Source organism: Microbacterium sp. C23T (assembly GCF_053345975.1).
Genome location: NZ_JBKFBD010000025.1, coordinates 1 through 57,671, shown reverse-complemented (window position 1 = coordinate 57,671; position 57,671 = coordinate 1). Strand labels below are relative to the sequence as shown.

Below are 57,671 nucleotides of genomic sequence, written 5' to 3'. Positions count from 1 at the left end.
CGTACAAGTACCTCAACGGCGGTCCCGGTTCGCCGGCGTTCGCCTACGTCGCCGCACGGCTGCAGGATCGGCTCGCACAGCCCATCCAGGGGTGGATGGGCACGGCCGACGTCTTCGCGATGGGGCCGGAGTACCGCCCTGCCGACGGCATGCGGCGCTTCCTCTCGGGCACGCCGCCCATCGTCGGCATGCTCGCGATGCAGGACACCCTCGACCTGCTCGGCGAGGTCGGCATCGAGGCCGTACGCGCCAAGTCGGTCGCACTCACGGAGTTCGCCGTGCGTGTGGCCGACGAACTGCTCGCTCCACTCGGGGTCACGGTCGCCTCGCCGCGGAACCCCGCCGAGCGCGGCGGGCACGTGACGCTGTCGCACCCGTCGATGCGCGCGGTCACCGCCCGCCTGTGGACGCAGGACGTGATCCCCGACTACCGGGATCCCGGCGGGCTGCGCATCGGCCTCTCGCCGCTCTCGACGTCGTTCGCCGAGACCCTCGCCGGCCTCCGGGCGGTCGAGGCCGCCGTCCGCGCCGAATCCTGACCGCGCGGCGGTGTCCACAGGGGGACCGATCGATCGACACGGCTGACCTACACTGGCGCGATGAGCAATGAGGCTCCGCCGGCGACTGGGGTTCCGGCATCCACCTCCTCCGCCCGTCTCAGCCGGGGCACGATCGCGCGCTACGCGACCGGTTCGCTCGGCACGGGCGGCTTCGCGACCCTGCCCGGCCTGGTGCTGACCTACTACCTCACCGACTCGCTCGGAGTCGCCGCGCTCGCAGCCGGCGCCGTCATCACGGTCGCGAAGGTGTGGGACGTCGTCATCGACCCGGTCATCGGCGCGCTCACCGACCGCGACCTCGCTCGCCACGGCAGCCGTCGACGCCTGATGCTGATCGGCGCGCTCGCGCTGCCGGTGCTGTTCGCGCTGACGTTCGCGGTGCCGCCATCGCTCGGGCCGCTGGTCGCCGGCATCTGGGTGCTGCTCGCGTTCACGCTCACGGCGACGGCGTTCAGCCTCTTCCAGGTGCCCTACATCGCGCTTCCCGCCGAGCTCACCCCGCGCTACGACGAGCGCACGCGGCTGCTGACATGGCGCGTCGTCGTGCTCACGCTCGCGATCCTGCTGTTCGGCGCCGGGGGTCCGGCGCTGCGTCGGGTGTCCGAGGACCCGTTCGTCCAGTACGTCGTGATGGGCGTCGTCTGCGGTGTGGTCATCGGGATCGGGATGCTGGTCGCCACGGGCGTCGCCAAACGCGCAGCTGGGCCCGCGCGCCCAGAGGTTCCGGGCGTCGCCCCTCAGCCGATCCGCGAGAGTGCACCTGGTCGCCGAGAGGTGGGGAACGAACCAGCGTCTCGGCGACCAGCTGCACTCTCGCCGGAAGACGGAGCGACGGAGGCGCCGGCCGCCGGGATCCGGGCGCACTTCGCCGAGGGGATCGGCGCACTCCGGCGCAGCAGGGCGTTCCGGATGCTGCTGTCGACGTTCGTGCTGCAGGCGCTGGCCACCGGACTGATGCTCGCCGGCGCGCAGTACGTCGCGACCTGGGTGCTGCACTCGCAGGCCGCGGTCGAGCTGCTGTTCGTCGCGCTGATCGCGCCGGCGCTGCTCGCCGCCCCCGCGTGGGGAGTGGTCGCGCGCCGCATCGGCAAGGAGCGGACGTTCACGATCGCGAGCGTCGTCTTCGCGATCGCGGCGCTGTCGATCCTCGGCATGCTGTGGGCGCCGGGCGACTGGATCTACGTGCCGGTCGGCATCGCGGGCATCGCGTACGCCGGCATGCAGTCGCTCCCGATGGCGATGCTCCCCGACGTCATCTCGCACGACGAGCGCACGCACGGCCCCGGCCGCGCGGGGTCGTTCAGCGGCGTGTGGACCGCAGGCGAGACGGTGGGCTTCGCGCTCGGCGCGACGACGCTGGCGGTGATCCTGGCCATGACGGGATACGTCTCGTCGACGGGCACGCAGGTGGTGGAGCAGCCGGATGCCGCGATCACGGGCATCGTCGTGAGCTTCAGCCTCGCACCGGCGGTGCTGATCGCGCTGAGCCTTGTCACCCTCGCCCGCTACCCGCTGCGCCGCGCCGACATCGACCACCACGACACCGAGTCGCAGCCCACCTGAGACCGAGTGCCGCCGCACAGGCACGGTGACATAGGATGCCCGGTGACGGACTCACGAGCGGGAGTCGCCGCGAGTTCGAAGGAGAACACATGTCCCCCACCTCGTCCGCGACACCGGCGAAGCCGCGCAAGGCGCCAGCGAAGCGCGCGCCGAAGTCCGACCTTCCGGCCGACGAGCGCGCGGCGCTCGACGCCGACATCGATCGGCTCGAAGCGGGCGCGAAGGTGTGGGTCGCGCTCACCCTCGACCAGCGGGCCCGCCTGCTCGGCCGCGTGCGCGACGCCGTCGGCGTCGTCGCACAGGAGTGGGCCGACGCCGCGACCATGTCGAAGGGGCTGGAGCCGGGGCATCCGCTGTCGGGCGAAGAGTGGCTCGGCGGGCCCTACGCCATCATCGGACTGCTCGACGCGCTGCGCGAGACGCTCGAGGCGCTCGCGAAGGGCCGCAGCCCGCTCGACGGCGTCACGCTCGACGAGGCTCCCGGCGGGCGCCTGCGCGCGAACACCTTCCCCCTGAACGGCACCGAGAAGTTCCTGCTGTCGGGCTTCACCGGCGAGGTGTGGTTCGAGCCGGGCGTCTCCGCGATCGAGGCGACCCGCGCGGCGGGCCTCGCCCAGCTGACCCCGACCGTGTCGGGTGGCGTCGGCCTCGTACTGGGCGCGGGAAATGTGAGCTCCATCCCGGTCGCCGACGTGCTGTACGAGCTCTTCGCGCACAATCGCGTGGCGCTGCTCAAGGTCAACCCGACGCAGGACGCGCTCGTGCCGGTGTTCGAGCGCGCGCTCGCCCCGCTGATCGAGCCCGGCTTCGTGCGCATCGTGCGCGGCGGGGCCGCGACCGGCGCCTACCTGACCTCGCACCCGCGCTTCGCGCACGTGCACATCACCGGCTCGGCAGTCACGTTCGACGCGATCGTGTGGGGCACCGGAACGGATGCTGCGGCAGCACGCGCGTCGGCAAGCCCGAAGCTTCAGGTTCCGATCACGGCCGAGCTCGGCGGCGTCTCACCCATCATCGTGGTGCCGGGAAGGTGGTCGGCGGCAGACCTGAAGTACCAGGCCGAGCACGTCGCGACAATGCGCCTCGTGAACGCCGGGCACAACTGCATCGCCGGCCAGGTCGTGATCATGAGCTCCGACTGGCCGCAGCGCGCGGAGTTCCTGCGGGAGCTGCATGCGGCGTACGCCGCGGCGCCGGAGCGCCCGGTCTGGTACCCCCGCAGCGAAGAGCGGCTGGAGGCCGCAGCATCCGCGTATCCCGATGCCGTGTGGAGCGCCGACCGCACGCGCGTGATCGTCGAAGCCGGCGCCGGAGACGACCCGGTGGAGACGGTCGAGTACTTCGCGCCCATCCTCGGGGTCGTCGAGGTCGGCGGCACCGGCCAGGAGTTCCTCGACGCCGCGGTCGCGCACGCGAACGACAGGCTCACCGGCACCCTCGGTGCCAACGTGATCATCGACCCCGCCACCGAGGAAGCGTTGGGCGAAGGATTCGAGCGCGCGCTAGCCGACCTGCGTTACGGCGACATCGCGATCAACACATGGACGGCCTTCAACTTCCTCACCGCACGCCTCACGTGGGGCGGTTTCCCCGGAGCGACGCTCGACGACGTGTCGAGCGGCATCGGCGTCGTGCACAACGCGCTGCTGCTGGACCGTGTCGAGCGGTCGGTCGCCCGCGGCCCGTTCCGGCCCTTCCCCCGTTCGGTCGGCAAGGGCGTGTTCACGATCCTGCCGACGCCGCCGTGGTTCGTGAGCTCGCGCACCGGCGCCGAGGTCAGCGCCGGGCTCACGCGCTACCTCGTCGACGGCAAGCTTCCCGGACTGGTGAAGACGCTCACGAAGGCCATGCGGGCGTGACGGCCGACTTCGGCTCCGACGGGCTCGAGGCCGACTACATCGTCGTCGGAGCGGGCTCCGCGGGAGCGGCGCTCGCGGCGCGGCTGAGCGACGACCGCAACGTCTCGGTGCTGCTGCTCGAGGCCGGCGGCCCCGACAAGGCGCTCGAGCTGCACGTGCCCGCCGCCTTCTCGAAGCTGTTCCGCGGCGCCTACGACTGGAACTACGACACCGTCCCCCAACCGGGCCTCGAGGGCCGTACCGTGTACTGGCCCCGCGGCAAGACCCTGGGCGGGTCGTCGTCGCTCAACGCCATGATGTGGGTGCGCGGCTTCGCCGCCGACTACGACGAATGGGCGGATGCCGCGGGCCCCACGTGGTCGTGGGACGCGCTGGTCCCCTACTTCCAGCGTGTGGAGCGCACGTCCGACCCGGCGGATGCGACACAGGGCGCGCACGGCCCCCAAGCCGTCGAGCACCAGCGCGATCCCCGGCCCCATACCGCCGCGTTCCTGGCGGCGGCGCGCGAGGCGGGGCATCCTGTCACTCCCGCGAATCTGCCCGAGGGGCAGGGCTTCTCGCAGACGATGGTGAGCGAGCACCGCGGCGCGCGTGCCTCGACGGCCGACGCCTACCTGCGTCCCGCGAAGGGCCGGCGCAACCTACGGGTGATGACGGGTGCCCACGTGCGCCGGATCACCTTCATCGCTGCCGAGGAGGACGGGGCGGAGCCCCGCGCCACCGGCGCGTACGTCGACGTCGACGGGATCACGCGCCACGTGCGCGCCCGGCGCGAGATCGTCCTGTCGGGCGGAGCGGTGAACACTCCGCAGGTGCTCATGCTGAGCGGCATCGGCCCGGCTGAGCATCTCGCCGAGCACGGGATCGAGGTCGTAGTAGACGCCCCCGATGTCGGGGCGAACCTGCAGGACCACCTCGTCGCGGGCCTCGCGCCGGCCGCGAAGGGCGGCACCTTGTACGACGCCGAGAAGCCCGCCGAGCTCGCGAGGTACCTCACCGCCCGCAAGGGGAGGCTGACCTCCAACGTCGCCGAGGCCTACGGGTTCGTGCGCACCGAGGTCGCCGAGCGCACGGGCGCGCCGGAAGGGCTCCCCGACATCGAGATCATCTTCGCGCCCGTCCCGTACGTCGGCGAGGGCCTGGTGCCGATGCCGGGGCACGGACTGACGGTGGGGGCGATCCTCCTGCGCCCCCGCAGCCGGGGCACGATCCGGCTCGCGTCCGCCGACCCGTCAGCCGCGCCGCTGATCGACCCCGCGTACCTGTCGGATCCCGAGGGCGTCGACGCCGAGACCATGCTCGCGGGGCTCGCCGAGTGCGAGCGCCTCATCGACACCGAGGCGCTCCGCGCCCTCACGACCGGCGCGTGGGTGCAGCCCGACGGCGGGGAGCACATGACGCCGGCCGAACGTGCGGAGCTGTCGCTCCGCCGCTATTCGCACACCCTCTACCACCCGGTCGGCACCGCGCGGATGGGGACGGATGCCGCGTCCGTCGTCGACCCCGAGCTGCGCGTCCGCGGGGTCGCCGGACTCCGCGTGGCCGACGCATCCGTCATGCCCACGGTGATCCGCGGCCACACCAACGCCCCCGCGATCGTGATCGGCGAGGTCGCCGCCGACCTCATCCTCGGCCGCCGGGTCTGACGGCGCCCGCCCGGGGTCTGGGCAGCGGACTCGGGTGGCGCAACACGACGGGTCGCACCGGAGATGCCGCGTGTCGTGACCCCCGGACTGTGACCCCGCCGCTTCGGGTGGCGCAACACGCGGGGTCATGCGAGCGGGCCCGCGCGTCGTGACGCCTAAGCCGCGCGTCAGCGGAGTGTTGCCGGCACCGGAATCTCGGGGAGGGGCAGCGGCGTGCCCCCGGCGAACATGCGGCGGACCAGCGGCAGCGCGGCGCGCGAGAACATCAGGCGGGTCAGCGCCCGCGACATCGCCGCCTCGAGCCGCGTCGCCGGGACCATCCGCTTGATGCCGCCGCCGGGGATCTCCTTGCCCTTGTCGGCGAACGGCGCGATGTCGGCCGAGTACGCCCGCAGCGCCCCGGGCGCATCGCCGGGCGTCGCCGCGAGCCGCGCCGCCAGCAGGTACGCGCCGATGAGCGCGACGGCGGTCCCCTGTCCCGTCATCGGCGAGCCGCACGACGCGGCGTCGCCGAGCAGCACCACCCGGCCGTTCGCGACGTCGGGAAGGTCGATGCGCACCAGCTCGTCGAAGTACAGATCGGATGCCTCGCCCAGCGCTTCGAGCACTGCCGGCGCGTGCCATCCGGCACCGGCGATGCGCTCACGGATCAGCGACTCCTGCGCGGCTCGGTCGCCGCGCAGTGCGGGGTCGCGGTCCATGCGGAACGTGAGGATCGCCTTCGACGTCGCCGGGTCGCGGTCGGGCCGGATGCCGAAGGTCGCTCCGGGCACGAACCGCATCGCGAACCAGTTCTCTTCGAGATCGGCCGGCGTCGGCATCGTGAAGAACGCGGCGTAGCCGCCGAGGTAGGTCGCGAACTGTTCCTCCGGCCCGAAGGCGAGGCGCCGAGTGAGGGAGTGCACGCCGTCGGCGCCGACCACGATGTCGAAGCGTTCGGGATTGGCGTGCTCGAACCGGACGTCGACGCCGGACTCGTCCTGAGCGAGCGCGGTGAGGCGGTCGCCGTACCGGAGGTCGAGCAGCCCCGGCGACTCTTCGGAGGCGGCGCGCAGCGCATCGAGCAGCACCTGCGCGAGGTCACCGCGCGCGATCTCGATCTCGGCGACCGCGCCCTCCCCGTCGAAGGCCGCCATCGACATGCGACCGAAGACCCTGCCCTCGCCGTCGACATACGACATGCCTTCCTCGTGCACGCGGAGGCGATCGATTCCGGGCATGATGCTCATGCGCTCGGCCACCTCGCGACTCGCACCGCGCAGGTCGACCGCCTGCCCGCCGGGACGCGGGGCCGCCGCCCGCTCCACGACGGTGGTCCGGATGCCAGACCGCACGAGTTGCAGAGCGAGGGCGAGACCGGCGATCCCGGCACCGGACACGAGGACGTGAGGCGTCCCGTCGAAGTCGCTCATGAGGCATCCCATCTCTTAGACGTTCGTATGAGACATATGTCTAACAGGTGAGTCGCACGTTTGTCTAGCACGTTCGTCTAAGACGCATCGGTACGATGGGCGCATGGGCAATCGCGAAGACCTCCTGGCCGGCGCGCGACAGGTGATCCTCGAGCGGGGCGTCGCCAAGGCCACTGCCCGGGACATCGCCGCTGCCGCGGGCGTGAGCCTCGCCGCGATCGGCTACCACTTCGGCTCGAAAGACGAGCTCATCAGCGCCGCGCTCACCGAGTCCCTCGGCAGCGGCATCGGCGACGCGATGGAGGCCATCGTCGACGAGACGGCCGCGCTCCCCCTGATCGACGGCTTCGCCACACTGTTCGACCGCATGCCCGAGATCTTCGCGGCCAACCGCGAGGCCCTGGTCGCGAGCCTCGAGAACTCCGTCCGCGTGTCGCGCGACGCCGGCGCGAGCCGGGCGCTGGCGGATGCCACCGAGCAGGCGCACCTCGGCATCGTCGAGGTGCTGCGCTCCGCGCGCCCCGACCTCAGCGCCGCCGACCTCGATGCGATCGCCAAGCTCGAGTTCGTCCTCGTGCAGAGCCTCGGCCTGTTGTGGATCATCAGCCCCGACTCCCTGCCCACCGGTGACGAGCTCGCCCGCGCGGTCGCCGCGATCGCCGGCGACGGCGCCTGACCGTCAGGCGCAGCTCGGAGATCTCGCGGGATTCGGATGGATTCGGCCCATCGGGCCGAATCCGGCCGGATCTCCGAGTTTCGCAGGGACGAGGGCCGCCCCGCATCGCGCAGCGCACCTCGCCGACAGGTCAACCGCGGTTCCACAGGACCGATCTCCGCGCACGCGTCCTGCAGAAGCCCGGTTGACCTGTCGGAGGGAAGGAGGGACGGATGCTGCGGCGCGAGGCCGCGGCGCACGCACAACGAAGACGCCCCGCCGCGGGGAGCGACGGGGCGTCTGGGAAGCGTGCGCTGGGGGTCAGCGGCCGCCGCGGCGGTTAGTGCCGTTGGGGCGGACGACCGAGCCGACCATGAGCTTGCCGGTGCCGCCCGACGAGGCGCGACGGCCCGGGGTGCGGGGGTTGCCGGTGGGCTGGGCCGAACGCGAGTGACCTGCGCTCTGGTCGTGACGCTGGTGCGAGGCCTTGTCGTGCGTGGTGGCGGCGTCGCGGCGCTGACCGCCCGTGGCCTGCTGACGGCCGGCGCCCTGCGCCGAACCGCCCTGGCCCGAACCGCGACGGCGACGGCCCGCGCCGGAGCGGCCGGCGGTGGCGGCAGCATCCGTCTCGCGTGCGTCACGCGCAGCGCGCTTGCGCTGGGCGTTCGCGCCCTGGCTGGTGCCGCGCGGCGTCTCGGCCACGGGGACCGGCTTGACGTACGGGGCGACCTTGCCGACGAGCTCGACGACCTCGGGCGAGGTCGCCGTGACGGCGACGGGCTCGACGGAGATCGCGGCCTTGCGCAGCAGCTGCGACACGTCGCGACGCTGCTCGGGGAGCACGAGGGTGACGACCGCGCCCTCGGCGCCGGCGCGGGCCGTGCGGCCGGAGCGGTGCAGGTACGCCTTGTGCTCCATCGGCGGGTCGACGTGGATGACGAGCTCGACGTCGTCGACGTGCACGCCGCGGGCCGCGACATCCGTCGCCACGAGCACCTTGACGGCGCCGGACGAGAACGCCGCGAGGTTGCGGTCGCGCGCGGCCTGCGACAGGTTGCCGTGCAGGTCGACGGCCGGGATGCCCTGGCCGGTGAGCTGCTTCGCGAGCTTCTTCGCCTGGTGCTTGGTGCGCATGAACAGGATGCGGCGACCCATGCCCGAGGCGAGGGCCTTGACGACGTCCTTCTTGGCGTCGGCGTCGGCCAGCGTGAAGACGTGGTGCGTCATCGCGGCGACGGGCGAGTGCGCCTCGTCGACAGAGTGCAGCACCTCGTTCTGCAGGAAGCGGTTGACGAGCTTGTCGACCCCGTTGTCGAGGGTCGCGCTGAACAACAGGCGCTGGCCGCCGGACGGCGTCGCGTTCAGGATGCGCGTGACACCCGGCAGGAAGCCGAGGTCGGCCATGTGGTCGGCCTCGTCGATGACGGTGACCTCGACGGCGTCGAGGTGCACGAAGCCCTGCTTCATGAGGTCCTCGAGGCGGCCGGGGCACGCCACGACGATGTCGACACCGGCGTTGAGCGCGTTCACCTGACGGTTCTGGTTCACGCCGCCGAAGATCGTGGTGGTCGTGAGGCCGTAGGCCTTGGCGAGCGGCGCGAGGGTCGCATCGATCTGCGTCGCGAGCTCACGGGTCGGCGCGAGCACGAGGCCCAGCGGGCGGCCCTTGCGGCGGGTGCCGCCGGCGAGCTTGCCGCCGAGGCGCGCGGCCATGGGGATCGAGAAGGCGAGGGTCTTGCCCGAGCCGGTCTTGCCGCGGCCGAGCACGTCGCGGCCGGCGAGCGTGTCGGGGAGCGTGTCGACCTGGATCGGGAACGCGGTGGTCTTGCCGTTCGCGGCGAGCGCGTCGACGAGGGGCTGCGGCACGCCGAGCGCGCCGAACGAGGTTTCGGTCATGAGGGATGTTCTCTGGGCACGCGAGTGCCCTGTCGGTGGCCGGGGCGTATCTCGCCCGCGGGTCGCCGTACGAAAGATGTCAGCGCGGTTCTTCGGATCGGGGTCCGGATGCCGGCGCGAGGGAAGCGTTCTACGACGCGAGAAGCGCAAGAATGCGCTGCAAGGGTTTCCACCCTACCAGTGGGCGGCTGGGCGTTCCCCGGCGCGGTCAGAGGTCGGCGGTGTCTTTGCGCTTCTTCGACCGCTTGCGGATGCGTTCCCGGCGGAGCCCCGGCTCCGCGGTCGGGACGGCCTCGGGATCAGGGTCGCCTTCGGGGCCGTCGGCGTCGAGGTCGGCCTCGGGCTCGGAGGACACCTCTGGCGAGTCCTGCTCATCGGACTCATCTGCCGCGGGCTCCGACTCATCGGGCGCAGGCTCGGACTCGTCCGGCTCCCCCTCAGCGTTTCCCGACTCAGACACCCCGGGCGCCGCCGCGGCCTCGTGAGCGTCAGAGTCGTCCGCCGGCGCCTCCGGCTCGTCCGCCGGCGCCTCGACGCCCTCCGCGGGTGCTTCCGCCTGCTCCGTCGACTCCTCGGCATCCTCCGCGGATGCCTCCGCGTGCTCCGCCGGCGCTTCCGCCTGCTCCGCCGACTCCTCGGCATCCTCCGCGGACGCGTCCGTCTCCGCCTGCTCCGCCGGCGCTTCCGCATCCTCCGCAGGCGCATCCGCCTCCTCCGCCGACGCCTCCGCAACCTCCGCAGGCGCATCCGCATCCTCCGGCGCCCGGTCCGCGAAGCGGTCCGTCGCGGCGCGCAGGGCGGACGCGATGCCCGGCTCGGACGCGGCGTGCGCAGCATCCGGGATCATCACGAAGTCGGCCTCGGGCCACGCGCGGCGGAGATCCCACGCGGTCATCGCGGGGGTGCAGACGTCGTAGCGGCCCTGCACGATGACGGCGGGGATGTCGCGGATGCGGCCGACGTTCGCGATCAGCTGCTCGGGCTCGAACCAGCCGCCATGAAGGAAGTAGTGGTTCTCGATGCGCGCGAACGCCACCGCCGCGCGGGGTTCCGTCATCGCCTCGATGAGCTCCGCGTCAGGGAGCAGCGTGAGGTTCGCGGCCTCCCAGCGCGACCACGCGACCGCGGCCGGAACGTGCACGGCGGGGTCGGGATCGGAGAGGCGGCGGTGGTAGGCCTGCATGAGCTGCGAGCGTTCGAGGATCGGGATGGGAGCGATGAATTCCTCCCACAGATCCGGGACGATGGATGCTGCGCCCCCCTCGTAGAACCACTCCAGCTCGTGGCGGCGCAGGGTGAAGATGCCGCGCAGCACGATCTCGGTGACGGCCTGCGGGTGGGCCTCGGCGTAGGCGAGCGCGAGCGCACTTCCCCACGAGCCGCCGAACACCTGCCACCTCTCGATGCCGAGGTTCTTGCGCAGCAGCTCGATGTCGGCGACGAGGTGCCACGTGGTGTTGTGGCGGAGATCGGCGTCGGGCTCGCTGGCGTGCGGGGTGGAACGGCCGCAGCCCCGCTGGTCGAGCAGGATGATGCGGTACCGCTCGGGGTCGAAGAAGCGGCGGTGCCAGGGCGACGTGCCGGCGCCCGGACCGCCGTGGAGGAACACCACCGGCTTGCCCTCGGGGTTTCCGCTCTGCTCGTACGCGATGCGGTTGCCCTCGCCGGCGATGAGCGTGCCGGTGTCGTAGGGCTCGATGGGCGGATAGAGGATGTCGGCGAGGTGTTCGTTCATAGGCTTCCCCCCGAGACGGCGAAGGTGTCGCACGCGGAGGGACCGTTCCGGTAGCCGGTCTCGAACCAGCCCTGTCGCTGCTCGCTCGAACCGTGGGTCCAGGATTCGGGGTTCACGGCGCCCCCGGATTCCTGCTGGATGTGATCGTCGCCCACCGCGCCGGCCGCGTTGATCGCGTCGGCGATCTGCTGCTGAGTGGGCTCCTTCAGATACGGTACGCCGTTCTGGTCGCGCTGCTCGGTCATGTCGCCGACCCACGCGCCCGCGAAGCAGTCCGCCTGCAGCTCGATCCTCACTCCGTTGCTGTCAGGCCCGGTGCCGTTGTTCGGGTGCTCGTTCATGATGCCGGTGATGCTCTGCACATGGTGCCCGTACTCGTGGGCGAGGACGTAGAGCTGCGCGAGGTCGCCCGCGGAGGCATCGAACTGCTGGCGCAGCAGCCCGAAGAAGGTCGGGTCGATGTAGACCTTCTCCTCGGGCGGGCAGTAGAACGGGCCGGTCTGGTTGGACGCCGTGCCGCACGCGGTGCCGGTCTGCTGGTCGACGATGATCAACTGCGGCGCACGGTAGCCCTGCACCTGCGACCCCCAGTACTGGTCGAGCACGACGCTGCCGGCGGCGAGGCGGCACTCGTCGTTGGCGTTCGCGTCGGCGCCCGTCTCGCACTGCTGGATCTCGGACTCCTGACCGGATCCGACCTGCGGCTGCGAGGGGATGATGCTCGACAGGTCCTGTCCGGTGAACAGCTGGAACAGGATCACCGCGATCGCACCGAGGCCGGCGATGCCGCCGCCCGCCACCGCGATGCCCCCGCCTCGACGCCTCGCCGTGTTCCCCCCGACGTTGGCGTTCTCATTGAACGTCATGCCGTCACGGTACCCCGACAGTCCGATCCTCAGCAGGAACCATTCCCGAATCGCCAGGAATGAGTACAATGCCGCCGGTCTAGGCTCGGGAGCATGGCGAGCGAACCCACGACCGTGACCATCACCGGCGGCGGAGGCCAGATCGGCTACGCCCTGATGTTCCGCATCGCAGCGGGCGACATGCTCGGCCCGGATCGTCCGGTTCGGCTGCGCCTGCTCGAGATCCCCCAGGGCATGCGCGCGGCCGAGGGCGCGGCGCTCGAGCTGCAGGACTGCGCGTTCCCGCTGCTGGCCGACGTCGACGTCACCGACGACCCGCTGACGGCCTTCAACGGCACCCGGATCGCGATGCTCGTGGGCGCGCGGCCTCGCACTGCCGGCATGGAGCGCGGCGACCTGCTCGCCGCGAACGCCGGCATCTTCGGACCCCAGGGCGACGCGATCGGCGCGGTGGCCGACGACAGCGTGCGCGTCGTCGTGGTGGGCAACCCCGCGAACACGAATGCGCTCATCGCCGCAGCATCCGCTTCTCCCGACATCCCCGCCGAGCGCTTCACGGCGCTCACGCGCCTCGACCACAACCGCGCCGTCGGCCAGCTCGCGGAGGTGCTCGGCGTCGCTCCCGGAGACATCGCCGACGTCGTGATCTGGGGAAACCACTCGGCGACGCAGTTCCCCGACGTGTCGCACGCGATCCTGCCCGACGGGATGCCGGTGCTGGAGGCCCTGGCCGAGCGCCTCGGCGGCGAGGTCGCAGCGACGGCGTGGCTCGACGACGTCTTCATCCCGCGCGTCGCGAAGCGCGGCGCCGAGATCATCGAGGTGCGCGGGTCGTCGTCGGTGGCCTCGGCAGCGAACGCCGCCATCGATCACGTGCGCGACGAGCAGCTCGGCACCCGCAGCGGCCTGACCTCGGCGGCGGTCGTCTCACGCGGCGAGTACGGGGTGCCCGAGGGACTGGTGTGCTCGTTCCCGGTCACCTCGCGCGGCCACGACCACGGTTATCGCGTCGTCGAGGGACTCGACCTCGACGATCGCGCACGGGCACGGGTCGCGGCATCCGTCGACGAACTCGTCGCGGAGCGCGACGCCGTCCGGGCGCTCGGCGTGCTCTGACGCGCTCGACGGTTCGCCGGGGGCCGGGACGGGCCCGGCAATAGGCTCTGAGTCGTGGAAGCCCTGATCGTCGTCATCATCGCGATCGTGGTGATCGCCCTCGCCACGGCGGTCGCGCCCAAGCTCGGGATCGCGGGGCCCCTGATCCTCGTGCTCGTCGGCGGCGCGGTGAGCCTGCTGCCGTTCCTCGAGATCCCCGAGATCAACCCCGAGTTCATCCTCGTCGGCGTGCTGCCTCCGCTGCTGTACTCGGCGGCCGTCTCGCTCCCCGCGATCGAGTTCCGCCGTGACTTCGGACCGATCGCCGGGCTGTCGTTCCTGCTCGTCATCCTGAGCTCTGTCCTGCTCGGGCTCTTCTTCATGGCCGTGATCCCCGGTATCCATCCGGCCGTCGCTGTCGCGCTCGGGGCGATCCTCAGTCCCACGGATGCTGTGGCCACCTCGATCGTCAAACGCCTGGGTGTGTCGCGCCGCGTGGTGACGATGCTCGAGGGCGAGAGCCTGCTCAACGACGCGACCGCGCTGGTGCTGCTGCGGACCATGATCGCCTCGGTCGGGCTCGCGACCGGCGTCAGCGGCGACACCCGCATCGGGTTCGGGTTCATCCCGGCGTTCGCGTGGGGCGTCGTCGTCGCGGTCGTGGTCGGCGCGATAGTCGGGTGGCTCAACCTGCGACTGCGGTCGCTCATCAAGAACTCCGCCGCGAACACCGCGATCGGCTTCGTGGTGCCCTTCATCGCGTACATCCCCACCGAGGAGCTCGGCGGATCGGGCCTCGTCGCCGCGGTGGTCGCGGGCATCGTGACCGGTCAGGGTGCGGCCCGGTGGTTCACGCCCGAGCAGCGACGGTCGGACGAGCACAACTGGCACACGATCGAACTCGTGCTCGAGGGCGCGGTCTTCCTCATCATGGGGCTCGAGCTCAGCGACATCGTCGAGCAGAACGTCGAGCAGCACAACGGCCTCGGGACGGGCCTCGGGATCGCGCTCGGCGCGCTGGCGATCATCATCGCGGCGCGCGCCGGGTACGTCTCGCTGCTGGTGTGGCTGCAGAGCCGACGCGCCCGCGGGCGGCAGCGCACGCGCCTCGAGGCGATGAACAGCCGGCTCGATCAGATCGCCGACGGCACGGCCGTGCCGGACCCGCGATATCGCGGCCGTCGCGGCGAGGTCTCGTTCGACGACCCGCGGGCCCAGCGGCGCCTCTCGTCGATGCGGTCGCGCGTCTCACGGGCGCTCAGCGACCTCGATTACTACCAGGCGTCGCCGCTCGGGTGGAAGCACGGCGCGATCATCGTGTGGGCCGGCATGCGCGGCGTCGTGACGCTCGCGGCGGCTCAGACGATCTCGAGCGACGTCACCGACGACCGCGCGCTGCTGGTGTTCATCGCGTTCGCGGTCGCCGTGGGCAGCCTCATGCTGCAGGGCTTCACGCTGCCGTGGCTCGTCAGGGCATTGCGGCTCGAACGCCCGGGCGACGACAGCCTCGACAAGGCCGAGCAGTCGGCACTCGACGACGAGCTGCGCGATGCCGCGATCGGCGCGCTGTCGAGCCCCGCGCTGCGCCGCCGCGACGGATCCGCGTTCGACGACGAGCTCGTCGAACGCATCGGCAGCCGCATGGTCGACCCGCCCGACGACGCCGACGGGCTCCCGACCCGCGACCTGCTGGAGCTGCGGCTCGCGATGATCGAGGCGATGCGCGGGCGCCTGAACGAGCTGTCGTCGGGCGGCGAGTACAGCACGCCCGCCCTGCGCCACGCCCTCGCCGAGCTCGACGCCGACCAGCTCAGCCTCGAGCTGCGCCTCGACGACGAAGAGGACTGAGCGCGGCCTTGCCGCGACCGCTGCAGTTCCCGGCACCTGCTGCGTCGCGCGACGCAGCAGGTGCCGGAAAGTGCAGCACTTGTCGCGAGGGCACCGCGTCGCCGCATGACGGCGGTGTGAGGGACAATGGTCGGGAGCGAGGGGGCCTCACATGAGCGAGACGACGAAGACGCCGGATGCCGCGCACACGCACGCGGCGCCGACTCCGGGGTCGGTCGCGTCCGATACCGCGCCGCTGCATCTGCCGCACCAGGCAGCCGAGTGCCCCAAGTGCTTCACCGAGCTGCAGCAGAACCGCAACTGGTGGCTCGCCCAGCCCGCCGGCTCACGTCTCGTCGGACTCGTGATCGCACGCGACGACATGCCGTCCGTGGTCGAGCAGCGCGGCGATCTCACGCGCTTCGGCGTGCCGATCGAGGGCTTCCGTCACCCGGCTCCCGAGACCCTCGAGTCCTGGGAGGACCGGCTCGTCCGCCTGTTCGGCACGCTCGTCCGGGGCGATGTGCTCGTGGTCGCGAACGTGCACGCGCTCGGCCGCGACATCGACGAGGAGACCCGCACCGTCAACGAGCTGCACCGCCGCGGTGTGGTGGTGAAGGTCGTCAGCCACGGCGGACGCCACCTGTACGACGCCGGGCGCTGACGCGCCTCACCCGGATCAGCCGACGAGCGGCGCGACTCAGGTCTCGTCCGCTTCACTCTCGCCGCGCAGCGAGCTCTCCTGCTCGACGTCCAGGAGAGGGAGGTCGTCACGCGTGACGAGGCGTGCCGCGATCGCGTGCTCGACGAGTCGCACGCGGCGGTTGGTGGCGTACGAGCGCACCCCGCCGCGCATGCCCGGCACGCCGACGCGGTCGAGCTTGTCGCACACGTTGTCGAGCTTGCGGTTGAAGCGCGTGAGCGTCCAGCCGAGCCGCTCGGCGGCCTGGGCCGACGTCGGCAGCTCGCTCATTCCGGTGCCGTCGCGCCGCAGCACGGGCTCGGCGAGCGCGAGGATCATGACGCGCTGACTGTGCGTCAGCGGCACCTCGCCGATCGTCGAGAGGCCGTCGTCGTCAGCGGGCGGCTGCGTGTCGCGGAAGGTCGGCTCGGCCGCGTGGATCGTGAGCTCGTAGGTCGTGGGGCCGGCACTGAAGATGACGGATGTCGCGGCGAAGACGAGCGGCAGCCGTGCACCGGGTGCGAGCCAGGCCTGCACCCGCCCGCCCGAGTCGGTGACCGTCGCCGACAGGCGCGAGCCGACGTTCGAGAGCAGCCAGAGGCCCTCGACGTTCTGGATCGTGAGGAAGTTGCGGTGCAGGAACAGGTTGTCGTCGATCGCGAGGTCGCCCTCGCGCCCCACCGTGAACACGGTGCCGGGTTCGACGGAGAACTCCTCGCCCGCGAACTCGACCCTGAGCTCGTCGACCTCTGCGGCTGTCACGGTGTGCACCCCCGAGTGGGCTCGTTCTGGAACTGCCCGTTCGCGCGGACCAGCTCCACGTCGACACAGGTGGGTCCCGAGGCAGCGGCCGGCACGATGATCTCGGCCGCGTCGACGGGCTCGGGTTCGGGATCGCTGTCGCTCACCGACACCGGCGTGACGAGGTAGTGGTCGCCGTCCTGCGGGTCGGGGTTCGTCCACGTGAACCTCACGCCGCCGTCGACCGGCGTCCCGACGACGTCCGTGACGGCGGGGATGACGGCCGAGATCGGGTCCTGCGGCCTCGACGACTCCGTCGGCTTCGGCTGCTCCTGCGCCGTGCCGGACAGGATGCCCGGCAGCGACACCCCGACGATGACCGCCACGATCACGAGCGCGGCGGCGCCGAGCCCGATCCAGAGTCCGGTGCGGCGGCGACGCGGGGGCGCGGCATCCGTCTCCTCCTCCCGGGGCGGGGCCGCGTCGAAGGCGGGAGCGCGCACGATCGTCTCGTCGAGCGACACCGGCAGGTCGACCTGATCGCGCCGGACCGTCTGCTCGTACGCCGACGGGGGCGCGGGTGCGCGGCGGGCGACCGTCTCGGTCTCGACGGGCGCCGGGTCGAACCGCGGCGCGACGGCGGCGGCGCTCGGCGCCGTGACCGCCGACGGTCGGGTCATACCCGCCGCGGGGGTCGTCTCGGGGTTGATGCTGACGACGCCGCGGACGCGGGTGAGGCCGTCGTCCTCGTCCTCCTCGATGTCTTCGGGGACGTGGTCATCGAGGATGTCGATGGGGGTGACCGAGTGCGACAGCTCGATCTGCACGGTCTGCAGCGCACGCGCGAGGGCGAGCGCGCTCTCGTAGCGGTCGGCCGGCGCCTTCGCCATCGCGCGCTCGAGCACGCGCTGCAGCGACACCGGCACGTCGGCGCGACCGAGGGCGGGGAGCGGCAGCGTCTCGATGCGGTGGATGAGCTCGGCCGCGCCGTTGCGCTGACCCGGCAGCTCGAACGGCGAGCGTCCGGCGAGGAGCGTGTAGACGGTCGCACCCAGCGCGTACACGTCCGAGCGCGGGTCGCTGCGGGGCACGTCGGCGAACGACTCCGGCGGCGACCACGGGATCGACAGGCCCGCCGACTCGGCGGCCGCGTTCGTGGTCGAAGCGATGCCGAAGTCGGTGAGCGCCGGGCGGTTGTACTCGGTGACGAGGATGTTCGCGGGCTTGATGTCGCGGTGCAGCACGCCCGCGCGGTGCGCGGTCTCGACGGCGGCCGCCACCTGCACGCCGACGCGCAGCGACTCCGCGATCGAGAAGGGCTCGCGCCGGTACCGCACCTGCAGGTTCGGCCGCGGGCAGTACTCCATCACGAGATAGGGGCGGCCGTCCTTCGCGACGCCGGCCTGGTAGATCGTGACGATCGCCGGGTGCGTCGACAGCATCGCCATGACGTTCGCCTCGGCGGTGAACTCCTCCACCGAGCCGCTCGACATGCGGTCGGTGAGCAGCACCTTGACCGCGACGCGACGCTTGGGCAGCTGCTGCTCGTACAGGAAGACGTCGGCGAAGCCGCCTGAGCCGAGCAGGTCGACGTAGGTGAAGCCGGGAAGATCCGGCGGCGCCATGGGCGCGCGCTTGGCGCTCACGACAGCCCCTCGATCGCGACGGTGATGCCGTCGCCCAGATCCAGCACATCGCCCGGGATGACCACCGTGCTCTCGCCCGGGTGCAGCCGCACGGGGTCGGCGCCCTGGCGCAGCAGCGTCGTGCCGTTCGTGGTGCGCAGGTCGGTCGCGACGATGCTCTCGCCCTCGACCCGCAGCTCGACGTGGCTGCGCGAGATGTCCTGCTGAGGGCTGTCGACGGCCACCAGATGCGGCAGATCGGTGCCGCTCACGCGTGTCGAACGCGGGCGCCGGCCGATCACGACGGTGCGGTCGAGCGGCAGCACCTGCCCCGTCGACACCCGGATGCGTCCGGGGGCGGGCGGGCGCGGCGGCGCGAGCGGCGCAGGGGCCGAGTCGATGGGGAACCCGGATGCCGCGCTCCCCGGTCCACCCGCCGCTTCACGCAGTGCACGGGCCTGGGCCAGTGAGATCGTCGCGCCGTCGTGGTCGCCGGCGGGCGGCGCGGCGGGAGCGGGCTCGGGGTTCTCGCCGAGGCGGACGGGGCCGTCGTCGGCGGACCGGATCACCGTGGCACCCCAGACGTCGTCGAACGCCGTCGCCGCGGCGAACTCGTCGTCGCCGGCCGGCGCCGGGCCGGCCGGAGGCAGCGGCACCTCGGTCGCAGCGGGCGGGGTGAGCGCCGAGTCGAGGGGAAGCAGGGTCTCGGCGTCGACGACCGACGGCACGGAGGTCGAGTCGATGAGCTCACCCGGGGCCGCCGAAGGAGTCTCTGCGACCGCGGCATGCGAGGTCCACGCACTGCGGACCGGTGCTTCCTCGGCGGATGGAGCCGGGGCAACGGGCGCCACCGGGATCGCGGGCGCCTCCGCCGGTACCGGCGCGTCGACGGCGTCAGCGGGCTCCGATGCCGCAGGCGCCGCGACCTCGCGCCGGCGCGGACCCGGTGCGGCCTCGGCCGGGACATCACCGGCAGCCGACGCCGCACCTGCGGGCGCAGCATCCCATTCGATCCTGCTCGCCAGCACGATGCCGTCGGCGATCTCGAACTCGGCCGGGCCGTCGGACCCCGGCGTCGTGAGCGCGACGCGCACCGCACCCGGGATGACGCGCTCGGTCCACGTCGTGACGCCGGCGCCCGACACGCTCTCGGACGCCGCGCCGTCGATGTCGAACGCGAAGTCGCCGCGCACGGCGACGCGGATCCCGTCGCCGTCGGCGAGTGCCACCGCGAACGCGGGGATCGCGGTGAGAGACGCGCCGTACGCGCCGGTGAGCGCCTCGATGACGCCGCCGAGGCCACGGCCGTCGGCGAGCACAGACCGGATGCGGGTGAGCAGGGACGCCGAGGCGCCGGGCTCGAGCACGGCGAATCCGCGCGGGGTGACGGCGACCGGTGTGGTTCCCGGGGCGTAGAGCGTGGGCATCAGAATCCTCCCGCGAACACCGCGCGGGGCAGCGTGTCGCCGTCGATGTCGGCGTCGTCGGTGGTGTCGGCGGCGCTCACCGGCACCGTGTCGCGCTCGGACGCGCGGCTCGTGCGGGTGCGCACCGCGAGGGCGTCCACGACGATCGCCGTGATGTTGTCGCGGCCGCCGCGCACCATCGCCTCGTGCACGAGCCGGGTCGCGGCCGCCTGCGGGTCGGCTTCGGCGAGGAGGATGCCGTGGATCGCATCCTGCTCGAGCTCGCCCGAGAGTCCGTCGGAGCACACCAGGATGCGGTCGCCGTCCTCGGCGGGGATGAGCCAGTAGTCGGGCTCGGCGTCGCTGCCCGCTCCGATCGCGCGCGTGATCACGTTGCGGCGGGAGTCGCGCTGTGCGGCGTCGGCGGCGAGCTGTCCGCTGTCGACGAGCTCCTGCACGACCGAGTGGTCGACGCTCACCTGCTCGAAGTGGCCCTCGCTGAGGCGGTAGGTGCGCGAGTCGCCCAGGTTGAGGGCGAGCCAGTAGCCCTCGCCGTCGACGTCGGCGATGACGACACCCGCAAGGGTCGTGCCGGCACCCGCACCGGCGCCGGCCGGCAGCGCCGCGACGCGGCGGCGCGCGGCGACGACCGCGGCCTGCACGTCGTCGATGGTCAGGCTCTCGCGACCGGTGAGGCCCGAGAACTCCTGGATCACGGTCGCGCTGGCGATCTCGCCCGCGTTGTGACCGCCCATGCCGTCGGCCACGAGGAACAGGGGCGACACCGCGAGGTACGAGTCCTCGTTGATGCGGCGGCGCAGGCCCGCATCCGTCGACGCCCCGAACGCGACCGCGATGGGCGGGGTGGTCCCGGTCATCGTGCGAGCCCCACCGTCACGCGCCGGTCGCCGAACTCGAGCGTGTCGCCGTCGCGGAGGTTCGTGCGCACGCCCGGGGTGAGCGGAATCCGTCCGCCGTCGCGGACGAGCGTCGTGCCGTTGGTCGAGTGGCGGTCGGCGATCCACGTGCCGGCGGTGTCGCCGCCGACCTCGAAGTGCGTCTTCGACAGCGACAGCGTCTCATCGCGCACGGGGATCGCGACCGCGCCGTCCTCGCCCGCGGGGTTGCGGCCGTAGAGGGTGCGCCCGTACACGGCCATCCGCGTGCCGTCATCCCACGTGAGCACCGCGAGCACCGGCGCGCCGTCGTACAGCGCGGCCCGCTGGGCGGGCGGCGGCACGACGATGCGCGTGGCCTCGACGTCCTCTTCGACGGACGCGGGGATGACGGATGCTGCGAACGCGGGTGCTGCGGCAGGTGCGATGGCGGTGGCGGTCGCGGTGGCGCCGAGCGGCTCGGTCGTCGTCGCGGCAGGGAACGGCATCGTGACGTCGGGGAAGGGCTCGGCCGCGCGGGTGAAGGGAGGCTCGTGCGTGATCCACGGGACATCGGCGATCACACCGGTCGGCACGGGAGCGGCGGGCCGCGTTGCGGCCGGGGCGGGCGCGCGCGTGAATCCCGGTGCGGGCAGGGGTGCAGGCTGCAGTGGCGGCGCGGGCGGCAGCGGTGCGGCGCCGGCGGGTGCGGCCAGGTAAGGGTTCGCCGCGGTCATGGCGGCGAGGGCGGCCCCGGCTGGGCCCCCGGCTCCGGAGGCTCCGCGCGACGCGCCAGCGGCGAGTGGAGGGGAACCGGGGACCGCCTTCCGGACGTCGACGACCACCGCGCGCGATGCCATGTCGTGCCAGCCCTGGCGGCGGCGGCTTGCGTCGAAGAGGGGCGTGAAGTAGCCGACCACGATCGACGCGGCGAGGCTGAACACGAGGTTGCGGAGGATCGCGCGCCAGAAGCCGATCGGGGCGGCCGAAGAGGCGTCGTGCAGGCGCAGCCCGAGGATCCGCTGCCCGATCGACCCGCCGCGGCTGCCCTGCATCGCCGAGTAGACGAGCCACCAGGCGAACAGCAGGAGGCCGATGCCGGCGTAGCTCAGCAGGATCATGACCGCCAGGCCGTCGCGCTGCCACGCCGGACCGACGCCGAAGATGATGCCCACGACGATGCCGACCAGCACGGCGCCGATCACCCAGGCGACGCCGATGTCGATCGCGAACGCCCCCACACGGCGTCCGATGGTCGCCGCGGGGGCGGCGCCTGGCGGGCTCACGGTCATTCGTTCTCCTGTGCGGGGTGGGCGGAGCGCTCGGGTGCGCTCCGGGTCTTGCTGCCGCGGCGCGAGCGCCGGGTCGACGTCGGGGCCGGACCCGCGTCCGGCGCGTCGGGCTGCGCGCCGGCGACGGCGTCAGGCGTCGGCGTCGGGCGCGGTGCCCGTGCCGGACGCGCGGGCAGGGCGAATCGCGTGCCCTCGAGGAGTGTACGGATGCTGAGCCTCGCGCCGAGACGCTGCCACACCGAGCGCCCCTTCCCCATGCCGCCGACGATCTCGTCGACCTGCATCCAGAACGCGGCGATGTCGTCGGGCGACGGCTCGGTGGGACCGAACACCTCGAGGTCGGCGCGGGAGGCCAGGGTCGCGACCCGCGGCTCGGCGAACGCCGCGGTGAGCACGCCCGCGTCCTCCTGGCGCGTCGCGCCGGGGCGCACCGGCGCCCCGAAGTCCGAGGCGCGGTCCACGAGTTCGTCCCACCCGCCGCTGATGCGGTCGGACGCGCGCTCGGCTTCGAGGCGCTTGCGGCGGCGCGTGGCCTTCAGGGCTCCGATCACGATGAACGGCGCGAGCAGCACCGCGAGGAGGCCCAGCAAGCCCGCGCCGATCGACACGATGGTCCACAGCAGCCCCGCGTCGAAGGCGTTCTCGTCTTCCGAGCCGCGGTCGTCGGCGACGGTCGGCGGCAGGTCGACGGGCTCGGCGGGCGGGGGCGGCGGCTGCAGCACCTGCGGCTTCGGGTCGGCCTTCGGCTTCGTCGTCTGGTCGCTCGGGACCTGGTCCTCGGGCGGCGTCGGGTCGAACGGCACCCACCCGGCGCCGTCGAACGCGACCTCGACCCACGCGTGGAGCGTCTCGCCCGTCGCGGTGTAGACCGGCTCGCCGGCCGCGTCCTCGTCGGGGTAGAACCCCATGACGACGCGCGCCGGGATGCCTACCTGGCCGGCCAGCAGGGCCATCGCCGTCGCGTACTGCTCGTCGTCGCCCACCATCTGCTCCGAGCCGAGCAGCGTCGCGATGCGCTCCGCGCCGTGGCCGGCGCGCGAGAGCGGCTGGCCGGCGAGGCCGTGGCTGAAGTAGCCGCCCTCCGACAGCATCTGCTGCAGCGCGCGCACCTGCTCGACGGGTGTCTCGGCTTCGGCGACGGTCTTCGACGCGATATCGGCCAGCGCCTCGGGCACACCGGTCTGCTTCGGCATCCTCAGCGGCGCGAAGCTCTGGTCGCCGAGCGCTTCGTCGCTCGGCACCTGGGGGATCACAGCGTCGAGCGTGTACTCGTCGCCCTTCTCGAGCCCGACGGTGACGACTCCGGTCTCGGTCGCCTCGTTGTAGTGCGCGGTGCGACGGAGGTCGTCGGCGCGGTCGCCGTCGAACGTGACGCTGCGGACGGCACCGGCATCCGGCATCCACACGCTCTCGAGCTCCCCGATCTCGACGTGCACCGTCGCGGGCGTGCCCTCGGCGTCGGCCGACATGTTGGTGCGGGCGGGCGCGAAGGCACTGGACGAACCGCTGCCGTCGTCCGACACGTTGTACACGGTGCCGTTGTACGCATCCATCGTCGCCAGGCGCATGCGGGCACCCTCGGGCAGGCCGCTCACGGTGAAGAGCGGGTCGTCGGGGTGGTCGCGCACGTAGGCGCGGAAAGACTGCAGGGGGCTCGCGAACTCGCGGATGTCGAACGGCGGGATCACGACGTCGCGCAGCACGTACCGCGGTGACGACGGTGCCGCGAACCCGCTGGTCGCGACGCCGACGACGGCGGCGATCGCGACGACGGCGGCGCCCATCAGCACGCGCCGCACGCCCGCGCCCGACTTCGCCGACCCCTCGCCGACCGCGATCGCGGCCGCCTGCGGCTGCCACGCCTGGCGCAGGGCCAGCCACACGACCGCGACGAGACCGAACGCGACGCCCTGCACCACCGGTACGAAGGGCTCCGACGTGCCGAGCGCGATCGCGATCGCGAGGAATGCGGCGGCCGGGATCAGCGCCCACGCGGCGCTGCGCAGCCGCACGGCGAGAGACGTCGTCAGCACCGCCGCGACGAGCGACAGGATGAACGGCACGATCAGGTGGCCGTCGTCGGTCGCCACCGGAGCGATCGTGGTGAGGAGCTGCTTCCACGACATGACGGCGCCGAGCGCGAGCTGGCGCAGCGTCTCGATGGTGGGGATGACGCCCGCGACCGTGGTGTGCGGCAGGGCGAGCGCCCCGCCGAAGAGGAAGTAGACGGCGATCGTGGCGGCCGTGAGCACCAGGATGCCCCAGCGGAAGAGCCGGCCGAGCACGCCGAGGCCCATGCCGAGCACGAGCCCGCCGAGGGCGGCGACGAGGTAGCTCGCGCCGTCGAACGTCGGCGCGAACCCGACGACGGGGATGAGCAGCAGCAGCGCGACGGCGCCGAGGTCGAGGATCCAGCGGCGGGCCGGGAGCGCGTCCGCGCGCGGAATGCGAGGAGTGGCTGCTGCCGCCCGCGGCGGTGCAGCCGGCTCGGCGCGCGTCGGAAGCGGCGTGACGGGCGCGCTCATGCGAGCACCTTCCGGAGGGCGTTCGGGAGCTGGTCGAGCGCGCCGAGGGTCACGACATCCGCTTCGCCGATCCTCCGGAGGGAGGGCGCGGTGTCACCCGGCGACGCGACCACGGCGAGGACGCGTGCGCCGAACGGCAGGCGACTGCACGCGGTGCGCAGATCGTTGGAATCGACCTTGCTGCCGCACACCAGCACGACCACGCTCGCGAGGGGCAGGGTCGCGGCGACGACGCCGGCGAGCTCGACGACCGAGCCGGCCTTCGCCTTCGAGTGCCCGAGCGCCGAGAGCGCGTCGAGGAACTGCTTGCCCGTGCCGGCCGGCAGCGCGCGCTCCTGCACGCGCACCTCGACGCGCTGCGAGTCGCGCAGGGCGCGCAGGCCCAGGGAGCCCGCAGCCGAGATCGCGAGCTCGAACTCGTCGTCGTCGCGGTAGTCGCCGGGGCTCGTCGACAGGCCGATCACGAAGTGCGAGCGGCGGGTCTCCTCGTATTGGCGCACCATCATGTGGCCGGTGCGCGCGGTCGACTTCCAGTGCACGTGGCGGAGGTCGTCGCCGGGCTGGTACTCGCGCAGCGCGTGGAACGAGACGTCGTCCGGCGACAGGTCGGTGGCGGGAAGGCCCTCGAGGTCGCGGAGGAACCCGAGCGACTGCCCGTCAAACAGCACGGTGCGCGGGTGCACGAACAGGTCGACCGGCTCGTCGCGGCGGTGCACGCGCTCGAAGAGGCCGAGCGGATCGCCGCGCACGACGCTCACCGGGCCGACCTTGACCACCGCGCGACGCGACGTGGGGATCGCGAAGAGCTCCTCGGCGGATTCGCCTGCGGCCAGCCGGTTCACGTCGAAGACGCCGCGCCCGCCTCCGACCGGCAGCAGCACGCGCGACGGGAGGATCGCGCGCGAGCCGGTGTTGGCGAGGGTGAGCGCGCCCACGGCGCGCTCCCCCACCACGACGCGCGTGCGGTTGAGATCGAGCGACACGTCGTAGGCCGTGCGGCCGATGAGGAACAGCAGGCACAGCGCCAGCACGACGGTGATCGAGATCGCCGCGACGGTGAGCTCCCACCAGCCGAGCGACTGGCCGGCGATCCACAGCGTGAGCGCACCGGCGATGAGCACCCAGGCGACGGGGCGCACGACCCCGAACACGCGGCCGAGCACCGCGCCGACGCGCCGGAGCGCGCCGAGCATCAGCTGCCCGTACCAGGCGCGGCGGTCCTGAGCGGTCGCCGTCTGCCCGAGTGCTTCGGTCGTCATCAGGCCGCGGACCTCGCCTGCGGTGCGGCCACCGACTCCAGGACGCGCCCGATGACGGTCTCGGCCGACGTGCCGGCGAACTCGGCCTCGGGGTCGAGCACGATGCGGTGCGTCCACACCGGTGCGACGAGCGCCTTGACATCGTCGGGCAGCACGAAGTGGCGGCCCTGGGCGGCGGCGTAGACCTTGGCGATGCGGATCATCGCGAGCGAACCGCGCACCGAGACGCCCAGGCGCGTGGCCGGGTCGTTGCGGGTCGCCTCGGCGAGCTGCGCGGTGTAGCGGAGCACGGCGGGGTCGACGTGGACGGTGCCGGCGAGGTCGGCCATGTCGGCGACCGCGCCCGTCGTGATGATCGCCGGCAGGTGCGCCGACGGGTTGCGGTCGGCCGCGCCCGCGAGGATGCGCTCGGCCACCGCGAGGTCGGGGTAGCCGATCGAGGTCTTCACGAGGAAGCGGTCGAGCTGCGCCTCGGGCAGCTTGTACGTGCCCGCCTGCTCGATGGGGTTCTGCGTCGCGATGACGAGGAACGGGCGGCCGACCTCGTGCGCGACGCCGTCGACCGTGACGCGCGACTCCTCCATGACCTCGAGGAGCGCCGACTGCGTCTTCGGCGAGGCGCGGTTGATCTCGTCCGCGAGGACGATCGAGGCGAAGACCGGGCCGCGGTGGAACTCGAAGCGGTGCGAGGTCTGGTCGTAGATCGTCACGCCGGTCACGTCCGACGGGAGCAGGTCCGGCGTGAACTGGATGCGGCTCGACGTGCCCTGCACGGTGGCCGCGAGCGCCTTGGCGAGGCTCGTCTTGCCCGTGCCCGGGGCATCCTCCAGCAGCACGTGGCCTTCGGCGAGCATCGCCGAGAGCACCAGCCCCACGACTTCGCGCTTGCCCATGAGGGCCTGGTCCACGTTGTCGACCAGTCGCGCGAAGGTGCCCTGGAACCAGGCCGCCTGTTCGGGGGTCATCGTCATGAGTTCGTCTCGCTTCTCGTTGGGATGTCGTGTGTCATGGGCGTGCGGTCAGTACCAGGTGACCGGATCGGCGGATCCCCATCCGTCGATCGAGACCCACGCCCGGCGGCCCGGGTTGCCGTAGTAGCAGCTCAGCTGGACGGTGCCGTTCTCCGGCACGTAGTAGGTGCGCGACCCCCACGTGCCCGCGGCGTCGTCGTTGCAGCGCAGCACGTAGTTGCCGGCGGGGAAGTTCTTCACCGTGACCGTCATGTACGCGCACGAGTACGTCGTGCAGTAGCCGGGCCAGTTGCCCGACGCGCCCTTGCCCGTGACGGCCGTGGGCTTCGGGGCGTCCACCGTCCGTGCCGAGTCCGACACGACCGCACTCCACTGCCCGGCGGCATCCTGTGCGCGCGCTTCGATCCGGTGCGTCTCGCTGTAGCCGTAGTTGGCCGACGTCGAGCCGTTGTTCGCGACGTTCTGCCAGCCGCCGCCGTCGATGCGGATCTGCATCTGCGTGATGGCGCGGCCGTTGGGCGACGGCGGGCTCCACGAGTACGTGATGGAACGCCCGTTGGCGTTCGCCTTGACCGTGGGATTGCCGACCGGTCCGTAGGGTTTCACGGTGTTGGACGCGGCGGAGGGTGCACCGGGCTCGCTCGCACCGCTGACGGTCGAGACCGCGCGGACGCGGACCGAGTAGTCGGTGCCGTTGGCCAGCCCGCCGATCACGCCGTTGCCGGCCAGGGCTTGCCAGTTGCCGTTGTTCACCGACGCCTGATAGCCGACCTCATTCGGGTTTGCGCCGTTGAGCGCCCCCGGCTGGTACGTGACGGTGAGCGAGCGGTCGCCCTCCTTCGCGCTGACGTTCGTCGGAGCGGCCGGCGCCGTGAAGGCGCGCTGCGGCGCGGAATTCGGGCTGAACTGTCCCCAGCCGGCCTTGTTCTGCGCGCGGACGCGGAAGGTGTAGTCGGTCGTCGAGGTGTCGACCACCACGGCCTGGCTCGTCTGCCCCGCGGGAACCGGGATGGAGTTCACGAGGGCCGAACCCCGGAGTACGTCGAGCTGGTAGCCCGAGATCGCGTCGCCGTTGTCAGCGGGCGCATTCCACGCCACCTGCATCTGCGCCTGCGCACCCACCGGCTGCAGACGAGCGGTCGTCGGAGCGCCGGCAGCATCGGGGGCTCGCGCCGGGATCTCGCTCACGGACCACGTGCTCCAGCTCGAGGGCTCGGGCGCTCGGTTGAGGGCCTGCACGCGCACCTGGTAGGCGACGCCGTTCTGGAGGCCGTCCCAGACGATCGAGTTGCCGACGACGTCGACCTTCTGCCCGACGCCCGACGACGGGGCCGGTGAGATCTCGAGGTTGTACTTCTCGACCGGCGAGCCCGGCGTCGTCGGCGTGACCCACGACACGGTCAGGCTGCGGTCGCCGAACACGAGCGTCGGCGCTGCCGGCGTGTCGGGACGTGCGTCGGGGCGAGCCGTCTCGGACGGCGCCGACGGGTCGGACTCACCGACGCGGTTCTCGGCCACGACCGTGAAGTTGTACTCGACGTTGTTCGTCAGCCCGTCGAGTGTGCATGTCGTCGCGAGGCACACCTTCTCGTAGTTGCCCGCGGTCGAGGTGACGAGGTAACGCTCGATCTCGGCGCCGTTGTTGGCCGGCGGCGTCCACGACAGCACGACGGTGCGATCCTGCACGCTCGAGACGATCGGCGTGCCCGGAGCGTCGGGCTTGCCCTGCACGGTCAGCCGGATGCGGCCCTCGACCTCTCGGTCGGGGTCACCCGTGGCATCCTGCACGCGGTAGCGGACGACCATCGTGCCGAAGAACTTCGCGTCGGGAGTGACCCGCACCTGATCGCCGGTGACGTCGGTGTCCCCCTGACCGGTCTCGAGGACCGCGGTGGTGACCTTCAGCGCCTTGTCCGGGAACGGGTTGACGTCGTTGGCGAGCACCGGCACGGTGATCGTCTTGCCCTGGTGCGCTTCGGGCACGATGTCGTCGTTGGCGGTGGGCAGCTCGCGGGTCGACGCGATCACACGGATCGCCACCGTGCCCTCGATCGGCTCGGTCGTGCCGTCCTCGATCTTCAGGCGGATCGTCGCCGCGGTGCCCTTCTTGGTGTCGGCCGCCGCGCTCACGCGCAGCTCGTCGCCCTCGATCGACGCCGTCATGCCGTCGGGCGACCCGCCCACGATCTGGTACTCGATGCGGCCCGCATCCTCGGGGTCGGGGTCCGTGGTCAGGCCGCCGAGGTCCAGCGTCGTCGCATCCTCGCCGGGCGCGACATCCATCTGCCCGTTCACGAACGTCGGCTGCTGGTTCTCGGGGGGCAGCACGGTGATCGGAATGGTCAGCGTGGCCTTCCGGCCTTCGGGGTCGTCGGGGCCGGTGCCGTCGGTCACCTCGAACGTGATGGCGTCCGGTCCGAAGTAGCCCTGCGCCGACGTGTAGACGAGCGTCGTCTGGTCCTTGATCAGCGACGAGCCGTCGTTGTGGGCGGCGGTGACCTTGGCCGCCTCGGTGATGACGACCTTGCCGCCGCCCGCCGCACGGACGTACTTCGAGAGGGCCAGCTCGACCGTCTCGCCGCTCTTGACCTCGACGGGCTCGGTCGAGACGAGGGTCGGCGGCAGCGAGGACAGCGACGGGACATGGATGAACGCGGATGCCGCGTTCCCGTCGCGGTCGGTGATCGTGTACGTCACGAGCCGCCCGGCGTCGCCGAGCGTGACGCGCACCTTGCCGTCGGCGAGCACGCGCGAGTTCGTGTCGGCGACCTTGAGCTCGAGGTCGTCGACGGTGCCGTCGGGATCCTCGTCGTTCGCGAGCACCTCGAGGTCGACGACGCCGTCCTCGACGTCGGCCGCACGCACGTAATCGTCGCGTGCGATGGGCTTCTGGAGCGGCACGTCGTCGGCGACGGTGATCTGCAGCACGGCCTTCGCCTCGGCGCCGCGTGCGTCGCGGATCGTGTACTGCAGCGAGGTCTCGACGGGCTGCGACGGCGACGTGACGACCACGCGGTTGCCCTCGACCTTGGCCTTGAGTCCCGCGACGTCGGGGAGGATCAGGCCGTTCTTGACGATGCCGAACTCGTCGCCGTCGGGGTCGGAGTCGTTCGCGAGCACCGGGACGGCGACCGAGCGCCCGGGGCGCATGATCACGGAGTCCTTGACGGCGTACGGCGCCTGGTTCACGCCCTCGGCGGGCGCGACGCCGACACGGATGGTCGCGGTCGCCTCGGCGCCGAGGCGGTCGCGCACGCGGTAGGTGAAGGTGTCGACGCCCGCGGTGTCGTCGAATGCCTCGTAGACGAAGTGGTCGGCCCCGGTCTCGGTGATCCGTCCCTTGCCGGGCGAGGAGGCGAGCCCGACGAGCTCGACGGAGTCGCCGTCGGAGTCGATGCCGTCCAGCGGCACCGCGATGTTCACGCGGCTCCCGGCGAGCACACGGGCGGTGATGTCCCGGGGCCGCGGCGCCGCGTTCGTGTCGGCATTGACGGGGAGCACCTGGATGGTGATGTAGCCGGCGTCCTTCTGCCCGGTGCTGTCGACGGCCTCATAGGTCGCGTAGACGGTGCCGGGCTCATCGGACGCGCGGAACCGCACGGTGTCCTGCGAGACGAAGACCTCGCCGTCCTCGGGCTCGATGAGCGGCGGCACGAGATCGGGCGCGACGTGGATGGTGTCGCCGTTCGGGTGGTAGTCGTTGTCGAGCACCGGGATCGTCACGACGTCGCCGGCGCGCACCACGACCTGGTCGTCGTTCGCGACGGGCGGGCGCAGCTGCGCCGGGGCCGGGATCGGGATGACGATGACGTCGCCCTCGGCCGACTGCGAGCCGTTGGAGATGCGGTACGTGATGCGCACCTGCTCCGACAGCGCCGCCTGGTCGCTGATGCGGAGGGTCTCGTGGTTCAGCACGGCCACGGCGACGCCCGAGTTCGGCTCGACCGTCACCGACTGCACCACGAGGATGCCGCCGGAGGGGTCGGAGTCGTTCGTCAGGACGTTGACGAGCACCTCGCCACCGCTCGGCAGCAGCGCGACGTCGCGCACGGCGACCGGCGGCAGGTCGGTCTCGCCCTCGGGGATGACGTCGACGCGCACGATGCCGGGGACGCCGGCGGCGCCCGCCGCCACCATGTACTGGACGTAGTAGGTGCCGGGCGTCGCGGAGCGGAACGTGAAGGTCTTGTTGGAGTAGTCGGGCACGATGTCGGCACCGGAGACCGGGTCGACACGTGCCAGGCGCAGCGGCTCGCGCCCCGCCCCGACGTCGTTGGCGAGCGGCGAGACGGTCGCTGTCTGGCCGGTGCGCACGGCGATGTAGTCGGCGTTCGTGACCGGGTCGATGGAGCCGACCGGCCGCACATCGAAGCGCACGGTGCCGACGGTCACGTCGGAGCCGTCCGAGACGGTGATCTCGACGTCCTTGCGGCCCTGCGTCCCGCCGACTGCTCGATAGGTGATCCGCCCGTCCGACGTGAAGTCCGCCTCGTCGCCCTCGGCGGGCTCCACCGAGCCGAGGAACACGTCGTCCCCGTCGGGGTCGATCCAGTCGGGCAGCACGTTGTACGTGATGGTGCCCCCGGCCTCGACGGCCACGGTCGTCACGCGCTTCTGCGTGGGCGGCGAGTTGACGTCCCAGCCGTGGACCGCCAGCGAGACGCGGGCGGTGTCGGTGCCGCCGCGTCCGTCGGAGACCTCATACGTGAAGGAGGTCGAGCCCTGGGCGTCCTCGGGGACCGCGATCTGCAGCGATCGGCCGTTGTCGACGGACTGGATCTCGCCGACCGACGGCCCGCCGTCGACCACACGCGTCGTCAGGACGTCGCCGTCGGGGTCGCTGTCGTTGTCGAGGATGGGGAGGATTGTGGTGCGGCCCGGGCGCACGCCCAGGTCGTCGTCGTTGGCGTCGGGCGGGGTGTTGATGTCGGAGCGCTCGGGGAGGACGGTCTCGGTCGTCTCCTCGGTCGTCTGCTCGTCGTCCTCGGTCTCCCCCTCGGGCGGGGTCATCTCGTCCCAGTTGTCGACGCGCTGGAGGTCCTCGACGGCCATCCACGTGGCACCGCCGACGACGTCGTTGAGCACCACGACGTCCCGGTTGACGCGGAACTTCAGCAGCGACGTCGGCTCGATGCCGTCGATGTCGGCCGCGAGGTCGTCGGCCTTGCCCGCGCAGTCCCGCACGAACCTGCCGGACCCCGTCCACGCGGCGTAGCCGCAACCGTCGAGCCAGACCGGTGCGGCAGGCGCGCCCTCGGCACCGGCTTTGACGGACTTCGGCTCGGATCCGTCGAACGGCACGCGAACGAACGCGGACGCCGTGGAGAGCGAGACGGCATCGGATGCCGCGGACGGCTGCTGCAGGACGGCGTTGCGTCCGCCGTCGATCTCGGTCGCGCGGCCGTCGACGATCACGGTGCCGGTGGCGGTGTCGAGCACGGCGGGCTTGTCGCCGACCGCCGTCACCGTGAGCTCCGCGCTATCGCCGAGGTCGTTGAGTCCGGAGCGAGCCGGCTCCTCGGGGGTGCCGTCCGCGCCGATGCGGATCGTCACCAGCTCGGAGGTCTTCGGCGAGACGGCGTACACGACGCCGTCGACGCCGACGGCGACATCCGCACCCTTGCCGACGTTGGTGGTCGGGTCGGTGCCCTCGATCTGGAACGAGCCGATGCTCGTGCTGGGAACCACCCACAGGTCGCCGGACGCCCGGTCGAGGATGGCGACCGTCTCGCCGCCGAGCGCCACGTCGGCGTCGGCGGGCACGCCGGCCGCGCCGGAGAGCGCGACCATGGCCGGATCGACCACGCCGACGGAGGAGCCGGCGTCATCGACGACGAGGACGGTGCTGCCCGACTGGAGGATGTCGTAGTCGTCGCTCGTGGTGCGCAGGGCCCCGTCGAGCACCTGCGACTCGTGGTTGAAGTGGCCTACGAACAGGCTGGACTGTTTCGTCACCCAGACGCCGCCGTCGTGGAGGTCGACCTCGGTGGTGGGCACCCCCTGGTAGACGAACGCGAGCGTCGTGATCGTGACCGCGGCAGCGGTCACCGCGCCTGCCGATGCGAGAGCGCGCGGGCGCGATCGCAGCCATGCGAAAGACCTCATCGAACCTCGGCCTCCTCCGGGGTGTCGTGCGTCTTGTCGTGGCGTGGGACCCCGGCGAGGGGCGTCGCGAGCTCACAGAAGACCTGGGGGAACACTCCAGCCTAACCCGGCGCAGGGCGTGCGACGAGACCGGAAGTGTCAACTCAGGAGATCGTATTCCGCCTGATCAGAGGGGATCGATGGGGACAATCACCCATCCTTCGACAGGCTCGGGAACCGATCAGGCCGCCGAGCCCGTCGACGCCCCGACGTACTCCCGCAGGTGCTGGGCCGTCAGCGTCTCCGCGCCCGCGACGAGATCGGCGGGCGTGCCTTCGAACACGATCGAGCCGCCGTCATGGCCGGCCCCCGGACCGATGTCGATGATCCAGTCGGCGTGCGCCATCACGGCCTGGTGGTGCTCGATCACGATCACGCTGTTGCCGGCTTCGACGAGGCGGTCCAGCATCCCGAGCATGTTCTCGACATCGGCGAGATGCAGCCCCGTGGTGGGCTCGTCGAGCACGTAGATCGCGCCCTTCTTCGCCATCGAGATCGCGAGCTTGAGGCGCTGCCGCTCGCCGCCCGACAGGGTGTTGAGCGCCTGGCCGAGCGTGATGTAGCCGAGGCCGACGTCGATCATGCGCATCAGGGTCGTGTGCGCCGGGCCCTTCGTGAAGAAGACGGATGCCTCGGCCGCCGACATCGCGAGCACCTCGGCGATGTTCTTCCCGTCGAGGGTGTACTCGAGCACCTCGTCGCTGAAGCCCGAGCCCTCGCACAGCTCGCACAGGGTCTCGACGGTCTGCGTGAATCCGAGGTTCGTGATGATGACGCCCAGACCGCGGCACGCGGGGCACGCGCCCTCGGAGTTTGCGCTGAAGAGGGCGGGCTTCACGCCGTTGGCCTTCGCGAACGCGGAGCGGATCGTGTCGAGGATGCCGGTGTACGTCGCCGGGCTCGAGCGGCGGTTGCCCTTGATGGGCGACTGGTCGACGACCACGACGTCGTCGAAGCCGGGCACGTTGCCGTGGATGAGCGACGACTTCCCCGAACCCGCGACGCCGGTCACGACGGTGAGGATGCCGAGCGGCACGTCGACGTCGACCTCCTTGAGGTTGTGCTGAGTGGCTCCGCGGATCTCGAGCGCGCCCTTCGGGGCCCGCGTCGAGTCCTTGAGGCGCGCGCGGTCCCCGAGGTGACGGCCGGTGATCGTGCCGGACGTGCGCAGACCCTCGACATCCCCCTCGTACTGCACCTCGCCGCCCGCACGGCCGGCGCCGGGGCCCAGATCGACGATGTGGTCGGCGATCTCGATGACCTCGGGCTTGTGCTCGACGACGAGCACAGTGTTGCCCTTGTCGCGCAGCAGCTTCAGCAGCCGGTTCATGCGTTGGATGTCGTGGGGGTGCAGGCCCGCCGTGGGCTCGTCGAAGACGTAGCTGATGTCGGTGAGCGCCGAACCCAGGTGCCGGATCATCTTGGTGCGCTGCGCCTCGCCGCCCGAGAGCGTGCCCGAGGCGCGGTCCAGCGACAGGTAGCCGAGCCCGATGTCGATGAACGACGCGATCGTCTGGCGGAGGCCCACCATGAGCGGCGCGACGGACGGGTCGTCCACCGTGTCGAGCCACACCGCGAGGTCGGTGATCTGCATGGCCGCAGCATCCGCGATGCTCGTCCCGTTGATCTTCGAGGACCGCGCACCGTCGTTCAGGCGCGTGCCGCCGCAGTCGGGGCAGGGCAGGAACTTCACGGCGCGGTCGACGAACGCGCGGATGTGGGGCTGCAGGGCCTCGCGGTCCTTCTGGAGCATCGACTTCGTGATCTTCGGGACGAGACCCTCGTACGTCATGTTGATGCCGGCGATCTTGACCTTCGTCGGCTCCTTGTAGAGGAAGTCGGCGCGCTCCTGCTCGGTGTAGTCCTGGATGGGCTTGGCCGGGTCCACGAAGCCGGACTCGGTGAAGGCCTTCACCATCCAGCCGTCGGGGTTGTAGCCGGGGACCTGGATCGCGCCGTCCTGCAGCGACTTGGTCTTGTCGTAGAGCTCGTCGAGGTCGACGTCGCTCACCTCGCCGAGGCCCTCGCAGCGCGGGCACATCCCCCCGGTGATCTCGAACGAGCGGCGCTCCTTGACCTTCTTGCCTCCCTTCTCGAACGTCACCGCGCCGGCACCCGACACGGACGGGATGTTGAACGAGAACGCCTGCGGCGAGCCGACGTGGGGCACGCCGATGCGGCTGAACAGCAGCCGCAGCATCGCGTGCGCGTCGGTCGCGGTTCCCACCGTGGACCGCGCGTTCGAGCCCATGCGCTCCTGATCGACGATGATCGCGGGGCTCACGTTCTCGAGCGCGTCGACCTCGGGGCGGCTCAGCTGCCCCATGAACTGCTGCACGAACGTGGGGTACGTCTCGTTGATGAGGCGCTGCGACTCGTTGGCGATCGTGCCGAACACCAGCGACGACTTGCCCGATCCGCTCACCCCGGTGAAGACGGTGAGCCGCCGCTTCGGGATGTCGACCGACACGTCCTTGAGGTTGTTCTCGCGGGCGCCGACGACGCGGATGACTTCGTGCGAATCAGCGATGTGGGACTCGGATGCCATGCCGACGAGTATGCCCGGGAACCCGGACACCGCGCTTCCTGAATCCTGCTCGATCCGCTGTTGCCAGCGCCCCACGCGACCTTTCGGCGAGTCGCCAGGAATGCCGTCCTCACTCACGCTCTCTGGCGAGTCGCCAAATGGTGAGCGTGGGGATGGATGCTGCGGCTCAGGCGGCGTCGGACTCCGCGGGCTCGATCGCGAAGTTGTCGCGGAAGACGCACGTCGGGTCGTAGGCCGCCTTCACGCGCCGCAGCCGCGCCAGCGTCGCGGGTGGGAAGGCCTCGGCGATCCGTTCCGGCCGCTCGGAGGAGTCGAAGCTCAGGTACATGCCGTCGACGTGGTCGGCGAGCGTGCGCCACTGCGCGTCGAGCCGGTCGGGGTGGGATCCGAGCGCGGCGACCGAGAAGTTCGCCGAGCGGTGCGCGTACGCGGTCGCGTCCTCGGCCACGTCGGCCACCGCCCCACCGACCGCGCGCAGCTGGAAGAACGGCACGGCGCCGGACTGCAGCATCCGTTCCACCGCCGCAGCGAAAGCGGGCGTGACGTGCTCGATCAGACCCGAGCGGCTGTGCGGCTCGCCCGCGCCGTGCTGCGGGCCGAGGTCGGCGTTCGCCATGATCTGCGGGTACGTCGTGAGCTGCACGGACTGCTGTACGAGCGGGGCGAGCTCGGCGAAGGGCTGCAGGCGGGCGATGATCGTGTCGGGGTCGTCGGAGTCGACGATGCCGTACAGCTGGACGACCTGCGGCTGGCCGGGCCGCGGTCCGCCGGTGAGGAGGAAGAGGGTGAGGTCGCGCGGCGACTCCTCGACGATGCGGCCGTAGCCCTCGAGGAACTCCGCGACGTCGTCCACCTGGAACGCGAGCTGCGCGTAGCCGACCTGCCCGACCTCGTCGACCTCGAACTCGAACGCCGTGACGATGCCGACGTTCGCGCCGGCCCCGCGGATCGCCCAGAAGAGGTCGGGGCGGGTGGAGGCATCCGTCCGCACGATCGAGCCGTCGGCGAGCACCACCTCGGCGGCGCGCAAGTGGTCGATGGTGAGGCCGTGCTCACGGGCGAGCAGGCCGATGCCGCCCGCCGTCGCGAGTCCGCCGACCCCCACGCCGCCGTAGTCGCCCGACGTCAGCGCCCAGCCATGCTCGCCGAGCACCGCAGCCACCTGCGCCCAGCGGGCACCCGGCCCGATGCGCACGAGCCGGCGGTCGGCGTCGAGCACCTCGATCTCGTCGAGACTGCGAAGGTCGATCACGATCCCGCCGTCGTTCGTGCTGCGGCCGCTGATGCCGTGGCCGCCGCTGCGCACCGCGAGCGGGAGCTCGGGATGCCGGCGTGCGAACGCGAGCGCCTCGGCGACCTGCTCGGACGACGCGGGCTGCAGCACGAGGCCGGGACGCCCGCCGCGCATGTAGGTGGCGCGTACGTCGCCGTAGTCGAAGTCGCCGGGCTCGATCGCGCGGAGGCCGGCCGGCACGTCGTCGTACGCGATGCCGTCGCGGCGAGCGGCGAGGGCGGCCGCCGACCGCACCGGCGCTGCGTCGACCCCGCGGGTGCCGCGCTCGGCGGTCACGAGCTCGCGCACGGCGGGGGCGACGTCCTCGCCGAAGCGCTGGAGCAGGTTCGGGTCGTCGGCCGCGATGATGAACGTGCCGATGCCGTCGTCGAGAGCGAGGCGGGCCAGGCGCTCGGCGAACTCCTGCGGATCGGCGGCGAGCTGCCCGATGTTGAGCAGGCGCCGGATCTCGCGCGGGTCGCGGCCGGCCGACTCCGCGGCCTCGTCGATCGCGGCGTTGCCCTTCGCGAGGTCGCCCGGCTGCAGGTAGCCGAGCGACGGCAGCCATCCGTCGCCCTTGCGGCCGGTGAGCGCGAGCATGCGCGGCTTGTACGCGCCGATGTGGATCGGGATGTCGTGCGCCGGCCGCGGCCCGCGCTTCGCGCCGTGCACGGCGTGGAACTTCCCGTCGGTGAACACGCCCCGGCGCTCGTCGGTGCGCCACAGCTCGCGGATGAGGTCGATCGCCTCGCCCAGCGCCGTGACCGCCTGACCCGGCGTGAGCCTCGTGCCGCCCATCGCCTCGATCGCGTCCCAGAAGCCGCCGGCGCCGAGGCCGAGGTCGAACCGCCCGCCCGACAGCAGGTCGATGCTCGCGGCGGCCCGCGCGACGACGGCGGGCGGGCGCAGCGGCACGTTCAGCACGTTGGGCGCGATGCGGATGGACGAGGTGCGTGCCGCGACGAACGACATGAGCGTCCACGTGTCGAGGAACGCCGGCTGGTACGGGTGGTCTTGGAAGGTGACGAGATCGAGACCGGATGCCTCGGCCACCTGCGACAGCAGCACCGGCGCCTCAGGGGTCGCGGCAGAGGGGGTGATGAAGGCGCCGAACTCGAGCGCGTGTCCGTAGTCCACGATCCATTCGAACGCATGGGGAGCGCTCGTTGTTCCTGTCAGCCCACGCGCCAGCACCCGTCGACGTGGTCGTCCACCATGCCGGCGGACTGCATGAGCGCGTACATCGTCGTCGGCCCGACGAACCGGAAGCCGCGCTTGCGCAGCGCCTTGCTCATCGCCTCGGCCTCGGCGGTGATCGCGGGCACCTCGGCGAACGTCGCCGGGCGCCGATGCGCGGCCGGTGCGAAGGACCACATGAACGCGTCGAGCTCACCGGGCTCGAGATCGAGCACCAGCCGCGCGTTGGAGATCGTGGCCTCGATCTTGGCCCGATTGCGGATGATCCCGGCATCCGTCATCAATCGCGCGATGTCGTCCTCGCCGAACGCCGCCACGGCAGCGGGTTCGAACCCCGCGAACACTTCGCGGAACCGCGGTCGCTTGCGGAGGATCGTGATCCACGACAACCCCGCCTGGAACCCCTCGAGGCTCATCTTCTCGAAGAGGGCGCGGTCGCCGTGCAGCGGCACCCCCCACTCCTCGTCGTGGTAGCGGGCGTACTCGGAGTCGTCGCCGACCCACGCGCAGCGCGCGCGGCCGTCGGCGCCGAGGCGGACGTCGGTGCTCACCGCGCCAGCCTAGGCTCCCCCGCCGACGTCGGTGTCGCGAGGCCGCCGGGGCTCGCGTTCAGCCGCCCGACACCCGCTCGATTCCCGGATGCCGCTTCCGTCGCTTACCTTGGAATGTCGGGCTGTTCGGGTCCGCGCAGCTGGGAGGCAGGACCATGAAGATCGTCGCGTCGGCGGATTGGCGGGACTCGGTCCCCTTCGAGAACCCCGTACTCCTCGCAGACGTGGTCCCGGGCGAGCCGACGCGCTGCTTCTCGTGCGGCCCGGAGTCGGAGCTGCTGCCGCGTACCGAGCTGTGGGCGTACAAGCACCGCCACCCCAAGAACCACGACGGCTACGTCCGCTTCTACTGCGCGTACCACGTGCCCGCCGCGGCGATCGTCCCGCAGCCGGCGGCAGCCGCGCCGGCGGCACGCGCGAAGTCGTCGTCTCCTCGCGCCGCGGCCGAGCGCCGCGTCGCCAAGCCGGTCGTCCCCGAGCGCGTGCGCGCGATGTGCCCGAACTGCTTCATCGAGGTCTCCGCGACCGGCGAGTGCGGCAACTGCGGCTGGTCCGCTTCCTGACCCGATCCCGACCCTCAATTGAGGATCGTTGCCGAGATGCGGAGCTGTCGGCACAGCCCAGTCCGCATCCCGGCTCCGCTCCTCAGTTGAGGACGCCGGCTCGCACGATGCGCTGCGCCGTCACTTCTTCTTGAGCGACTTCTCCGACACCGGCGCCTCGCCCGACGCGGCGAGCGCGCGGTAGTACTCGCGTGCCTCGTCCTGGCGCTTGCGCTCGGCACCCGAGGCGATGGGTGCGCGCACGTGCTCGGGCGCGAAGCCGTAGGCGTCGACGAGATCCTGCGCGTGCGGACGCAGCCGCGCCGCGAGACGATCGATGTAGCGGGAGACGGATGCCGCGCGCTGGGTCGAGAGCCGGCCGTTGATGATGTACCACGCAAGGTGCTTCTCGATGAGGTGCAGGCCGAACAGGTCGCGCAGCCACGTCAGCACCTGCTTGGTGCCCTCGTCCGAGACGCGGTTCACACCGTCGGTGAAGGCCTCCCACTGCAGCAGCTCGCCGTGTGCGCGGGCGGCTTCGATGAGTTCCGCCTGGTGGCTGTTGAACAGCGCGGCAGCCTCGGCCGGCGACAGCTTCGACGCGGGACGCAGGGCGGCCGCGACATCCGCCACCATCTGCTGCACCCGGCCGGCGAGCAGCTCGTGCTGCTGGTCGGTGCGCAGGCCCAACTCGATCGAGCGCGCGGTCGATCCGAAGTCGGTCACCGTCTGCCCGAGCTGGCGCAGACCCGCGCCGTGGAACACCTTGCCCGCGGTCTGGCCGACGGCGAAGCGGGCGAGCTTCGCAGCATCCGCCCCCTTGAACTGCTTGGCGTAGTCCGACAGGAGTCGCTTGCCGACCAGCTGGAGCAGGACGTTGTTGTCGCCCTCGAAGGTGACGTAGACGTCGAGGTCCTGGTGGAGGCCGACCATGCGGTTCTCGGCGAGGAAGCCGGAGCCGCCGCAGGCCTCGCGGGCCTCCTGGATCGTCGACAGGGCGTTCCAGGTCGACAGCGGCTTGAGCGCGGCGGCGAGGGTCTCGAGGTCCTCGCGCTCCTCAGGGGTGTCGGTGCGGCCCGAGAAGACGGCGTCGAACTTCTTGAGGAGCTCGTCGTGGCTGAAGAACTGCGCGTAGTTCTGCGCGAGGAGCGGCAGCAGGCGCCGCTGGTGCTTGCCGTAATCGAGCAGCACGACTTCTTCGGTGCCGGCGCCCGAGTCGAACTGGCGGCGCTGGTTCGCGTACGTGAGCGCGATGTGCAGCGCGAGCGCGGTGCCGGTGGTCGCGGCGCCGTCGAGCGACACACGGCCCTGCACGAGCGCGCCGAGCATCGTGAAGAAGCGGCGGCCGGGCGTCGGGATGTCGGAGGTGTACGAGCCGTCGGCGGCGACCTGGCCGTAGCGGTCGAGCAGGTTGAAGCGGGGCACCCGCACCTGGTCGAACGCGAGGCGGCCGTTGTCGATGCCGTTGAGGCCGCCCTTGACGCCGTCGTCCTCGCTGATGATGCCCGGGAGCATCGCGCCCTCGTCGTCGCGGATCGGCACGAAGAAGCAGTGCACGCCGTAGTTGACGCCGCCCGTGATGAGCTGTGCGAACACCGTCGCGGCCTTGCCGTGCAGCGCCGCGTTGCCGAGGTAGTCCTTGTACGCGCCGCGGAACGGCGTGTGGATCACGAACTCCTCGGTCTCGGGGTCGTAGGTCGCGGTCGTGCCGATGGACGCGACATCCGAGCCGTGCCCGGTCTCTGTCATCGCGAACGCACCCGGGATCGAGAGGTCGGTGATGCCCGGCATCCACTTGTCGTGGTGCTTTTCGGTGCCGAGCTGGAAGACGGCCGAGCCGAACAGGCCCCACTGCACACCGGACTTGATCTGCAGGCTGGGGTCGGCCAGCACGAGCTCCTGGAAGCCGGCGAGGTTCGCGCCGTTGTCGTTGAGTCCACCGAACTTCTCGGGCATCGCGCGGCGCGAGCCGCCGTGCTCGACCAGCAGGTGCAGCTGCGTCAGCACGCGCTCACGGTGCTCGGGCATCGACTGCCCCTCGATGCGCCAGAACGCGGGGTCCTTGATCATCTCGCGGGCCTCGCGGCGGGTCTCGCCCCACGTCCCGAGGAGCAGATCGGTGACCGCGGCGATGTCGATGCGGGGATCGGATGCCTCGGCCGCGGTGTGCGGAGCGGTCGGGGCTCCGCCGGCGGGCGTGTTCTTGTGGACGGCGGGCTTCTTGGTGCGGACGGCGGCGTCAGCCATGTGCATCACCTCTCGGTGCGACGGGGAAGGGTCGAGTTCCCTTCGACCGTAGGACTCCGACAACGCCCCCTCAAAGCCTCTGGTGGATGTCCACAAGGCCGGAGCGACACGGGTGACGGATGCCTTGTGCGAGACGCACAGCCAGGGCGGCTCCGGGCGCTGTGCCGGGGGGTGCTCGCACAGGACCGCGCGAACGTCCGCGGCGAGGCCTAGGCTCGGGTCATGAGCCCGCCGACGGCGATCACGACCGCGTTCATCCCCGTGCACGATCCGCGAGCGAGCGCGCACTGGTACGCGGATGCGTTCGGCCTCGGCGTCGTCGAAGAGACCGACGCCTCGAGCGTGCTCGCGGGCTCGCACGGACAGGTGACCCTGATGGGCCCGAAGAGCGGCATCCATGTCGAACCCGGCCTGCCGTGGGCGACGTGCAACTTCCGCGTCGACGATTTCGCCTCCGTCCACGAGCGTCTCGCGCGGCTCGGGGCGCACCCGAGCGACGAGCTCGGCGACCCCGACCGCTGCCTCTTCTTCACCGCGACAGACCCCGACGGGAACACCATCCTCGTCACCGATCGCTGATGACCGATGCAGCCGTGACCCTCGCCCCGTGGGCGGCGGGCGATCTGCCGCTGCTCGAGCGCGCCAACACCCCGGAGATGATGGCGCATCTGGGCGGGCCGGAGACGCCCGTGCAGCTGGTCGAGCGCCAGGAGCGCTACATGAACCTGATGCGCACGGGCGAAGCCGCGATGTACCGCATCGAGCTCGATGGCACGCCGGTCGGCGGCATCGGGTACTGGCAGGTCGACCACGACGGCGAGCCCGCGTGGGAGGCGGGGTGGAACGTCTTCTCCGAGTGGCAGGGGCGGGGCCTCGCGCACGCGGCGCTGGGGCTGGTCGTGCGCGAGGTCGCGGATCGGCACGATCGCAGCCTCCTGGTCGCCTACCCCGGCGTCGACAATCCCGCGTCGAACGCGTTGTGCCGCGCAGCCGGGTTCGAGCACCGCGGGTCGAGGACGGAGCCGTGGCACGGCCGTGAGCTCTCGTTCAACGTCTGGGTGCTCGACATGTCGCCGCTCGACCTCGACGGCCGCGAGCCCGACCTCGAGGAGCGGTTCGGCGAGGGCGTGCTCGACGAGAAGGTGTGGTGGCCGCACTATCTGCCGCACTGGTCGTCGCGCGAGCGCACCGCCGCCCGCTACTCCATCGCGCCCGACGCGCTCGAGCTCTTCATCGACGCCGACACCGCGCCGTGGTCGCCGGAGTTCGACGGTGACAACCGCGTCTCGCACGTGCAGACGGGCCAGTTCGCCGGCGCGCGGGGCGGGGCGATCGGGCAGCACCGCTTCCGCGACGGCCTGGTCGTGCGCGAGGAGCAGCCGGAGCGCCGGCTCCACCTCCCGCGGTTCGGTGTGATCGAAGTCCGCATGGCCGCGGTGCGCCACCCTGACGCGATGGTGGCGTTCTGGCCGATCGGGTTCGAGGACCGCCCCGAGGACTCCGGCGAGATCTGCATCGCCGAGATCTTCGGAAGCGAGCTCGACGACGAGGGCGGCTGGGTCGGCGTCGGAGTCAAGCGCCAGCACGACCCGCGTCTGCGCGACGACTTCGAGAAGGTCCGTGTCGAGGGCGATCTCACGGAGATGCATGACTACGCCGTCGAGTGGACGCCTGACGCGGTGCGCTTCTTCATCGACCACCGCTGGGTGAAGACCGTGCATCAGAGGATCGACTACCCCGTGCAGCTCATGCTCGACCTCTACGAGCTGCCCCGCGCCGACGGCGGCCGCGACCTCGCGGCGCTCCCCCACACGCTCCGCGTCGAGCGGGTGCGCACCTTCCCGCCGCTCTGACTGCCGGGCGCCCGGTCTCAGAAGAGCCCGACGATGCGCCCCTCGTCGTCCACGTCGATGCTGTTGGCAGCCGGCGTCGCCGGCAGCCCCGGCATGGTCATGATGTCGCCGCAGATCATCACGACGAACCGCGCGCCGGCGGCGAGGCGCACCTCGCGGATGTCGACGACGTGGCCCGTCGGCGCTCCGCGCAGCTTCGGGTCGGTCGAGAACGAGTACTGCGTCTTGGCGACGCACACCGGGTAGCCGCCGTAGCCTTCGTCCTGCAGGCGCTTGATCTGCGCGCGGACGGCGGTCGACGCGGTGATCTCGGACGCCCCGTAGATGCGCGTCGCGATCGCGCTCATCTTGCGCCACAGCGTGGCATCATCCGGGTACGTGAAGCGGAGCGCCTCTTCGTCCGCTGGTTCCGCGGCCCGCTCGTCGCACAGCCGCACGACCTCGCGCGCCAGGTCCTCCGCGCCCGCGCCGCCCTCGGCGAAGTGCTTCGCGACCACGGCCGTGACCCCGACGGACTCGGTGGCCGCGATGAGCGCCGCGGTCTCAGCATCCGTGTCCTCCGCGCGATGGTTGATCGCGACCACCGTCGGGATGCCCCACGTCTCGCGGAGGGTCTTCAGGTGCCGCAGGAGGTTGGCGGTGCCCTGCTCGAGGGCGGTCACGTTCTCGTGCGGGAGGCCCTGGACCTCGACGCCGCCGTGGAACTTCATGGCGCGCACCGTGGCGACGACCACCGCGACGTCGGGGCGGAGGCCCGTCGTCCGGCACAGGATGTCGACGAACTTCTCGGCGCCGAGGTCGGCGCCGAAGCCGGCCTCGGTGACGACGTAGTCGGCCATCCGCAGCGCGGAGTCGGTCGCGAGGTACGAGTTGCAGCCGTGCGCGATGTTCGCGAACGGGCCGCCGTGCACGAACGCCGGCGTGTGCTCGAGCGTCTGCACGAGGTTGGGCGCGAGCGCGTCGCGCAGGATCGCGGCCATGGCCCCGTGCGCCTGCAGGTCGCGGGCGCGGATCGGCGTGCGGTCGCGTGTGTAGGCGACGACGATCTCGCCGAGCCGCTCCTTGAGGTCGGCGAGGTCGGTGGCGAGGCAGAAGATCGCCATCACCTCGCTCGCCACGACGATGTCGAAGCCGTCCTCGCGGGGGTAGCCGTTCGATGGACCGCCGAGGCCGATCACGGCGTCGCGGAGCGCCCGGTCGTTGACGTCGAGCACGCGCCGCCAGGTCACGCGCCGCACGTCGATGCCGAGGGCGTTGCCGTGGTGCACGTGGTTGTCGATGAGCGCCGCGAGCAGGTTCGTGGCGATCGCGATGGCCGAGAAGTCACCGGTGAAGTGGAGGTTGATGTCCTCCATCGGCACGACCTGCGCGTATCCGCCGCCCGCCGCACCGCCCTTCATGCCGAACACCGGCCCGAGAGCCGGCTCGCGCAGGCAGATCATCGCCCGCTCGCCGATGCGGGTGAGCGCGTCGCCGAGGCCGACGGTGGTCGTCGTCTTGCCCTCGCCGGCAGGGGTGGGCGACACGGCGGTCATCAGCACGAGCCGTCCGCGCGGCTTCTCCTGGAGCGTCCGCAGGTGCCGCAGCGACACCTTCGCCTTGAACCGGCCGTACGGCTCGAGCTCCTCGTCAGGGATGCCGAGCCCCTCGGCGATCCGGGTGATCGGCCAGAGTTCGGCCTGCTGTGCGATCTCGATGTTGCTCGTGGCCACGCTCGCTCCCCGTCGCGGGCCTCGTCGCCCGCCTCCGTCAGCCTATGCGGGTCGCGCTCACTCGTCGCGGACCCGCACCGAGAGGCACGTCACGCAGCCCTCGAGCTTCTCGAACTCCGTGATCGGCGTGGTGATGACATCGAGCCCGCGTGACCGGTAGAGCTCGGCGGTCTCGGGAGCGTCGGCCGACATGAGCACGGTGGCGTCGTCGAGCACGACGACGGCGGTGCCGTGTTCCTCGGGCACCGCCAGGAAGTCGGGGTAGGCGGCCGGGTCGTCGACGAGCGGCTCGAACCCGACGACCGTCCCGTCGGGAAGCGCGGTCACGCCGCTCTTGAGGTGCAGCACCTTCGAGACAGGCACGCCGACGACGCTCCAGCCGCGCGGCGCGAGCAGGTCGCGCAGCTGGGTGATGCCTTCGTCGTTCGTGCGAAGCGTCCGCCCCACGTACACCGTGCGCCCGATCTTGAGCACGTCGCCGCCGTCGAGCGTGCCCGGCAGCTCGATCGCGCGATACGGGATGCCGGCACCCTCGAGTGCCGACCGCGTCGAGGCGATCTCGCCCCGGCGGGACTCCGCCCCCGGGCTCGTGAGCACCGCGAGGTCGCCGAACATGACGACGGCGTCCTCGATGAACACGCCGTCGGCGTGGTCGTCGGCCGGGGCGACTTCGACGACGTCCCAACCCCGCTGCCGGAACACGTCGACGTACGACTCCCACTGGCGCTGCGCGAGCGCGGCGTCGACCGGCACGCGCTCGATGTGGGTGAGCTCGCCCTCCGCGAGACGGGGCGATGGACGGCGGACGAGAAGGCGCGGCATGGGCGCAAGGCTACCGCCGCGACCCCGGGCGGCGGCATCCGTTCCCTTCTGACGTCTGTGATCCCAGACGCCGGCCGGGCGTGCAGGCCTATGCCCGATCCGCCCCGCGCACCAGACTGGGGGCACTCCGGGCGCTGTGGCCCGGCCACCCCGTGGGGAGTCCGACATGGCCGCACTCGGCGAACAGCTCTTTCGACGCAAGCCCATCGTCATCCAGCAGAAGCACCACAAGGGCGAGGAGCTCGCCCGGAACATCGGCACCTTCCAGCTCATGATGTTCGGCGTCGGCGCGACCGTCGGCACCGGCATCTTCTTCGTCCTGAGCGAGTCGATCCCCGAGGCCGGCCCCGCGGTGATCATCTCGTTCATCGTCGCCGCGATCTGCGCCGGCCTCTCGGCGCTGTGCTACGCCGAGCTCGCGTCGGCGATCCCCGTGAGCGGCTCCACCTACTCGTACACGTACCACGCGCTGGGCGAGATCTGGGCGGTGATCATCGCGGGGTGCGTGCTGCTCGAGTACGGCGTCGCCGTCTCGGCGGTCGCGGTGGGCTGGAGCGGCTACTTCAACGAACTGCTCGAGAACACGTTGGGATTCCGGCTGCCGGATGCCCTGTCGGTGTCGTTCATCCCCGGATCCGATGGCGCGGCGACCGGCGGCATCATCAACCTGCCGGCCGTCGTCCTCGTCGGCCTGTGCTGTCTGCTCCTCATCCGAGGGGTCGCCGAGTCGGCCACCGTGAACACGATCATGGTGCTGATCAAGCTCGGGGTGCTCGCCCTGTTCATCGTCCTCGGCTTCACCGCGTTCAACGCCGACCACTTCGAGAACTTCTTCGCGTTCGGCGCCGCCGGCATCAGCGCCGCGGCCGGGACCATCTTCTTCTCGTTCATCGGCCTCGACGCCGTCGCGACCGCCGGCGAGGAGGTGCGCAACCCGCAGAAGGCACTCCCCCGAGCGATCATCGGCGCCCTCATCATCGTCTCGACCGTCTACATCCTGGTCGCGATCGCGGGGCTCGCCGCCGAGCCGGTCGAGTTCTACTCCACCGAGGAGGCCGGCGAGGCGGGCCTCGCCCAGATCCTGGAGAACATCACGGGCAACCCGATCTGGGGCACGATCCTGGCGGCCGGCGCCGTCATCTCGATCTTCTCGGTGACGCTCGTCACGCTGTACGGGCAGACCCGCATCCTGTTCTCGATCTCTCGCGACGGGCTCGTCCCGCGGAAGTTCCTCCACGTCAACGCCAAGACGATGACGCCGATCTACAACACGGTCGTCGTCTCGACGATCGTCGCGATCATCGCCGGCTTCGTCCCGTCCGATTACCTGTGGGACACCGTCTCGATAGGCACGCTGATGGCGTTCAGCGTGGTCGCGCTCGCCGTCATCGTGCTGCGGCGCACGAAGCCCGATCTCGAGCGCCCCTTCCGCGTGCCGCTCTACCCCGTGGTGCCGATCCTCACCATCGCTGCGTGCGTCTACATCCTGTCGGGGCTGGCCGCCATCACCTGGGTGATCTTCGGCACCTGGATCGCGATCGTGCTGCTCTACTACTGGTTCTACGGCCGAAAGCACGCGACGCTGAACGACTACACCTCCCAGGAGCAGATCGCCGAGCCGATCCATCCCGAGGACGAGACGTGACGTACCTCGTCGGCTACGGCCCGCGAGGCGACGATCGCAGCGCGATCGAACTCGCGTTCCAGTTCGCCCGCTCGCATCCCGAGCCGGTCGTGGCGGTGTCGGTCGTGCCGCAGGGGTGGGGCACCCCGCTCGCCGGAGGTGTCGACCGCGAGTACGAGGAGTGGGCCGCGGGCGAAGGCCGGCTGAGCGCGGAGCTCGCCCTGTCGGACTTCGCCCACCACCCCGGGATCCCCGCCGAGGCGGTGTGGGTCGCCGGCAGATCGGCACCCGCGACGCTGATCGAGCAGGCCGTGGCGCGAGACGCGCGGATGATCGTGGTGGGATCCGCCGAGGAGGCGGAGCCCGGGCGCGTGCGGCTGACCTCGAAGACCGACCGCCTCGTCCACTCCTCGCCGCTGCCGGTGGCCATCGCTCCGCGCAGCTATCGCACGACGAGCGCGGTCACGAGGGTGACCGTGGGCTTCCGCGATGACGACGCGAGCTGGTCGCTGCTGAACCGCGTCGCGGAGTTCAGCAGGCTCGCGTCGGCGCGGATGCGCCTCGTGACGTTCCTCGTGAACCCGGCGCGCCGGCCCGTCACCACCGACATCAGCCACGCGCAGACGCAGGTCATCGAGCTGTGGGGCGTGCAGGCCGCCGCCGCGCAGCAGGAGGCGGCAGCGCATCTGAAGACGCTGGGATTCTCGGACGACGAGCTCGAGTACGGCATCGCCGCGGCCGGCGACTGGGGCACGGCGGTGTCGTCGGTCGGCTGGACCGAGGGCGACATCATGGTGGTCGGGTCGTCGTCGACGCACCGCCTGGCCCAGGTGTTCCTGGGCTCCAGCGCGTCGAAGATCCTGCGCAACGCCCCGGTGCCCGTCGTCGTCGTGCCCGGCGCCGGTGCGTAGCCCTGCACAGAATCTGAGACTCTCGGCGATACGCCTGGGTCGCGGCATGCCGAGCCCGCCTGTCGGGCACAGTCTCCGATTCTGTGCGCGGCGAAACGACGAACGGATGCTGCGCCGCGAGGTCGCGGCGCAGCATCCCCGTCTCAGCGGCTAGAGCGAGAGGCCGTGGCCGAAGCGGAACAGCGGGTCGGCGGTGTCGAAGGGCACGTCGGGGCGCGACGCCTCCACGGCCGCCATCGAGCTCGGCACGTCGAACGGCAGCTTGCCAGTCGCGGGGGATCCGCCGGTCAGCACGTCGAGCAGCGCGTCGGCGTTCGCACCCCAGTTCGCGGTGACCGCGCCCGCGGCCTCGACGATCGGGCCGAGGATCGCAGGGCGGTCGAGGAACACGTCCACGACCGTCGGCACGACCGACGACACCGCGCGCACGTGGGCGACGACGTCCTCGGGGAAGTCGAGCGACCCGGCGTGGAAGAAGTTCTCGAACATCGAGGCGCGCTGCTCGTAGGGTGCCTGCAGGCGCAGGATCGCAGCATCCGCTTCCTCCGGCGTCTCGACGATCTCGCCGTAGTGAGCCGCCGCCTCGGGCGCGATGCCCTCGACGTAGAGCTTCAGGCCGCGGCGCAGCGGCAGGACCGGCCCCTGAGCCTGTCGAGGGGCGTTCGACAGCACGGCGATCGAGGCGCGCTGCGCGGCCTCGCCCGCGGCGCGGAACTCCGCCGAGCCGACGATGGCGTCGGCCGCCTCGACGTCGACGTACGGGTTCTCGAACAGGCCCAGCTCGAACTTCTCGCGGAGCAGACGGCGGGCCGAGACGTCGAGGCGCTCCTCGCTCACGCGGCCGTCGCTCACGAGGCCGAGGAGCAGCGACGGGTCGTGCTCGCCGCCGAACTGGTCGGCGCCGGCGTCGAGGATCTTCACCATGCGCTCGGCGGGGGTCAGGTGCTCCACACCCCACGCGCGGGCGGCGAAGTCCGTGCCCATGATCGGCTGGTCGGTGACCAGGCCCCAGTCGGTGCAGACGATGCCGTCGAAGCCGAAGCGCTCGCGCAGCAGACCCGTGAGCACGCCCTTGTTGAAGCCGAAGCCGACCTCTTCGTACTCCGTGCCGACCGGCATGCCGTAGTACGGCATGATCTGGCGGCCGCCCGCGGCGAAGATCTCCTCGAAGGGCTTGAGGTGGTGCTCGAAGTTGTCACCGGGATAGACCTGCTCGCGGCCGTAGTCGAAGTGCGGGTCCTCGCCGTCCTTCTGCGGGCCGCCGCCCGGGAAGTGCTTGGTCATCGTGCTCACCGAGCCCGGGCCGAACGCGGAGCCCTGGAAGCCGCGCACGTACGCCGCGCCCAGCTCGCCGGCGAGAGCGGCGTCCTCGCCGAACGTCTGCAGCTGGCGCGCCCACCGCGACTCGGTCGCGAGGTCGACCTGCGGGTGCAGCGCCACGCGGATGCCGACGGCCGTGTACTCCTGGCGCGCGATGTCGCCGAAGCGCTGCACCAGGTCCGCGTCACGCGTCGCCGCGAGACCGAGGGGCTCGGGCCACTGCGAGAACGGACCGGCGAACATCGCGGCGCCCGGGTTGTCGCTGAACGAATGGCGCGGATCGGTCGAGATCGACACCGGGATGCCGAGACGAGTGGATGCCGCGAGCTCCTGCAGCTTGTTGTGCCAGGCCGCGATGTCACTGGCCTTGGGCGCGACGCCCAGCAGGTTGAAGTGGTTCATGTGGCGGCCGACCACGTACTCGCGGTTGGCCGGGATGCCGAACGCGGAGTCGCCCTCGGAGAGCTCGCCGCCCTCGCCCATGACGATCATCGTCTGGAAGAAGAGGCCGGCCTTCTCCTCCACCGTCATCTCGGCGAGGAGCAGCTCGACGCGCTCGTCGACGGGCAGGCTCGCGTCGAGCCAGGGCCGGTTCTCGGGTGCGGCGGGGGTCGCAGCATCCGTGGTCAGAATGTCGGTCATCACTTCACTCCCTTGATGCGGTAGACGAGCACGGCGCCGGCGAGGGACACGAGCGCGCCGAAGAGGTAGTACACGGTGTAGCCGCCGAGGGCGGTGGTCGCGCCGAGGGCGATGATGCCCGGGGCGATGGCGGGGGCGATCGACTGCGGCAGCGCGTTGGCGATGTTGAGCACGCCGAGGTCCTTCGCGGTGTCCTCGCGGTTGGGCAGCACCTCGGTCGCGAGGGCCAGGTCGACCGACATGAACGAGCCGGCGCCGAAGCCGATGATCGCCTGGGCGACGAGGACGACGGCGACGCTCGGTGCGAACGCGAGGGTCACGAGGCCGACGACCATGATGACGCCGGCGATCGCGACGAACGGGCGGCGCTTGCCGATCTTGTCGGAGAGCACGCCGCCGAGCGGGCCCGAGATGGCCATGGCGACCATCGACGCGAGGTTGGCGATGAGGATCGTGGTGATCGCGCTCTGCTCGTCGAGGCCGAACTTCTCGGTGAGGTAGAACGGCAGGAACGTCGCGATGCCCGCGTAGCCGAACATCACGAGGAACTTGGTGAGCCACGTCCAGCCGAAGTCCGGGTGCTTGGCGGGGTTGAAGACGAACGAGCCGAAGAACTGGCCGATCGTGAACCTCTGCGCGGGCTTGTGGTCGAGGCGGCGGTCCTTGAGGACCAGGACGAAGAGCACCGCGAGCACGGTGGCGATGGCCGCCGGCACGACGAAGCGGGCGAAGTCGTCCGACAGGAAGTTGACGAGGAACGAGCCGGCGAGGATGCCGAGCGGCGTGGTGAGGCCCACGATGCCCGACACCTTGCCGCGGCCGGTGACCGGCACCTGGTCGGGAAGCGTCGCGTTGGCCGCGGCGAGGACGGCGTTCATCGAGGTCTGCACGAGGCACCACGCGATGAGCACGACCCACACCGACTCCGCGATGCCGATGAGGGCGAAGCCGCCGAGACCGACGAGCGTGCCGCCGAGGATCCACGGGCGGCGCATGCCGAAGCGCGAGGTCGTGCGGTCGGACAGTCGGCCCGCGAGCGGGTTGGCGATGAGCGCGAACAGCGCGCCGACGCCCATGATGAGGCCGAGGTTGGCGGTGGCGGTGCCTTCGGGCGAGATGTGCTCGACCTTGAAGGCCATCGAGACGAGCACCGGGGTCAGCAGGGCGAGATAGACGCCGAAGTTCACCGCGGCGAGGCCGGGGGTGTAGCCCCGGGGAGTCTTCTCGGGCGTCGTGCCCGGGGCCTTGAAGCCGGTGGTGCCGGCGGCGGCAACCGTCGCGGCGGGCGACATCTCTGTCATCGGAGTCCTTTCTCGGGTGCGACGCGGTCGACTCCGACGCGCGTCCAGGCACGAGCGTACATGAAACCCGACCGTTTGGTAACTGAAATTCGACCGTGTGGTAATCGACGAGGATAGGATGGGCGCAGGCGAGCGCGGGGAGGCGGTGACGACGTGACGACGACCGCACCCGGCACCGTGCGCACCGCCCGCACCGAGCAGACCCGCGCCGCGATCGTCGCCGCGGCGCACGACGCGTTCGTCACCCGCGGGTACCGCGCCACGTCGCTCCGCGACATCGCGGCCGCCGCCGGCATCAGTCACCCCGGGCTGCTCCGGCACTACGCCACGAAGGACGAGGTGCTCGCCGCGGTCGTCGACCTCTTCGAGCGCGACAACGAGACCGAGATGCTCGAGCGGCTCGCGGCCGAAGACCCCGGCACGCTCGCCTACAGCGAGCTCGCCCGCCGCAACGAGACCGTGCCCGGATACCTGGCGCTCTTCGCCGCGCTCACGGGCGAGGCATCCACTCCCCGTCACCCCGCGCACGAGATCATGCGCGACCGATACGCGCGCCTCCGTGAGCTGTCGATCGACGCCATCGACGAGGCGATCACGCAGGACATCGTGGCGGCCGACCGCGACCCGGCGGGCGAGGCGGTGCGCATCGCCGCCGCGTGGGACGGGCTCCAGCTGCTCGCGCAGTACCTCCCCGAGCAGGTCGACATCGGCGAGACCCTCGAGACGTACGAGGCGTCGCTCGCCCTGCCCGTCGGCTGGCGCGACGCCGACGATCCCCCACCCGCCTCGACGGCGGCGCCGGTGCCCCCGATGCCCTCCTTCGCGTCAACGGATGCTGCGCCCTCGGGCTATCGCGTGGGCCGCGAGCGCCGCGCGCTCATCGTCGACGGCGCCACGGCGCTCTTCGCCGAGGAGGGCTACGGCGACACCAGCCTGCGCGACATCGCCGAGCGGGTCGGGGTGTCGAAGTCGACGCTGCTGCACTACTTCGCGTCGAAGGAGGAGCTGCTGAGCGCGGTGCTGAGTCACCGCGACCAGCAGATCGAGTCGCGCGCGGACTACGTTCCCGCCGACCGTGCGGTCGAGGAGCTGCGCGGCCTCCCTCGCGGCGCGACCGTCAACGCCGCGACGGCGCCGGGCCTCATCGAGGTCTACGCCGTGCTGTCGTGCGAGGCCGTGCCCGCCGACCATCCCGCGCACGCGTACTTCGAGGAGCGTTTCCGCGGTGTGGTGGATCACGTCGCCGCGCTGTTCCGCGCCGCCCAGGAGGACGGCGACCTGCCCTCCCACCGCGACCCCGAGTTCGAGGCTCTCTGGCTCACCGCGCTCTGGGACGGCCTGCAGTACCAGTGGCTCTACGACCGCTCGTCCGTTGATGTCGCGGCCGAGCTCACGGCGCACCTCGACGACGTGCTGCCCCGGTGACGGGTCAGGCGGCGGCGACCACCGCGAGCACGGCCTCGCCGTAGGCCTCGCGCTTCTTGGCGCCGATGCCAGAGACGCCGTCGAGGTCGGCGAGGCTCTCGGGCCGGCGCTCGGCGAGGGCGCGCAGGGTCGCGTCGCCGAACACGATGTACGCCGGCACGCCGAGCTCCTTCGCGACGCCGGCGCGCCACGCGCGGAGCGCCTCGAAGAGGCCCGCGTTCGCGGGGTCGAGCGTCTCGGGAGCGGTGGTCTTGCGCACGCGCGCGACGCCGCCGGAGCGGCCCATCACGTCGCGACGCAGCGGCACGGGCGTCTCGCCGCGCAGCACGCCGGTCGCGGACTCACCGAGCGCGAGCGTGCCGTACTCGCCGCGGGCGACGAGGATGCCGCGGGCCAGCAGCTGCCGGATGACACTGCGCCAGTCCTGATCGCTGAGATCGGCGCCGAGCCCGTACGTCGAGAGCTGGTCGTGGCCCTGCTGCCGGATGCGGTCGGTCGAAGCGCCGCGGAGGATGTCGACGAGGTGACCGGCGCCGAACGCCTGACCGCGCTCGCGCTGCAGGCGCACGATCGTCGAGAGGAGCTTCTGCGCGGGGACGAGCCCGTCCCACGTGTCGGGCGCCTCGAGGCAGGTGTCGCAGTTGCCGCACGGGCCGGAGAGTTCGCCGAAGTAGGCGAGCAGGTTCTGGCGGCGGCATCCGACCGTTTCGCAGAGACCGAGCATGGCGTCGAGGTGCTGGCCGAGCCGGGTCTTGAAGGCGCGGTCGCCCGGTGACTGGTCGATCATGCGGCGCTGCTGCACCACGTCGCCGAGTCCGTAGGCCATCCACGCGACGGATGCCTCGCCGTCACGGCCCGCTCGGCCGGTCTCCTGGTAGTAGCCCTCGACAGACTTCGGCAGGTCGATGTGCGCGACGAAACGGACGTCGGGCTTGTCGATGCCCATGCCGAAGGCGATCGTCGCGACCATGACGACGCCGTCCTCGCGGAGGAACCGGGACTGGTTCGCGGCACGCGTCTCGGCGGGAAGGCCCGCGTGGTACGGGAGCGCGTCGACGCCCTGCGCCGAGAGGAACTCGGCCGTCTGCTCCACGGACTTGCGGCTGAGCGCGTAGACGATGCCCGCCGCGCCGGATCCCTGTGACCGGATGAAGGCGACGAGCTGGCGCCGCGGGTCGGACTTGGCCTCGATGCGGTACTGGATGTTCGGCCGGTCGAAGCTCGAGACGAAGTGGCGCGCCTGCGGCAGCTGCAGGCGTTCGGTCATCTCGCGGTGCGTCGCGGGGGTCGCCGTCGCGGTGAGAGCCAGGCGCGGCACCCCGGGGAACCGCTCGGCGAGGGCGCCCAACGCCAGGTAGTCGGGGCGGAAGTCGTGGCCCCACTGCGACACGCAGTGCGCCTCGTCGATCGCGATGACGCTGAGCTGTCCGCGCGCGAGGAATCGCAGCGTCGCCTCGGTGTTGAGCCGCTCGGGGGCGACGTAGAGCAGGTCGAGCTCGCCCGCGAGGTACGCGCGCTCGACGGCCGCGCGCTCCGGCGGCGCCTGGGTCGAGTTGAGGTACGCGGCGCGCACGCCGTTGGCGACGAGCGCGTCGACCTGGTCGTGCATGAGGGCGATGAGCGGGCTCACGACGAGCCCCGTACCCGGGCGTGCGAGCGCCGGAACCTGGTAGCAGACGCTCTTGCCGCCACCCGTGGGCATCAGCACGACGGCGTCGCCGCCCGCGATGACATGATCGACGATCGCGCCCTGCTCACCGCGGAACGCGTCGTACCCGTACACCTCGCGCAGCACGGTGGCCGCGTCGGCGCCCGTGAAGTCCCGGGGAGGGCCGGCTCCCGCGAACGGGTCGATCGATGTCGAGCCGCCCGCCAGCGGATCGGGCGGAGGCATCCATCCGTCCTCCGGCGGCGCCCACGAATCGTCGGGCGGAGGAGCGAACTCGGGCTCCCACGCGAGGTCGGCGTACGGGTCGCCCTGGGGGATTGTCACCCGTCCCAGGGTAGCCGCGGGATCCGACGCGGTCCCCCGCGCGCCCTCCCCGGTGCACAACCCGAGCCGAACCCGTTTCCCCGGGTTGTGTGGAGGAGCCTCCCGGCATCCTCAATTGAGGATCAGGGCCGAGATGAGGAGCGGCGCGCCGGAGTCGGGTCCGCATTCCGGCTCCGGTCCTCAATTGAGGAGACGGTGAAGCCACGACACCGCGCGCTCAGCACCACTTGTCGGCGAGGGTCGCGATGACGTTGAGGTTGCGGTTGGTCGCGACGCCGAGCAGCTTCGCCGCGCGGAGCGGATCGACGTTGCCGGCCTGGTACCCCGGCCCGAGCAGGGCGTGCGCCGCGCGTCCGCTGACGACCATGCTCCCGGCATCCGTCGCCAACTCCGTGATGCGCGCCACGGTCTCTTTCGGCAGCTCGTCCTTGAGCAGATAGACGTAGTGCCGCTCGAGCCCCGGGTTCTCCTCGCCCAGAGCCGCCGCTTCAGCGGCGATCGCCTTCAGCTCGGCGGTCGTGAACACCATCGTCGGAACCTCGAACCCGCGATCCGCGGCGAACGCGTCCTCGAGCGCCTTTTCGATCTTCGCCCGCGAGCGCATCGGCGTCGTGAACCGCACGTTGCCGGTGTTGATGTGCGTCTCGACGTCGGTGAACCCGATCCCCTCGACCACCCGCACGATGTCGGCCTTCGGGAACTTCCGGTTCGCCCCGAGGTTGATCGCCCGGAGGAACGCCACGTAGGTCGGCATGACGCCATCATTGCCGACAACGCCGCTTCCCGTGCGCGACCGCTGCAGTTTCCGGCGAGTGCGGCGTCGCGCGACGCCGCAGTCGCAGGAAAGAGCAGCAGCTGCCGAGCTCCGGGTCGGGCGATCCGCTAGCCTCGTCGCATGCAATGCCTGTGACCCCGTCTCCGTCACCACGCCGGCCGACGAATCCGTCGGACGCAGAATCATGGATGCCGCGTGCTGGCGTCCTCGAAAGGCATCGCATGTTCCCCTCCTCGTCGTCCCTGCCGCTCGCCGGCAAGACCGCCCTCGTCACCGGCGTCTCGCGCCGTCGCGGCATCGGCTTCGCCGTCGCCACCCGGTTCGCGCGCCTCGGCGCCGACGTCTTCCTCCACCACTACCGCCCGCACGACACCCGCCTGCCGTGGGGCGGCGACGACCTCGACGCCGTGCGCGAGGGTCTGCGTGCGGAGCTCGCGCCGGGCGCGCAGCTCGGCGACATCAGCGCGGACCTGCGGGACGCAGCATCCGTCCCCCTCGTCATCGAGGCCGCGCGGGCGTTGACCGGGCGGCTCGACATCCTGGTGTGCAACCACGCGCAGTCGGGCGACGACGGTTCGATCCTCGACATGACGGCCGAGCGGCTGGACGCCTTCTGGCAGACCAACACGCGGTCGACGCTGCTGCTGACGCGCGAGTTCGCGGCACTGCACGCGGGCGACGGCCCCGCCGCGAGACCGGGCGAGCGCGTCGAGCGGCGGGGGCCGTTCTCCGAGCCGACCGGGCGCGTGTTCTGGATGACGTCGGGCCAGATCCACGGCCCGATGCGCGGTGAGGTCGCCTACGCGGCGAGCAAGGCGGCGCTCGCGGGCGTCACGAAGACGGTGGCGGCCGAGCTGCTCGACCTCGGCATCATCCTCAACACGATCGATCCGGGGCCGGTCAACACCGGCTATCTCGACCCCGAGACGACCGATCGGCCGCTCGATGAGATCGCGGAATGGATGCGGTCGACGCCGTTCGGCCGCTACGGCGAGCCCGCCGATCCCGCGCGACTCATCGGCTGGCTCGCGACGCCCGACGGTGCATGGGTCGTGGGCCAGGTGCTGTCGACCGACGGCGGGCTCGGGCTCGGCTGACGCGAGAGCTGGGGTGGCACGACACGCGGAGTGGACGGACCGATGCCGCGTGTCATGACTCCCGAGCGGCCGCGTCGGCTGCGAAGGCGGGAGACGGATGCTGCGGCACCCGTCTCCCGCCTTCGCGAGTCCGACCCGCTCAGGCCAGCGCTGCCTCCGCGCCGGCGACCCGTGCGCGGTGGCTGACGCGGTGGCCGATCCAGAGCCCGAGGGCGATGAGCCCGGCGAGTGCGAGTCCGAGCATCCAGGGCAGCACGTTCGGGGTCGTCGCCGCGGTCGCCGCGGCCAGCGTGTCGGAGCCGTCGGCGACCTGGCCGCTGCCGTCGGCGAGCGCGGTCGCACCCGCGGCGAGTGTGTCGCTGCCGTCCGCGAGCTGCTGCGACCCCGCGGCCAGTGTGCCGGCGCCCTCGGCGAGCGCGGTGGCCCCTGTCGACAGGTCCGTGGCGCCGGACGACAGCGCGTCCGTTCCGGCCGCGAGCGTCGCCGCACCCTCGGAGAGCGTCGTCGCCCCGCCGCTCAGGTTCTGCGACCCCGCGTCGAGGCGGGCGACACCACTCACGAGCGACTGGGTGCCGGCCGCGAGCGCGGCCGCGCCGTTGCGCACCTGCTCGGTCCCGGCGCTCAGCGACTGCGCGTTCGCGGCGAGGAAGGGCGCACCCTTCGCAGGGTCGGCGAGCCCGGCGGTTCCGGGCCATCCCTTGGCCTGGTCGCCGTGGACGAGCGCATTCAGCCCGCCGGCGAGCTGCTGCGCGCCGCCCGAGGCATCGATGACGCCGGCCGCCAGCAGCGGAGCCGCGCCCGCGGCGCCGGCGATGCCGTCCACCTGCTTGTCGAGCCCGGTGGCGAGGGCACTGAGCTGCTGCATCTGCTCGGTGGGGCTCGCCGCGGCGAGCGCCGCAAGCGCGTCGGCGAGCTTCTGCGAGTTCACCGGGGCGCCTGCAGCGGCTCCCTGGATCAGTTCTTTTCCGGCGGCCAGCGCCTTCACGTCGTCGGTGACCGCCGGAGAGAGCTTGTCGCGCATCGTGGTCGCTCCCGCCAGGAGGTCGCCGGAGATCTTGTGCGCCGCGCCGACGCCCGTCGCGAGGGTCTGCGCGCCGGCCGCCAGCCGCGCCGCGCCGTCCGCGGCCTGGCTCGCGCCGGCGGCGAGGCTCGTGGCCCCCGCGGCCGCGGAGCGCGTGCCCGTGCCGAGCGTGCCGACTCCGTT

37 protein-coding genes and 2 pseudogenes (1 of these 39 running past the window's edge) are annotated in these 57,671 nt (G+C 71.6%); 15 read left to right on the top strand and 24 right to left on the bottom strand.

What is annotated here, in order from left to right:
- From ACLBXX_RS14660 to ACLBXX_RS14645, 4 genes are all read left to right on the top strand, one after another.
- Positions 1 to 539 carry the end of a kynureninase gene (locus ACLBXX_RS14660; protein ID WP_447658607.1) on the top strand. 727 nt of this gene lie to the left of the window's left edge, so the window shows 539 of its 1,266 coding nt (coding positions 728-1,266); its start codon lies off the left edge, out of view; its stop codon occupies positions 537 to 539.
- Between the two features lie 60 nt (positions 540 to 599).
- Positions 600 to 2,123 carry an MFS transporter gene (locus ACLBXX_RS14655; RefSeq protein ID WP_447658606.1) on the top strand — a complete coding sequence of 508 codons (1,524 nt, stop codon included), beginning with the start codon at positions 600 to 602 and terminating at the stop codon, positions 2,121 to 2,123.
- An 89-nt stretch (positions 2,124 to 2,212) separates the two neighbouring features.
- Complete coding sequence (locus ACLBXX_RS14650) at positions 2,213 to 3,982, top strand: aldehyde dehydrogenase family protein (RefSeq protein WP_447658605.1); 1,770 nt, start codon at positions 2,213 to 2,215, stop codon at positions 3,980 to 3,982.
- Positions 3,979 to 5,628, top strand: coding sequence for a GMC family oxidoreductase (locus ACLBXX_RS14645; protein WP_447658604.1), 1,650 nt, complete (start codon positions 3,979 to 3,981; stop codon positions 5,626 to 5,628). The genes ACLBXX_RS14650 and ACLBXX_RS14645 overlap by 4 nt, the downstream gene beginning before the upstream one ends.
- A 167-nt stretch (positions 5,629 to 5,795) precedes the next feature.
- On the opposite strand, the gene ACLBXX_RS14640 is transcribed toward ACLBXX_RS14645, so the two are convergent.
- Positions 5,796 to 7,040, bottom strand: coding sequence for an FAD-dependent monooxygenase (locus ACLBXX_RS14640; RefSeq protein WP_447658603.1), 1,245 nt, complete (start codon positions 7,038 to 7,040; stop codon positions 5,796 to 5,798).
- A 103-nt stretch (positions 7,041 to 7,143) separates the two neighbouring features.
- Here ACLBXX_RS14640 and ACLBXX_RS14635 point away from each other — a divergent pair, with 103 nt between their 5' ends.
- Entirely contained in the window at positions 7,144 to 7,716 is a 573-nt protein-coding gene (locus ACLBXX_RS14635) for a TetR family transcriptional regulator (protein ID WP_447658602.1), read from the top strand.
- Between the two features lie 300 nt (positions 7,717 to 8,016).
- Here ACLBXX_RS14635 and ACLBXX_RS14630 read toward each other — a convergent pair whose 3' ends face one another.
- The 3 genes and pseudogenes from ACLBXX_RS14630 to ypfJ form a co-directional block, all read right to left on the bottom strand.
- Positions 8,017 to 9,591, bottom strand: a complete 1,575-nt coding sequence (locus tag ACLBXX_RS14630) for a DEAD/DEAH box helicase (RefSeq protein WP_447658601.1) — start codon at positions 9,589 to 9,591, stop codon at positions 8,017 to 8,019.
- A 760-nt stretch (positions 9,592 to 10,351) separates the two neighbouring features.
- Positions 10,352 to 11,326: pseudogene (gene pip, locus ACLBXX_RS14625) on the bottom strand (prolyl aminopeptidase); the annotation flags it as partial.
- Positions 11,323 to 12,192, bottom strand: a complete 870-nt coding sequence (gene ypfJ, locus ACLBXX_RS14620; protein ID WP_447658600.1) for a KPN_02809 family neutral zinc metallopeptidase — start codon at positions 12,190 to 12,192, stop codon at positions 11,323 to 11,325. The pseudogene pip and the gene ypfJ, both read right to left, overlap by 4 nt.
- 93 nt (positions 12,193 to 12,285) lie before the next feature.
- Here ypfJ and ACLBXX_RS14615 point away from each other — a divergent pair, with 93 nt between their 5' ends.
- The 3 genes from ACLBXX_RS14615 to ACLBXX_RS14605 all read left to right on the top strand — a co-directional run bounded on the left by ACLBXX_RS14615 (position 12,286) and on the right by ACLBXX_RS14605 (position 15,778).
- Positions 12,286 to 13,308, top strand: coding sequence for a malate dehydrogenase (locus tag ACLBXX_RS14615; protein WP_447658599.1), 1,023 nt, complete (start codon positions 12,286 to 12,288; stop codon positions 13,306 to 13,308).
- 54 nt (positions 13,309 to 13,362) lie between these two features.
- A complete protein-coding gene (locus ACLBXX_RS14610) occupies positions 13,363 to 15,135 on the top strand; it encodes a cation:proton antiporter (protein ID WP_447658598.1) in 1,773 nt (590 codons plus the stop codon).
- A gap of 151 nt (positions 15,136 to 15,286) precedes the next feature.
- On the top strand, positions 15,287 to 15,778 hold the full coding sequence (locus tag ACLBXX_RS14605) for a recombinase family protein (protein WP_387143448.1): 492 nt from the start codon (positions 15,287 to 15,289) through the stop codon (positions 15,776 to 15,778).
- Between the two features lie 36 nt (positions 15,779 to 15,814).
- Here ACLBXX_RS14605 and ACLBXX_RS14600 read toward each other — a convergent pair whose 3' ends face one another.
- The 12 genes from ACLBXX_RS14600 to ACLBXX_RS14545 form a co-directional block, all read right to left on the bottom strand.
- A complete protein-coding gene (locus ACLBXX_RS14600) occupies positions 15,815 to 16,558 on the bottom strand; it encodes a hypothetical protein (protein WP_387143445.1) in 744 nt (247 codons plus the stop codon).
- Complete coding sequence (locus ACLBXX_RS14595) at positions 16,555 to 18,183, bottom strand: protein kinase domain-containing protein (RefSeq protein WP_447658597.1); 1,629 nt, start codon at positions 18,181 to 18,183, stop codon at positions 16,555 to 16,557. The genes ACLBXX_RS14600 and ACLBXX_RS14595 overlap by 4 nt, the downstream gene beginning before the upstream one ends.
- A complete protein-coding gene (locus tag ACLBXX_RS14590) occupies positions 18,180 to 19,589 on the bottom strand; it encodes an FHA domain-containing protein (RefSeq protein WP_447658596.1) in 1,410 nt (469 codons plus the stop codon). Before ACLBXX_RS14590 ends, ACLBXX_RS14595 begins: the two co-directional genes overlap by 4 nt.
- A complete protein-coding gene (locus tag ACLBXX_RS14585; RefSeq protein ID WP_447658595.1) occupies positions 19,589 to 20,446 on the bottom strand; it encodes a PP2C family protein-serine/threonine phosphatase in 858 nt (285 codons plus the stop codon). Before ACLBXX_RS14585 ends, ACLBXX_RS14590 begins: the two co-directional genes overlap by 1 nt.
- Positions 20,443 to 21,735: an RDD family protein gene (locus tag ACLBXX_RS14580; protein WP_447658594.1), complete on the bottom strand. Its 1,293-nt coding sequence runs from the start codon at positions 21,733 to 21,735 to the stop codon at positions 20,443 to 20,445. The genes ACLBXX_RS14585 and ACLBXX_RS14580 overlap by 4 nt, the downstream gene beginning before the upstream one ends.
- Positions 21,732 to 24,260 (bottom strand): transglutaminase-like domain-containing protein, encoded by a 2,529-nt coding sequence (locus ACLBXX_RS14575; protein WP_447658593.1) that lies wholly within the window; start codon positions 24,258 to 24,260, stop codon positions 21,732 to 21,734. Before ACLBXX_RS14575 ends, ACLBXX_RS14580 begins: the two co-directional genes overlap by 4 nt.
- Positions 24,257 to 25,519: a DUF58 domain-containing protein gene (locus ACLBXX_RS14570; RefSeq protein ID WP_447658592.1), complete on the bottom strand. Its 1,263-nt coding sequence runs from the start codon at positions 25,517 to 25,519 to the stop codon at positions 24,257 to 24,259. The genes ACLBXX_RS14575 and ACLBXX_RS14570 overlap by 4 nt, the downstream gene beginning before the upstream one ends.
- Positions 25,519 to 26,490: an AAA family ATPase gene (locus ACLBXX_RS14565; RefSeq protein WP_447658591.1), complete on the bottom strand. Its 972-nt coding sequence runs from the start codon at positions 26,488 to 26,490 to the stop codon at positions 25,519 to 25,521. The genes ACLBXX_RS14570 and ACLBXX_RS14565 overlap by 1 nt, the downstream gene beginning before the upstream one ends.
- Positions 26,491 to 26,538: 48 nt before the next feature.
- A complete protein-coding gene (locus tag ACLBXX_RS14560) occupies positions 26,539 to 32,538 on the bottom strand; it encodes an Ig-like domain-containing protein (RefSeq protein WP_447658590.1) in 6,000 nt (1,999 codons plus the stop codon).
- Positions 32,539 to 32,815: 277 nt separating this feature from the next.
- Positions 32,816 to 35,182, bottom strand: coding sequence for an ATP-binding cassette domain-containing protein (locus ACLBXX_RS14555; RefSeq protein WP_447658589.1), 2,367 nt, complete (start codon positions 35,180 to 35,182; stop codon positions 32,816 to 32,818).
- A gap of 166 nt (positions 35,183 to 35,348) precedes the next feature.
- Positions 35,349 to 37,595, bottom strand: a complete 2,247-nt coding sequence (locus ACLBXX_RS14550) for an LLM class flavin-dependent oxidoreductase (protein ID WP_447658624.1) — start codon at positions 37,593 to 37,595, stop codon at positions 35,349 to 35,351.
- A 35-nt stretch (positions 37,596 to 37,630) separates the two neighbouring features.
- On the bottom strand, positions 37,631 to 38,203 hold the full coding sequence (locus tag ACLBXX_RS14545) for a DNA-3-methyladenine glycosylase I (protein WP_447658588.1): 573 nt from the start codon (positions 38,201 to 38,203) through the stop codon (positions 37,631 to 37,633).
- Between the two features lie 155 nt (positions 38,204 to 38,358).
- On the opposite strand from ACLBXX_RS14545, the gene ACLBXX_RS14540 reads away from it, so the two are divergent.
- Positions 38,359 to 38,766, top strand: coding sequence for a glucose-6-phosphate dehydrogenase (locus tag ACLBXX_RS14540; RefSeq protein WP_447658587.1), 408 nt, complete (start codon positions 38,359 to 38,361; stop codon positions 38,764 to 38,766).
- Positions 38,767 to 38,886: 120 nt separating this feature from the next.
- On the opposite strand, the gene ACLBXX_RS14535 is transcribed toward ACLBXX_RS14540, so the two are convergent.
- Positions 38,887 to 40,992 (bottom strand): acyl-CoA dehydrogenase family protein, encoded by a 2,106-nt coding sequence (locus ACLBXX_RS14535; protein WP_387143406.1) that lies wholly within the window; start codon positions 40,990 to 40,992, stop codon positions 38,887 to 38,889.
- Between the two features lie 222 nt (positions 40,993 to 41,214).
- Here ACLBXX_RS14535 and ACLBXX_RS14530 point away from each other — a divergent pair, with 222 nt between their 5' ends.
- Positions 41,215 to 41,571, top strand: coding sequence for a VOC family protein (locus ACLBXX_RS14530; RefSeq protein WP_447658586.1), 357 nt, complete (start codon positions 41,215 to 41,217; stop codon positions 41,569 to 41,571).
- Positions 41,571 to 42,845, top strand: a complete 1,275-nt coding sequence (locus ACLBXX_RS14525; protein ID WP_447658585.1) for a GNAT family N-acetyltransferase — start codon at positions 41,571 to 41,573, stop codon at positions 42,843 to 42,845. The genes ACLBXX_RS14530 and ACLBXX_RS14525 overlap by 1 nt, the downstream gene beginning before the upstream one ends.
- 17 nt (positions 42,846 to 42,862) lie before the next feature.
- Here ACLBXX_RS14525 and ACLBXX_RS14520 read toward each other — a convergent pair whose 3' ends face one another.
- Entirely contained in the window at positions 42,863 to 44,557 is a 1,695-nt protein-coding gene (locus ACLBXX_RS14520) for a formate--tetrahydrofolate ligase (RefSeq protein ID WP_447658584.1), read from the bottom strand.
- 57 nt (positions 44,558 to 44,614) lie between these two features.
- Positions 44,615 to 45,379, bottom strand: a complete 765-nt coding sequence (ddaH, locus tag ACLBXX_RS14515; protein ID WP_447658583.1) for a dimethylargininase — start codon at positions 45,377 to 45,379, stop codon at positions 44,615 to 44,617.
- Between the two features lie 166 nt (positions 45,380 to 45,545).
- Here ddaH and ACLBXX_RS14510 point away from each other — a divergent pair, with 166 nt between their 5' ends.
- Positions 45,546 to 47,024 carry an APC family permease gene (locus ACLBXX_RS14510; RefSeq protein ID WP_447658582.1) on the top strand — a complete coding sequence of 493 codons (1,479 nt, stop codon included), beginning with the start codon at positions 45,546 to 45,548 and terminating at the stop codon, positions 47,022 to 47,024.
- On the top strand, positions 47,021 to 47,914 hold the full coding sequence (locus ACLBXX_RS14505) for a universal stress protein (protein ID WP_447658581.1): 894 nt from the start codon (positions 47,021 to 47,023) through the stop codon (positions 47,912 to 47,914). The genes ACLBXX_RS14510 and ACLBXX_RS14505 overlap by 4 nt, the downstream gene beginning before the upstream one ends.
- A gap of 150 nt (positions 47,915 to 48,064) precedes the next feature.
- Here the strand turns inward: ACLBXX_RS14505 and ACLBXX_RS14500 are convergent, their stop codons facing one another.
- Complete coding sequence (locus ACLBXX_RS14500) at positions 48,065 to 49,876, bottom strand: glycoside hydrolase family 3 protein (RefSeq protein WP_447658580.1); 1,812 nt, start codon at positions 49,874 to 49,876, stop codon at positions 48,065 to 48,067.
- A complete protein-coding gene (locus tag ACLBXX_RS14495) occupies positions 49,876 to 51,177 on the bottom strand; it encodes an MFS transporter (RefSeq protein ID WP_447658579.1) in 1,302 nt (433 codons plus the stop codon). The genes ACLBXX_RS14500 and ACLBXX_RS14495 overlap by 1 nt, the downstream gene beginning before the upstream one ends.
- 153 nt (positions 51,178 to 51,330) lie before the next feature.
- On the opposite strand from ACLBXX_RS14495, the gene ACLBXX_RS14490 reads away from it, so the two are divergent.
- Positions 51,331 to 52,602 (top strand): TetR/AcrR family transcriptional regulator, encoded by a 1,272-nt coding sequence (locus ACLBXX_RS14490; RefSeq protein ID WP_447658578.1) that lies wholly within the window; start codon positions 51,331 to 51,333, stop codon positions 52,600 to 52,602.
- A gap of 4 nt (positions 52,603 to 52,606) precedes the next feature.
- On the opposite strand, the gene recQ is transcribed toward ACLBXX_RS14490, so the two are convergent.
- Both recQ and ACLBXX_RS14480 read right to left on the bottom strand, forming a co-directional pair.
- On the bottom strand, positions 52,607 to 54,496 hold the full coding sequence (gene recQ / locus ACLBXX_RS14485) for a DNA helicase RecQ (RefSeq protein WP_447658623.1): 1,890 nt from the start codon (positions 54,494 to 54,496) through the stop codon (positions 52,607 to 52,609).
- Positions 54,497 to 54,812: 316 nt separating this feature from the next.
- Entirely contained in the window at positions 54,813 to 55,349 is a 537-nt protein-coding gene (locus tag ACLBXX_RS14480; protein WP_447658577.1) for a DUF1697 domain-containing protein, read from the bottom strand.
- Between the two features lie 242 nt (positions 55,350 to 55,591).
- Between ACLBXX_RS14480 and ACLBXX_RS14475 the strand changes: the two genes are divergently transcribed.
- The gene (locus tag ACLBXX_RS14475; protein ID WP_447658576.1) at positions 55,592 to 56,467 is read left to right on the top strand and encodes an SDR family oxidoreductase; all 876 of its coding nucleotides are present in this window, start codon (positions 55,592 to 55,594) and stop codon (positions 56,465 to 56,467) included.
- A 139-nt stretch (positions 56,468 to 56,606) separates the two neighbouring features.
- Here the strand turns inward: ACLBXX_RS14475 and ACLBXX_RS14470 are convergent.
- A pseudogene (locus ACLBXX_RS14470) lies at positions 56,607 to 57,671 on the bottom strand (hypothetical protein); the annotation flags it as partial.

Coding starts and splice junctions, on each gene's coding strand:
- ACLBXX_RS14655 (WP_447658606.1), top strand. CDS start 600: ATGAGCAATGAGGCTCCGCCGGCGACTGGGGTTCCGGCATCCACCTCC.
- ACLBXX_RS14650 (WP_447658605.1), top strand. CDS start 2,213: ATGTCCCCCACCTCGTCCGCGACACCGGCGAAGCCGCGCAAGGCGCCA.
- ACLBXX_RS14640 (WP_447658603.1), bottom strand. CDS start 7,040: ATGAGCGACTTCGACGGGACGCCTCACGTCCTCGTGTCCGGTGCCGGG.
- ACLBXX_RS14635 (WP_447658602.1), top strand. CDS start 7,144: ATGGGCAATCGCGAAGACCTCCTGGCCGGCGCGCGACAGGTGATCCTC.
- ACLBXX_RS14630 (WP_447658601.1), bottom strand. CDS start 9,591: ATGACCGAAACCTCGTTCGGCGCGCTCGGCGTGCCGCAGCCCCTCGTC.
- ypfJ (WP_447658600.1), bottom strand. CDS start 12,192: ATGACGTTCAATGAGAACGCCAACGTCGGGGGGAACACGGCGAGGCGT.
- ACLBXX_RS14615 (WP_447658599.1), top strand. CDS start 12,286: ATGGCGAGCGAACCCACGACCGTGACCATCACCGGCGGCGGAGGCCAG.
- ACLBXX_RS14605 (WP_387143448.1), top strand. CDS start 15,287: ATGAGCGAGACGACGAAGACGCCGGATGCCGCGCACACGCACGCGGCG.
- ACLBXX_RS14590 (WP_447658596.1), bottom strand. CDS start 19,589: ATGCCCACGCTCTACGCCCCGGGAACCACACCGGTCGCCGTCACCCCG.
- ACLBXX_RS14585 (WP_447658595.1), bottom strand. CDS start 20,446: ATGACCGGGACCACCCCGCCCATCGCGGTCGCGTTCGGGGCGTCGACG.
- ACLBXX_RS14580 (WP_447658594.1), bottom strand. CDS start 21,735: ATGACCGTGAGCCCGCCAGGCGCCGCCCCCGCGGCGACCATCGGACGC.
- ACLBXX_RS14575 (WP_447658593.1), bottom strand. CDS start 24,260: ATGAGCGCGCCCGTCACGCCGCTTCCGACGCGCGCCGAGCCGGCTGCA.
- ACLBXX_RS14570 (WP_447658592.1), bottom strand. CDS start 25,519: ATGACGACCGAAGCACTCGGGCAGACGGCGACCGCTCAGGACCGCCGC.
- ACLBXX_RS14565 (WP_447658591.1), bottom strand. CDS start 26,490: ATGACGATGACCCCCGAACAGGCGGCCTGGTTCCAGGGCACCTTCGCG.
- ACLBXX_RS14555 (WP_447658589.1), bottom strand. CDS start 35,182: ATGGCATCCGAGTCCCACATCGCTGATTCGCACGAAGTCATCCGCGTC.
- ACLBXX_RS14540 (WP_447658587.1), top strand. CDS start 38,359: ATGAAGATCGTCGCGTCGGCGGATTGGCGGGACTCGGTCCCCTTCGAG.
- ACLBXX_RS14535 (WP_387143406.1), bottom strand. CDS start 40,992: ATGGCTGACGCCGCCGTCCGCACCAAGAAGCCCGCCGTCCACAAGAAC.
- ACLBXX_RS14530 (WP_447658586.1), top strand. CDS start 41,215: ATGAGCCCGCCGACGGCGATCACGACCGCGTTCATCCCCGTGCACGAT.
- ACLBXX_RS14525 (WP_447658585.1), top strand. CDS start 41,571: ATGACCGATGCAGCCGTGACCCTCGCCCCGTGGGCGGCGGGCGATCTG.
- ddaH (WP_447658583.1), bottom strand. CDS start 45,379: ATGCCGCGCCTTCTCGTCCGCCGTCCATCGCCCCGTCTCGCGGAGGGC.
- ACLBXX_RS14510 (WP_447658582.1), top strand. CDS start 45,546: ATGGCCGCACTCGGCGAACAGCTCTTTCGACGCAAGCCCATCGTCATC.
- ACLBXX_RS14500 (WP_447658580.1), bottom strand. CDS start 49,876: ATGACCGACATTCTGACCACGGATGCTGCGACCCCCGCCGCACCCGAG.
- ACLBXX_RS14495 (WP_447658579.1), bottom strand. CDS start 51,177: ATGACAGAGATGTCGCCCGCCGCGACGGTTGCCGCCGCCGGCACCACC.
- recQ (WP_447658623.1), bottom strand. CDS start 54,496: ATGCCTCCGCCCGATCCGCTGGCGGGCGGCTCGACATCGATCGACCCG.
- ACLBXX_RS14480 (WP_447658577.1), bottom strand. CDS start 55,349: ATGCCGACCTACGTGGCGTTCCTCCGGGCGATCAACCTCGGGGCGAAC.
- ACLBXX_RS14475 (WP_447658576.1), top strand. CDS start 55,592: ATGTTCCCCTCCTCGTCGTCCCTGCCGCTCGCCGGCAAGACCGCCCTC.